Raw genomic sequence first — 55,322 nt, 5'->3', positions numbered from 1 at the left:
ATATTTCGACACTCCTCTCTCCATATCTTTGACGCCCCCGCGGGCTGGGAGTTTGCATTGGGGGACGCGCCGGTGCTTACCACATCCGAATACATTGACGGAGGTCTCGGCCCCCACCAAGGGGTGGCTCTCGGGGATGCAGAACTCATATTGATGCCGTTTGGGCCGAAGGTGGCAGTGGCATTGGCTGCGAGCCCTCCAGCTCGCAGTGTTGCCACGGTGGAGCAGGTGCGCTGCATAAATGCTTGGCAGGTTCGTGCCGCCGAGAAAGAAGTCTTCTACCGCAAGAACTGGCCTGCCGTAATGACCGTTCGACGCTTAATCGAGGCTCGAACCGAGCGGGATGGGTGCTGAATAGCGGCGACCCGCTGCCAGGACCGGCGACGGAACGAAAACCCTGGACGGCGCCTCTTCACGCCGCTCGTGCGGCCACGACAAGCTGCCGTGACGAGATCCCCACCGATGGGTTAACGTGACGGTCATCGGGGAGGAGTGTCTCTCCCGTCGCCCTGCCGATCACCGGGCGCCCGATCCACACCTGCCGACCGGCGCCCTCCCGCGCCCGGGGCAGCCCCACCCGCCTGGAGGGTCCCGTGGCCGCGCCCGTCTTCCGTCCCGTCCGCACCGGCGGGTTCGTCCACCCCGGCATCGTGAACTCCGCCGCCTCGCTAGAGACGATGCAGCTGCGCGCCGCCGCCGGGGTACCGGCCACCCTCGCCGCGGTGGAGAAGCTCCGCGCCAGCCGCTACGCCCGGCTCTCCTGGTCCGCGCGGCCCGTCGCCTCGGTGGCCTGCGGGTCCGGCGCGAACGTCGGCTGCGCTGCCGAGACCGACGACGCCCAGGCCGCCTACACCCACGCCCTCCTCTGGACCCTGATTGGCGACCCCCGCCATGCGGCGAGGGCCATCGAGATCCTCAACGGCTGGTCGGCCGTGCTCACCGAGCACCGCTTCGACACCCGCCAGCACGAGAACGGCCTCCTGCAGGCCGCGTGGGGGGCGCAGACCTTCACCAAGGCCGCCGAGCTCATCCGCTACTCCGGCGCCGGGTGGGCCGCCGACGACATCGCCCGGTTCGCGTCCATGCTCCGGACCGCGTTCCTGCCCCGGGTCCGCGACGGGTGGAAGGCCGGCGCCTCGAACTGGCAGCTGTCCATGGCCGAGGCCACGATCAACATCGGCGTGTTCCTCGACGACCAGGCCGTGTTCGCCGACGGGATCGGCGACTGGCGTGAGCAGACCCGGGCCCATATCGTCTCCGACAGTGACGGTATCCGGCCACTCGTCCCGGCGAACACCACCGTGACCGAGGCCTACCTGGCGACCTACTGGAAGAACCCGCGCCGATGGGTGCCGGGCCTCTCGCAGGAGACGTGCCGCGACCTCAGCCACGCCGCGATGTTCTTCGCCGCCGCGCTCGCCGGCGCCGAGACCGCCCGCATCCAGGGCATGGACCTCTTCGACGAGGAGTCCGAGCGGCTGCGGACCGGCATGGAGTTCCACGCCCGCACCTTGAACGCCATGGCGCAGGGCCAGACCCCCGCCGACTGGCCCGGGCGGGACGCACCCAAGCTCGGCGGCACCGCCTGGGCGCTCACCTGGGCCGTCGGCCTGAACCATTACCAGGGCCGCCTCGGCTACCCCATGCCGCACAGCGAGGCCCTGCTCGAGCGCATCCGCCCGACTGGCACCGGCCTGCACATGAACTGGGAGACCCTGACCCACGGACCGAACCGTCCGGCCTGATGCCCTGCCGGAACTGCGGGCGACCCGGCCACACCATCTGCCCGACCTGCCAGCGCGCCGCACGCGGCGGCACTACCACCGCCCGCGGATACGGAGCCAAGCATCGGCGAGCACGAGCCGCGTGGGTCGAACGCATCGCCGCCGGCGAGCGCCCGACCTGCCGACGCTGCCGCCGGCCCATCGAACCCGATCAGCCCTTCGACCTCGGCCACCAGGCTGACCGAGCCGCCCCGACCTGGCCCGAGCACCGAGCCTGCAACCGGGGCACGAACCGCTAGCGGATCCTCTTCACGATGCCTCGCGAGGGCACCTTCGCGGTGACGGCGGCCACGCTGCGCAACGCGATGACCGATCTGCCCTCGTCCAAGATCAGACCCTCCGCGCCGAGCTCGGTGAGCCGACCGGTAATTGCATCGCCTCCGGTCGTGAGCCGCACGCGCACACTCTTCCCCACCAGCTTGCTGATGGCCTCGTTCAGATCGGCACCCTCGCTCGCGCTCATGTCGTCACGCTAGGACGGGACTCATCGCCAACGGTGTCCACGGCGTGTCTCCCCGGGGGGCGGTCCGAAGTCCAGCGGCGCAGGGTCAGGCACGACCCGCACCAGCCGTACGCGCGCGTGCACAACCTCACCCCCGTTTTTCGGTCCGCCGGGATTTCCCATGATCGTTTCCGGGGCCGGGCGAGCCGCATGATCACGACGTAGCCGGGGAGGTGGTCCACCGTGCCCGGTCGCAAGCCCGTCGAGCAGAAGCGGCGCACCGGCCGCGCCCCGGGCAAGGACTCCGCCGGCCGCGACCTCCCCGGCGGGGGGAACGTCCGGGCGCTGCCGGGTGCCGACGGGGTGCCGCCGTGCCCGCCCTCGTTGGTCGACGGCGGCGCGGGGGCCGCGCGGTGGGAGAAGCTCTGGCGCGAGGCGAAGGACTGGCTGGCGCCCGGCACCGACTGGCACCTCCTCGTCCGGCTGTGCGAGGCCGAGGACCTGCGCGCCGGGATGCGCGAGGCGCTCGCGGAGACCGGGTTCTTCGTCATGGGCTCGATGGGCCAGCAGCGCCCGAACCCGCTCATCGACAAGCTGCGCCTGCACGACGCCGAGATCCTGCGGATGGAGCGCGAGTGCGGGCTCACCCCGGCCGCCCGCGGCGCCCTGGGCGTCGGCGAGGTCGGCGGGGACAAGCCCGCCTCGCCGCTGGACGAGATCCTCCGCCAGGCCGCCAGCCGGGGCCGGAAGTCCGGGTGAGCACCGCCACCCTGACCGGCCCGCCCCGGGCGCGGCGGGCACCGGTCAAGCCGTGGCCGCCGCGGTGGCTGACCCCGGTCCCCCGCGCCGACCTACGCCGCAGCGACGGGCCCCTGTACTCCCAGCTGGTCAACGCCACCTGCCGGATCACGAAGGACTCCGTGGCCGGCCCGGCCGGGCACCTGATCCGGCTGCGACCCTGGCAGGAGCAGCTGCACCGGCACCTCTTCGCCCGCCGCCCCGACGGGCTCCTCCGTCACCGCGTCGGCCTCATCGGCATCGCCCGGAAGAACGGGAAGTCCGGGATCGGGTCGGGCACCGCGATCGGCTCGATGCTCCTCGGCCCGGCCGGCGGTGAGGTGTACTCCTGCGCCGGGGACCGCGACCAGGCCTCCATCGTCTTCAACGACGCGAAGAAGATGGTCGAGGCCGACGAGCACCTGTCCAAGGCGATCAAGGTGTGGTCGAAGGTCCTCGAGGTCCCCGCCACCGGCACCACCTACCGGGCCCTGTCGGCCGACGCGTTCACCAAGGAGGGCAAGAACCCCTCCGCCGTCATCTTCGACGAGGTGCACGTCCAACCCACCCGGGAACTCTGGGACGTCATGGCCCAGGCGCAGGGCGCCCGCGAGGAACCCCTGATGATCGGCATCACGACCGCCGGGGTGAAGACCGACCGCACCGGGCGAGACTCGTTGTGCTACAGCCTGTACCAGTACGGCGTCCAGATCGCGCTCCGCGAGATCGACGACCCCACGTTCTTCATGGCCTGGTGGGAACCCCGCGCCGGCGCCGACGCCCCCCACGACGACCCCCGCACCTGGCGGGAGGCGAACCCCGGGTTCGACGACCTCGTCTCCGCCGCCGACTTCGAGTCCGTCGTGCGCCGCACCGAGGAGAACGAGTTCCGCACCAAGCGGTGCAACCAGTGGGTGTCCTCGGCCCGGGCGTGGCTGCCGAACGGCCGGTTCGAGTCCCTCGCCGACCCCGCCCGCTACCCCGGCGGCCCACCCGAGGGCACCCGCGTCGTCCTGGCCTTCGACGGGTCGAAGTCCGGAGACTCCACCGCGCTGCTCGGCTTCACCGTCGAGGAGCGGATGCACATGTTCGTCGTGGGCATCTGGGAGAAGGACCACCGCGACCCGAACTGGCGGGTCCCCCGCGGGGAGGTCAAGCAGGCCGTCCGGGCCGCGGCCCGCCGCTACGACGTCCCCGAGGTCTCCTGGGACGACTACATGTGGCAGGACGCCCGCGAGGAGCTGCAGGACGAGGGCCTGCCCATCGAGCCCTACCCGCAGACGCCCGAACGGATGGGCCGGGCCACCCAGCGGTTCTACGAGGCCGCGATGGACGGCACCTTCAGCCACGACGGGGACCCCCGCATGACCCGGCACTTCGCCAACGCCGTCCCGAAACCCACCAGCCGCGGGTTCGCCCGCATCACCAAGGAGTCCCCGGACTCCCCCCTGCGCATCGACGCCGCCGTCACCGGTGTCTTCGGCTCCGAGCGGGCCGAGTGGTGGCTGAACAACGGCGACCCCGACGCCCCGAACATCTGGTGAGGAGGAACCCCGTGCAGTGGATCGCCCCGACCGCCCTCGTCGTCGGCGTCGGCCTCCTCGTCGCCGCCGTGGCCGGCCTCGCCGGGCTCTGGTGGGCCCTGGCCGCCGCCGGCGCCGCCCTGGTCCTGTTCGCCGTGCTCGACGAACGCGGCCGGCAGCTGGCCGGCGCCCGAGCGGACGTCACCGGCCGCGAAGGGCGCGTCACCGGGGCCGCCCGGTCCGACACGGGTGAGGTCGCGGCCGCCGAGCCCGCCGCCGGGCCCGCCCGGACGTTGCCGCGCGGGTGGGGTGCTGCGTGAGGGCCCTGTCCGCGCTCGCCGGTCTCGGCAGCCCCGGCCGCCGTGAGGCGTCGCTGGAGAACCCGAACGTGCCCATCACCGGCGGCCGGCTGCTGTCGGAGGTCAGCGACCCCGCGGAGCTGTGGTCCGACGGCGGGGGCGGGGACCGCACCGTCACCCGGGTCGGCGCGGCCCTGCGCTGCGTGCAGATCATCGCGGGCACCATCGCGGGCTGCCCGATCAACGTGACCCGCCGCGCCGACCGCTCCAGCGTCGACGTGCCGTGGCTGCGGGCCACCACCCCGGGCACCACACCGTTCGAGATGATGGAGACCGCCGTCGCGCACGTCGCGCTGCGCGGCAACGCGTTCCTGCGCAAGCTCCGCTCCCGCGACGGGCGCATCCAGGGCCTGCTGCCCATCCACCCCACCCGGGTTCGGGTCGAGGTCGTCGACGCCACCGAGATCGGTCGGCCGTTCGCGAAGCTGTTCGTCGTCGACGGCAAGATTCCCTTGACGGAGTACGACGTCATGCACGTCCCGGGCCTGTCCCTGGACGGGGTCACCGGCATCTCCATCATCGAGAACGTCCGCCGCACCTTCCAGCTCGCGGAGTCCGCCGAGCGGATGGCCACCCGCTTCTACGAGCGCGGCATGCTGCTGTCCGGGTTCCTCTCCACCGAGCAGGACCTCGACGCCACGAAGGCCGACATCCTCAAGGAGCGGTGGCGGGCCAAGCTCTCCGGGATCGACTCCGCCTACGACGTCGCCGTCCTGGACAAGGGCACGAAGTTCCAGCAGCTGTCCCTGTCCCCCGCCGACGCGCAGTTCCTGGAGACCCGGAAGTTCCAGACCACCGAGATCGCCCGCATGTTCGGACTGCCAGGCTGGGTCCTCAACGACCAGGAGAAGTCCACCTCCTGGGGATCGGGCATGGAGCAGCAGTTCACCTCCATGGTCATCCTCACGTTCAAGGCCTACATGCAGCGCTTCGAGCAGCGCCTCACCGCGGAGTGCCTGAACCCCATCGCGGAGAAGGCCGAGTTCAAGGTCGAAGGCCTGCTGCGCGGGGACTCCAAGGCCCGCGCCGCGTTCTACTCCTCCGGCATCACCAACGGCTGGATGGTCCCCAACGAGGCCCGCGAGCTCGAGGACATGCCCCCCGTCTCCTGGGGCGACGAGCCCTACCGGCCCTTCAACGAGCCCGCCGGCGGATCCAGCGACCCGGCCGACGACGACCCCGCCGACAACCCCGACGACGACCAGCAGGACTGAGGAGGCGCATCGTGACCCACCGCTCCGCCGGCACCAGCACGGTGCTGGAGACCCGCACCCGCGACCTGAGCGACATCGACGCCCGGGTCATCCGCGCCGCCGACGACGCCACCCCGCAACGATTCGTCGGGCACGCCGCGGTCTTCAACTCCCGCACCGCCATCGGCAACCCGCTGTCGTGGTGGGGCTGGTACGAGGAGGTCGCCGACGGCGCCTTCGACAAGACCCTCGGCGAGGGCGACGCCCGCTTCCTCGTCGACCACGACACCCGGATGCTGGTGGCCCGCGTCTCCGCCGGTGACCTGCGCCTGAACACCGACGACATCGGCCTGGCCGTCGACGCCGACCTCGACGACGAGCTGTCCTACGTCCGTGACCTGGCGCGCAACCTGGAGAAGCGCCGCGTCACCGGCATGTCGTTCGGGTTCTACGTGGTGCGCGACGAGTGGTCGACCATCGAGGTCGAGGCCGAGGTCGGTGGCAGCACCGACGTCGTGCAGGTCGACCTCCGCCGCCTGACCGAGCTGCGCCTCCTCGAGGTCTCCGCGGTCACCTTCCCCGCCTACGACGCCACCGACGCCGGGCTGCGCGCCATGACCGACGAGGTCCGCGCCGCGCGCAACCGCCCGGCCCGCCCCGATCCTTCCGCCGCGCCTGACGGCGGAACCTCCGCGCCGGAGGACCCCGCGGGGTCCTCCACCCGGAGGAAGGACCCCGCGCCACCCGCTGGCACCCGGGGAGTCACGGCACTGGACCGACGAGCCCGTGAGCTCGCGGCCCGCTACTCCCTGACCCTCCCCCCGAAGGAGAACTGATGAACGAGCGTCTGCGGCGCCTCCTCGAGCAGCGCGCCACCGCCTGGGCCCAGGTCCAGGACATCCGCGAGCGTCTGGAGCGGGAGAACCGCGACCTGACGACTGAGGAGAACGAGACCTACGAGCGCGGCCTGGCCGACGTCGAGCGTCTCTCCCAGGACATCGAGCGCGAGGAGCGCGCCGAGCGGCAGCACCGCCTCGTCGACGACCTCGCCCCCGACAACCGCAGCACCCCGCCGCGCTCCGAGGACCCTGAGCGTGACTCCGGTGAGGAGTACCGCGACGCGTTCGGCCGCTACCTGCGCCGTGGCCTGGGGCGACTGAGCGGGGAGGAGCAGGACCTGCTGCAGCGCGGGTTCGTCGACTCCCCGGAGATGCGCGCCCAGGGCGTCGGCAACGACGCCGCCGGCGGTTACACCGTGCCCGAGGAGTTCCTCCGGCGCATGACCGAGGCGCTGCGCGACTTCGGCGGGATCCTCTCCGTCGTCGAGGTCATGAACACCTCGACCGGCGCCGACATCCGCTGGCCCACCAGCGACGAGACGAACTCCAAGGGCGCCCTGCTCGACGAGAACACCCAGGTCACCGAGCAGGACCTGCTGCTCGGCACCACCAAGCTCGGCGCGTTCACCTACACCTCCAAGATTGTGCGGGTGTCCCTGCAGCTGCTGCAGGACACCGCCTTCGACCTGGAGACGTGGCTGCCGAAGAAGCTCGGCGAGCGCATCGGCCGGGCGAGCTCGGAGCACTTCGCCGTCGGTGACGGGGTGAACAAGCCCCAGGGCCTGTTCACCGCCCTCGGCGTCGGCAAGGAGACCGCCAGCGCGACCACGATCAAGTACGACGACCTGGTCGACCTCGAGCACTCCGTCGACCCGGCCTACCGCCAGGGCGGACGGGCCCGCTACCTGCTCTCCGACACCGGTCTGGCGGCCATCCGCAAGATCAAGGACGACCAGGGCCGGCCGCTGTGGTCTCCCGCGCTGGCCGAGGGGGTCCCCTCGACCATCAACGGGCGCCCGTACACGATCGACAACAACATCGCCTCGTTCGCGGCGGGCGCCAAGCCCATCGCGTTCGGCGACTTCAACGCCGCCTACGTCGCCCGCATCGTCGCCGGGGCGCAGACCCTGCGCCTCACCGAGCGCTACGCGGACTTCCTGCAGGTCGGGTTCCTCGGCTTCCAGCGCATGGACGGCCGCGTCAACGACGCCACCGCCGCGAAGGCCCTGAAGCTCAAGGCCGCCTGATTCTCGTAGCACCCGCCCACCGGTGAGCACCGGCGGGCACCGAACCGGTCCGGCCCGGGGCCTCGCACACCCGGGCCGGACCACCCCCCGCCCAGCACCACCCGAACCTGACCACTCGAACGAGGAGGACCTCATGGCCCAGGGAACCAGCCAGGACGGCGCCAAGAAGACCACGACCGCCGGCACGAGCAGCACGGCGGGCAGCACGGCGGGCAGCGGCGACACCGCGACGCCGCGCGACACCGCCGCCTCGGTGCCGCAGGCCAACACCGAACAGAACGAGGACACCCGCTCCGCGCCCACGGTCGACGTCGTGGCCATGCCCTCGATCAAGGCCGACGGCACCCCCGACCAGACGCCCGGGTTCAAGACGGTCGAGGAGGTCCGGGAGGCCGAGGACCGCGACTCCTCGGGCAGCACCGAGACCAGCACCGGCACCAGCACCGGCACCAGCACCGGCGCCGGCACCGCGCCCGGCAAGGACGACTGACCGTGGCCGGCGGCCGTCGACGCCCCGAGGAGTCGCGCGAGGTCAGCCGCGAGCCGCGCACCCGCGCGGCGGTGCAGCGCCCCGAGGACCACCAGGAGCGCCCGACGGTCGCCGCCACCCTCACCCGGCCCACCGAACCCCGGGGCGTGCAGCGCGGGGCCCACCACCCGGACCACCACGGGGACCACTACGAGGACGGGGAGGTCGAGCGGCGGTGATCGTCACCCTCGAGGAGTTCGCCGAGTTCATCCAGCACCCCACCGTCAAGGCCGACGAGCGCGACCGGCTGCAGCTGCACCTCGACGCGGCCGAGCTCGCGGTCATCGCCCGCTGCGGTCCCGTCGCCGCCGGCGAGCAGGTCATGCGGGTGCGGGCCAGCGGCCGCAACCTCGTCGTTCCGGCCACCAACCTCGCCTCGGTCGCCTCGATCCTCGACCCTCACGGCCAGGCCGTGCCCGTCGACCTGCAGCGCAGCAACCTCCTCGCCGGGGTCCTCACCGTCCCCCTGCGCGGCGACGGGTGGTGGACCGTCACCGCCACCGTCGAGGGCAGCGACACCCCCGCCGACGTGAAACTCGCCACCCTGGTCATCGCCTCGCACCTGTGGGAGACCCAGCGCGGCCGCGGCGCTCGCCCGAACCTCTTCAACGGCTCCGAGGACCCCTCGGCCGGCACCCCCCGCGGGTTCGCCCTCCCGGCCCGGGCGCTGGAGCTCCTGCGCCCCTACGAGATGCCGACCATCGCCTGATGCGCCCCCAGTCCGGCACCCGCCTCATCACCGCCTACACCGCGGTCCTGGACCTCCTCACCGCCCAGCTCGTCACCGTCGGGTTCGAGGTCATAGACGGGCCCCGGGCCGCGCAGAACCTGCCCAACGACGTGCTGCTGCTCGCCACCGGCGGAGACATCGGCATGACCATGACCCAGGCCCGGGCCGGGCTCGGCGCTCGCCGCGACGAGTCGTTCACCCTGCGAGCGGTGCTCTCCACCTGGTCCGGAGACACCGACCTCGGCGTCCGCCGCGAACGCATCGAGGCCGCCCTCAACGTCCTCGACCAGCTCACCACCGACCGGACCCTGTTCACCGGGGTGCTCGACGACCTGCGCCTGGGCGAGGACTTCGGCATGGAGCAGCAGCAGACCACCGACGGCGCCGTCATCGAGGTCGTCCTCACCCTCGTCGGCCGGATCCTGCGATGACCCCTGCGATGACGAGGCAGCGGTGAGCTCGAGCATCGAGGGCCGCCTGCAGGTCGCGGGTCTGGCCGACGCGCTGCGCCGCACCCCCGAGGAGCTGCGCACCGAGATCCGCCAGGCGCTGCGGCAGGCGGCCACCCCGATCCTCGCCGACGCCCGCCGCCGCGCGTCGTGGTCACGGCGCATCCCCGGCGCCATCAGCACCCGGGTGTCCTTCACCGGCAAGAACGCCGGGGTGCGCCTGCAGGTCGACGCGACCCGGGCTCCGCACGGGCGCCCCTACGAGGGCATCGTCGCGCGCGGGCAGCGCAAGGGGTTCCGTCACCCCGTCTACGCCGAGGGCGGTCACCGGGCTCAGTGGAAGTGGGTCACCTCCCCCTACCGGCCCTTCCTCGCCCCGGCCGTCCAGGCCGCCTCCGCGGCCACCGAGACCCGACTCCTCGAAGCCGTCGACGGCGTCCTGCGCCGCCGCGGCTTCTGAGCTCCGCGCGCCCGCACCCCGCCAGCACGCGGCTCCCCCCACACGGCACCCCGCCGAGCACGACCCCGACAGGAGAGGAAGGACCGGCCATGCCCGAGTTCATCTACGCGAAGCACCCCGACATCGACGGCGTGGCCTACCTGGCCCGGACCGCCCTGGACTCCTTGCCCGGGTGGGAGGAGTGCGAGAAGCCCGACCCCGAGGAGCGGGCCCAGGTCCGCGCTGAGGTCAACGGCGAGGAGACCGGCTCGGCCGGGCCCCGCAAGACCACGCGCAGCACCAAGACCGCCGACAAGAACTGACCCTCGGCCCCCGCCGAACCTCCCGGGCCCCCGCCCACCCCCCCCCGACCTGATCGACCGAAGGAGACACCACCGTGGCCATCACGACCGCGCCCAAGGCTCAGCGGTTCTTCAACGCTGGCATCACCGAGATCCTTTTCCTGCCGATCGTCGCGGCGTCCGCGCTGTCGTCCAAGGCGGCCGGGTACCTGAAGCCGACCGCGGCGGAGCTGAACAACGCCGTCCGGCTGTCCGACGACATCGCCGACATCGCCGGCTGGTCGGTCAGCTCCGGATTCATCGACACCCCCGACCTGGGCAGCCGGTTCACCAGCCGGATCACCGGGCGGACCACCAGCGACGACTCCTCGCTGACGTTCTACGCCGACCCCGACGGGCTCGACGCGCGCCGGGTCCTGCCCCGCACCACCAAGGGGTTCATCGTCGTCGCCGACGGCGGGTACGGGACCGCCGGGGACCTGGCCGACGTGTTCGCCGTCGAGGTCGGCTCGGTCGGCAAGGTCCGCTCCGTCTCCGACACCGCCATGCAGCTCACCATCGGCTTCGCGATCACCGCCCAGCCCGCCGAGGACGTCGCCCTCCCGGTCCCCGCGTGAGCGCACGGGACCGACTGGCGGGCAAGGCCCGCCGCCGCACGACCGTCTCCGTCGCGTTGCAGGACGCGACGGAGGCGGCCGCCGCGGTCGCCGAGGCCGAACGCGCGGTCTACCTCGCCCAGGCCGCCGGCGAAGAGACCGGCGAGATCAACCGCCTCGGTGACGTCGTCGAGGCCGCGCAGGCCGCCCTCGACGCCTGCCACGTCACCGTCGAGTTCCAGGCGCTCGCCCCCGCCGAGTGGGAGGGCCAGCAGCTGGACTTCGTGGGCAAGGACGGCGGCATCGACCAGGAGAAGTGGCAGCAGAACCTCCCCCTCCTCGCCGCCGCGTGCGCCGTGGACGAGGACCTGCAGGACGAGGACTTCTGGCGTGAGCAGCTGACCGGCGGCACCTGGTCGTTCGGTGAGGTCATCGCCCTGGGCCGCAAGCTGCTGTCGCTGAACACCAGCGGACCGGACGCCCGCGTCCCTTTCGCCTGATCCGAGACCCGCTCTTCGCGGCCCGCATGAACTACTGCGGGCCGCACGGGATCCCCCTGTCCACGTTCCTCGGCTGGGACCAAGCCGACCAGGACGCGGCTCTCGGCTGGTCGGCCCACGAAGCCCGCCGCTACCCCGACGGCTCCCACCCCGACGACTGGAACCCCGAACTCGGCGGGTCCCGACGCGCGTTCCACACCCACATCGACGTGCACCCCGGCGCCCAACTCATCGAGGCCGCGCAGGCCTCGGAGGAGTTCAGCGAGGCGGGCCGCGGGGCGCACGTCCACCTCATCACCGGCCCCGCATCCGAGTGCGCCCGCTGCCTGCGCACCGCCCGAACCCAGCGAGAGGAGTGACCCCGTGGCGAAGTCCTCCGACCTGATCATCCGGCTCAACGCCGACACGGGGAAGTTCGAGTCCGGGTTCAAGAACGCCGAGGCCTCGGCCAAGGCCTTCGAGCGCGAGCTCGCCAAGCTCGAGGCCCAGCAGCGGGAGATGGCCAAGCTTGAGGCGCAGGCCTACCGCGAGCAGCAGCAGCGCGACGAGGCCAAGGAACGCGCCATCCGCGAGATGGCGCGCCTGGAAGCGGCCGCCTACCGGGAGGAGCGGCAGAGGCAGGAGGCCAAGCAGCGCGCGATCCAGGAACTCGGGGACGCCGAACGTCAGGCCTACGCCGAGCAGGCCCGCCGCGACGCTGCCGCCGCCCGCCGCCAGGAGCAGCTCGCCGAGCAGGAGCGGCGGCGCATGGAGCGTCGCCGCGAGGCCATGGCCGACATCGGCCGCGCCCAGGTCGCCGCCGGAGCCGCCCTCGTCGCCGGGCTCCTCGTCTCGGTGCGCGCCGCGGTCGAGTGGGAATCGGCCTGGACCGGGGTCCAGAAGACCGTCAACGGCACCGAGGCCGAAATGGCCGACCTCGAGAAGCAGCTCCGTGCCATGTCCGGGGTCCTCCCGGTCAGCTCCACCGAGATTGCCAACGTCGCCGCGGCCGCCGGGCAGCTCGGCATCGAACGCAGCAACGTCGCCGCCTTCACCAAGACCATGGTCGACCTGGGGGTCTCCACCAACCTCTCCAGCGAGGAGGCGGCCACCACCCTGGCGCGGCTCATGAACATCATGGGCACCAGCCAGGCTGACGTCCGCCGGCTCGGATCCACCATCGTGGACCTGGGCAACAACTTCGCCACCACCGAGCAGGAGATCGCGGCCATGGCGCTGCGCATCGCCGGTGCCGGCAAGACCATCGGCTTGTCCGAGGCCGACGTCCTCGGCTTCGCCGCGGCCCTCTCCAGCGTCGGGATCGAGGCCGAGGCCGGGGGCTCCTCGATCTCCACCCTGCTCATCAACATGGCCGTGGCCGTCTCCGAGGGCGGATCCGACCTCGAAGGGTTCGCCCGCACCGCCGGCGTCAGCGTCGCGGAGTTCAAGCGCCTCTTCAAGGACGACGCCGCCGGCGCGTTCACCGCCTTCGAGACCGGCCTCAACGGGGTCATCACCTCCGGCGGGGACGCCTTCGCCGTCCTCGAGGACCTCGGCATCACCGAGATCCGTCAGCGTGACGCCGTGCTGCGCCTGGCGAACAACTACACCGGCCTGCGCGACTCCCTCGGACTGGCGAACAACGCCTGGATCGAGAACAACGCCCTCACCGTGGAGTCGGAGAAGCGCTACGCCACGGCCGCCTCGAAGTTCCAGCTGGCCAAGAACGCCCTGAACGAGCTTGGCATCGAACTCGGCGCGGAGCTCCTGCCGATGGTCGTGCAGGGCACCGAGGCCATCACCGGACTCACCCGCGAGGTCGCCGGGATGCCCGACGAGATGAAGACCGCCCTCGTGGTCGTCGGCACCCTCGGCGCCGGCATCCTCGGAGTCACCGGCTCCGCGGCGCTCGCCGCCCCTGCCCTGGCCCGCCTGGCCGAGAACCTGACCCTGCTCGGCCGCTCCGCCGGCGTCGCCCGGGCGCTATCGGCCACCGCCACCGTGCTGGCCGGGCCGTGGGGTGTCGCGATCGCCGGGGCCACCGTGGCCCTGGGGTTCCTCGTGTCCAAGCACATCGAGGCCAAGAACCGCGTGCACGACCTCACCGAGGCGATCCGCGCGGACTCCGGTGTCGTCGCGGAGAACACCCGCCAGCACATGGCCAAGCAGCTCGCCGACGACGGCACCCTCCGTCGGGCCAAGGACCTCGGGCTGAGCCTGCCGCTCATCACGTCGGCCTACCTCGGCAACAAGGACGCGCTGGCCGAGCTGACCGGGGAGTACCACAAGGCCAAGGACGCCGCCGACCGTCGCGCCGCGGCCGACGCTGCCACGCTGGAGCAGATCTCCGCGGGCACCAACCTGACCGAGGGGCGCACGCAGGCCGAACGCGATGCAGCGGCGGCCGAGATCGCCCGGGTCGGCACGCTGGGTGAGCTCGTGCGCGCCGCGGAGCAGTCCAGCGGGCAGACCGCCGAGGCCACCGCGGCCGCCGAGGACTACGTGGCCGCCCAGGAGGAGGTCGAACGGGCCTCGGCCGGTGCGGCGGAGAGCATCGAGGAGCTCGGCGCCCGGGTCGGGCTGACCGAGGACGAGTTCACCAAGCTCACCGAGTCGATGGCCGAGCAGATCGCCGGGTTCATTGACTTTAACGGCACCTACACGACGCTGCTGCAGCAGCGGCAGCAGGCCGAGCAGGAAGCCGCCCAGAAGGCCGGGGAGGCCGCGGGCAAGACCGCCGACGCCTGGAAGGACGCGGGCAAGAACGCGAAGGTGTCGTTCCGCGACTTCGTGGCCGAGCTGGAGAAGCAGGTCGAGGCCCAGGACCGCTACGTCGAGAACATCTCGCTGCTGGCCGGGCGCGTCTCGACGGCCGCCCTGCAGAAGATCATCGAGATGGGGCCGACCGCCGCGCCGCTGGTGGCCGACGCGATCGCCAACGGCACCCAGGAGGGGTTCGACCGGCTCTCCGACCTGGCCGCGCGCGGGTCGGCCTCCACCTTCGCGGGCATCCAGCAGCAGATCGTCTCCGCCCAGCCCAAACTCACCCAGGCCGCGCGCCAGCTCGGGCAGTCCACCGCGGACTACTTCTCCGCCGCACTCGGCCGCGGCGAGATCACCGCCGCCGAGGCGATCCGCCGGATCGACGCGATCATCGCCGCCGCGGACTTCCTGCCGCAGACCGCGGCCGTCCTCGGGCAGGAGACCGCCGACCGCTACAGCGCCGGGCTGCGCGACGGATCCCTCACCGTGCAGGACGTCGTCCACGACATCGACCTCAGCCTGGCGAAGCTGCCCACCGACACCACCACGACGCTCAAGGTCGACGGCAAGGACCGCTCGATCCGCGACATCGACGCGCTGAAGACCGCGCTCAACAACGTCCCGAACCGCACGGTCACCCTGACCACCCTGCTCACCGGGAACATCGTCAACGCGAACCTGGCGAAGGCGGCCGCCGACCCCCGCTACGGCTACGGGGTGCTCAAGGCCCAGGGCGGGCCGATCTCCGGGCCCGGCGGTCCCACCGACGACCGGATCCCCGCCTGGCTCTCCGACGGTGAGTACGTCATCAAAGCCAGCGAGACGAAGAAGCACCGGCGCCTGCTCGACCTCATGAACTCCGGGCAGCTGCCCGCCGACGCGCTCCACTTCGCCGTCGGCGGCCCGGTCCTGCACAACGAGGTCCAGACGCGCCTGCCCTCCATGAACGCGATCAACTCCGCGTGGCGCAACGTCATCGCCGGACCGGCGAAGTCCATGCAGGCGGCCGCCGACGCCGCGGCCGACGCCGCCGACAACGTGGGCTCGACCGCGCTCGGGGGCGGCACCGGCCCCGGCGGGTGGCAGTGGCAGATCGCCACGCTGCGCAAGCAGTTCCCGGGCCTCGGCCTGAACTCCGCGTTCCGGCCCGGTTCCAAGACCGTCAGCGGCAACGCCAGCTACCACTCCCGCGGCCGGGCCGTCGACGTCCCCCCGCGCATGGACGTCTTCAACTGGCTCCTGGCCAACTACGGCCGCACGTCGCCGGAGATCATCTACAGCCCGGCCGGCGGCCGCCAGATCAAGAACGGTGCCCCGCACCTGTACTCCGGCGCCGTCCGCGCCATGCACTTCAACCACGTGCACTGGGCCTACGACCAGGGTGGTGTCGCCTCCGGCACGGGCCTGCTGCCCAAGCTCACCCCCCGCCCCGAACGCGTCCTGTCCCCGGAGCAGACCGAGAGCTTCGACCGGCTCGTCGACGTCCTCGGCGGTGGCCGCTACGCCACCGGCGGCCTCGTCGTGCAGATGCCGAGCAAGACCACGGGGCTGCAGAACACCACCGACACCGCCGCCTACCTCCGCCAGGCCATGACCGAGGTCCTGGTCAAGGTCGACGACCGCGAGCTGCGCCGCGCCACCACCGCCTACGCCGCCTTCAACTCCGCCGCGGTCGCCGCGCAGAAGGAACTCGCCGCGGCCAAGGCCACCGCCGACGAGTTCGCCGACGCCGCGCGCGACGCCGTCTCGGCCTACGAACGCGACCAGGGCAAGCTGCAGTCCTCCATCGACGACGTGACCGCCGCGGAGAAGGCGGCCACCGCCGCTCGCCGGGAGCTGAACGAGGCCACGAAGGCCAAGGACACCGACAAGGCCACCCGCGCCCGGGAGAACCTCGCCCAGGCCGAGGAGAAGCTGGGCGAGGTGTGGGCGGCCAACCGTACCGCCCAGGGCGACGTCGCCGTCAGCTACGCCCACATGATCGCCATGCAGGGCAAGGCCGACCAGGCCAGCCAGAAGCTCACCGCGGCCACCGCCAAGGAGGCCTCCGCGGCCGTCTCGGCCAGCGCTGCCAAGGACCGCCAGGCCGCCGCGGAGCAGAAGCTCAACGACGCGAAGGCCGCGGCGCTCGCCTACGCCAAGCGCATCGCGGCGGCCGCGATGTCCGGCTCCGAGCTCACCGGCCTGTTCTCCGCCACCGACGTCGTGCGCGGCCTGGAGTACGCGCAGAAGGCCTACGCCGCCAGCGTCGAGCAGGCCTACAAGACCACCGACCCGACCGAGTACCAGTCCAAGATCGACCAGCTCGCCGAGGCCGGCCAGCGGCTGCAGGCCTCCCAAGCCGCCAACGGCGCGAGCTACGCCACCCAGCGCGAGACCATCGCGGCCACCCGCATCGAGGTCGAGAAGCTGGCGCTCTCCTACGGCTTCACGTCCGAACAGGCCCGCGCGCTGGCCGAGTCCTCGGTCCCGCTGATGAACTCCGGGGAGACCCTCGTCGCCAGCCTGGAGCGCCAGCTCAAGGCCGTGGTCGGGTTCTCGCAGTCGATCTCCACCCTCCGCTCCCTCGGCCTCTCCCAGGGCCTCATCGACCAGATCCTCGAGGCCGGCCCGCAGAAGGGCTACGAGCTGGCCCAGGAGCTGATCTCCGGGGGCAAGGGCATGGTCGACCGGCTCAACGCCCTGCAGCGCGAGCTGGAGGCAGCCAGCAACAAGCTCGGCCAGACCGCGGCCACCTCGGTCTACGGCGTCTCGACGAAGCAGACCGGCACGACCGCCACCACGCCGACCTCGACCCTGCCGAGCCTGGGGACGGTGAAGCTGCCCGGGGTCACGCTGCGGGCCCGCGGGGGCTACGTGACCGGCCCGGGCGGGCCCACCGACGACCTCGTACCGGCCATGCTCTCGGCCGGGGAGTTCGTCATGTCCGCGGCCGCCACGCGCGGGATCACCCGCCCGGTCCTGGAGGGCATGAACGCGCGCCGCAGCGTCGGCACGCCGTCGCGCCCTGCCCCGGTCACCGTGATCGTGCAGGCGCCCGAGGCTCCGCCCGTCAGCACCATCGGCTCGATCTTCGGGTCCGTCACCGTGGCCGACCCCGGCGCCGCGGACCTGCTCTGGCGCCGCGCCGGCGCTGTCGCCGGACCGCTCGGGGTCGGAGGGGGACGCTGATGCTGTTGCGCCTGGAGGAACCCACGCTCGGCGTCCTGCGCCTGGAGCCGCGCTACGGGTTCCGGCCTTCCCGCCTCGACCTCGGGTTCCCCACCGCCCGGGCGGTGTCGGAGGACCGGGTCAACGCGCACGGCACCATCGACTCCACCCAGCTCTACGGCTCCCGCGCCGTCACGATGAGCGTGGCCGTGGTCGGCAACTCCGACGGGGAGTCCGGCTGGCCCTACCGGCGCCGCGACCTTCTCGACCGCCTCCGCGCGTTCCTGAACCCCGGGCGCCGCTCCTACCTCTACATCGACGACGAGGACGGCACCGCCGAACGCCGCGTGCTCCTGCGCGGAGACAGCGCTGGCGCCCCCATCGAGACCCCCGGCTACGCCGAGGTGTCGCTCGGGTGGGTCGCACCAGAAGGCATCCTCGAACTGGGCACGCAGCTGCTCGTCCCCGTACCCGCCGTGCCACCGAGCCCGGCCGGGCGCTCCTACCCCCGCCGCTACCCGCTGCGCTACCCGCGGTTCTCCGCCGCCGGAGCGCAGGGCGTCGTGAACATCGGCACCGAGCCCGCGGCCCCCATCTACCGGATCTTCGCGTCCAAGAACCCCGCGATCATCAACCCCGACACCGCGACCGTGCTCGCCTTCGGCGGCACCGCGCTCACCGGCACCGTGCAGCTCGTCGGCTCGCAGTACATCGAGGTCGACGTCCGCAACGCCACCGCCTACTACAACGGCGACCGGACGCAATCCGCCTACGGGTCCATCGATTTCGCGCGCAGCAGCTTCGCGTGGCTGGCCCCGGGCTCCAACCGGCTGCGCCTCGTTTCCGAAACCCAGGACCCCGCCGCCCGGGTCGACGTCCTGTACCGACCCGCCTGGATCTGAGGAGAAACTCGTGACCTGGAAGACGCCGCAGTACATGGCGAACCCAGACCTGTCGGTGGCCGCCGAGGACGACCGGCTCATCATCGAAACCCTGTTCTCCGAGGGGATCTTGAACCGCAACGCCGGGCAGGGTCTGGTGCAGCAGCGCCCCGAGGGCGCGGCCATGAGCGTGTACGTGGCGCCGCTGGACTGCGTCATCAAGGGCGACGACGTCACCGGTCAGGGGTCTTACCTCGCCCGGATGAACGTGGGCGAGGCGTACACGATCCCCCCGGCCAGCACGACGAACCCGCGCATCGACCTGCTCGTGGCCGAGATCGTCGACAGTCAGTACCGGACCCCGACGACCGCCCGCCCCGAGGGGGCGCACCTCTACCTCGTGGCCGGGACCGCCGCAGCGAGCCCCACCGTGCCCGCTCTGCCCGCGACCGCGATCCCGCTGGCCCAGATCGCCGTGGCCGCCAACGCCACGTCGATCACCACCGCGAACATCACCGACCTGCGGGGGCAGGCCGGGGCCGCGGCCCTGCAGATCGGCACCCAGTTCCAGTTGCTCACGACCACCCAGCGCGACGCGATCACCAACCCCTACGTCGGGCAGTCGATCTTCAACACCACCACCGGGCGCAACGAGACCTACCTCGGGTCCGGCATCGGCTGGCAGCCCGCCGGGCGCGTCGACCTGCAGGTGTTCACCGCTTCGGGAACTTGGACCAAGCCGGTTGGGGCCCGGCAGGTCCTCATCGACGTCATCGGCCCCGGCGGCGGAGGTGGGTCCGGCAAGGTCGTTGCTGGGGGCGGCTCAGGCGGCAGCGGCGGGGGCGGCGGCGCGCGCCTCCGTGCGACGATCACCGCGGCCGAGTTGGACGCCACCGTTCCCGTGACGGTCGGAGCGGGCGGGACCGGGCCATCAGCAGCATCCACCTCCGGAGGCAACGGGGGAACGTCCAGCTTCGGGGTGTTCGCGGCCGGGGGCGGCAAGGGCGGCAACCCCGGGGTCGGCAACGACAGCAGCAACCTGCAGCGCATCCTCGGTGGCGAGGGTGGATCGGTCCCCCCGACTGCATCGGCGGCGCGTCTTCCGGCTGGTGGGATCGGCTCCTACGGTGCCCTGACCACCGAGCCGGTCACGGCTGTGGTGGCTGCCTACCTGACCACTGCGGAGTTTGGTGGGGGTGGCGGCGGTGGCGTCGAGATCCCGACCGGCAGCTCCAACCTGTTCCTGTCCTCGCCCGGCGGTTCCGGATGGGGCGGCGGCGGAGGCGCCCCTGCCAGCACCGCCTCGGGCCGAACCCTGGTCAGCACGGCGAACTGGACGCGTGCCGCCGGGTCCGGCCTGGCGAGTCTGACTGGTGCCGGTGGAAACACCGACGGATCTCAGCCAGGTACGCCCGGGACGCTGTCGACCACTGGCGGAGTCGGAGGCGGTGGCGGTGGTGGCATCAGCAACAGCAGCGGCGCGGGAACGGCAGGTGGTGCTGGCGGTGTCCCCGCAGGCGGCGGCGGGGGCGGCGGTAACGGCAGCACGACGCACGGAGCCGGCGGCGCCGGCGGCCGCGGCGAGGTCCGCGTCCTCACGCTGGTCATCTGAGACGGGAGAACAAGCCCATGACCGACGAAACACCAGACGAGCAGGGTCGACGCAGGCTCGCCCTCATCCGTGACGGCCTGGTCGAGAACGTCGTCCTGGCCGATGCCGACTACGACCCACCCACGGGGCTGCAGGCCGTCGACCTCGACGACGACTCCCTCGTCGGGCCCGGCTGGAGCCACCGCGGACGCGACCGGTTCGAGGCCCCCCGGGTCAGCCCGTCGCTGCCTGTCCCCGACCCCGTCTCGGCGCTCAGCACCCGGGCGAGCACGTCTGAGGCGCGCATCGACGCCCTCGCCGCCGCGGTGTCCGGGTTGCTGCTGGCCCAGCAGCTGCCCGACGCCGACGACGACGTGCTCAACGACCTCGACGCCCTCACCGGGACCGCCGGCCCCGGCGCGAGTCCCGGCGCCGGCGACGACCTGGACCTCGACGACATCCTCGCCCAGCTGACGGGAGCCTGACCGTGTTCGACCTCATCGCCCGCGAGTACCGCGCGCAGAACCTCACCACCCGCCAGCTCGCCCAGCTCGTCAAGGCCGGGTTCATCACCCTCGACGAGGCCAAGCTCATCGTGGCCACCGGCGGGAACGTCGGCGCCTTCGCCGAGCCCGCCCAGCAGGTGGCGCCGGAACCCGCCCCGCGGACCGAGGACGACGCCCCCGCGTCGACTGCCTGAGGAACCACGAGGCCTGAACGGTGGGCACCTGGAGGCTCGACGTCGGACCGTGGACCGGTGCCCCCGTCCGTCAGCTTACTGAGGCCCGGGGAATCTCGGCCACGTTCCGCCTGGCCGGGACATCGGAGCTGTCATTCACGCTGAACGCCCGGCGCGACCAGGCGGCCGCGGTCGTCCCCCTCGTCTCCGACGTGCACGCCACCCGCGACCGGGAGCTGATTTACACCGGCCGGGTCGGGCGCCCCGACGACTCCCCGACCGCGACCCAGCACGACCGGACGTTCCAGACCGCCGACTACCGCGGGGTCCTCGCCCGCCAGGTCTGGACCGGGCCACAGACGACATGGACCGGCGAGCAGGCCGCCGTGCTCAAGGCGCTGGTCGACCACCCCCAGGGGCTCGCCGGGGGCAACCTCGGCATCGACACCTCCGGCCTGCCGACCACTGGGCAGTCCGCAGCCCGCGTCACCGAGACCGGAGCCAGCATCGGCACCGAGATCGAGGCGCTGGCCGCCGCAGGGGAGCCGGCGAACGCCGCGACCGCCGGGTTCGACTGGGACGTCGCACCCGGCTGGGGCGCCGCCCGCAAGCTGCGCGCCTGGTACCCGTTCCGGGGCTCCGCGCGCCCGCCCCTGCCCTACCGGTGGCTGGAGGACCCCAACCGCCGGGAGTCCTCGCGGATCCGTTCGGCCACCCGCAGCCAGGACCCGGCCGCCTTCGCCAACGCCGTGCTGGTCACCGGCGGCACGAAGTCGGTCACCACGACGAGCACCACGGTCAACCCCTCGACCGGGCAGACCCAGGTGTCCACCGAGACCAAGCAGGTCCCGACCACCCCGGTGTTCCTGGCCGTGGCCGACATCGCCACCCGGCCCGAAGGGCTCTGGCCGCAGACCATCAGCTTCGGGGACATCACCGATCAAACCGAGCTGGCGGCCAAGGCGGCCGAGCGCCTGGCCGCGCTGGCCGCCAACCTCCCCGCCTACGAGATCGTCCTGGCCGCGGGCTCCTGGGGCGGACCGAGCGACGTGTGGCTCGGCGACCGGGTCGCCGTCGTCGTCTCCTCCGGCGTCCTCGCCGAAACCGTGACGCTGCGCGTGAGCGAGGTCCGCGTGCAGCTCGACGCGAACGGGGCCGAGACCGTGACCCTCGTGCTCGGCACCCCACCCGGCGACCTGGAGTCCGCCCTGCGCGGTGTCTTCTCTCGCGTCGCCACCCTCGAGCTGCTGGCCTGACCGGACAAGGAGCCGCCGTGACCGCACTGGGCAACCCCGCCCCCCGCATCGACGTCGTCTTCCGACGCCGCTCCGATGACGTCATCGTCGGCGTCTGGACCGACGAGGACGGCAGCCCTCGCACCCTGCTCGGCGCCGTCAGCATCGAACTCGGGGACCGCACCTGGCCAGGCTCCGTCGGCGGCCCCGACAGCAACGAGGTCACCTGGACCCTCACCGCCCAGGACACCGACGTCGCCTGGACCACCCGCCCCGTCACGATCGCGCGCGTCAACGGCCAGACCCGCGAGGTCCTCGGCCGCGGCACCGCGACCGCCACCTGACCCGGGCATCTAACCCGGACACCGAAGCCACCGCCATGGCCACCCTGAACCCCCGCAGCCCCGCCGTCATCAGCACCCCGCCCCGGGCCCCGGGCACCGTCCGCACCCCCACCCCGGCGCTCGCCACCGTCCGCGGGACGCAGCCCGCCGGGGCCCCCGTGGTCACCGGGTCCGGACGCGTCCAGGACCGGACCGACGGGATGACGATGATCGGCGGCGCCGCCGTCTACGTCCGCGACCTCCCGGGCGCGGAGTGGCACTGGTCGCACCCCTTCGGGCGCCTGCCTCGCATCGAGGTCTACGTCCGCGACCCCGACAGCGGCGTCCTCGAAGCCGTCGACGCCCTCGTCGACCCCACCCCCACCGACTTCACCATCCGGTTCTCCCGGCCGGTGAGCGGGCAAGCGATCGTCAGCTGAGGAGAGGCACTCACCCATGAACGGCTTCCGGAAGTTCTTCGTCGGGCTCGACCTGAACGGCTCGCGCATCACCGGGCTCGGAGACCCCTCCGCGCCCTCCGACGCCGTCAACCTCGGCTACCTCGGCAACTCCCTGGCCTCGCTGTCCTACAAGGCGCCCGCCGTGGCCGCGGCCACCCAGAACATCGACATCGCCACCCCGCCCGCCACGTTCGACAGCATCGCCGTCGCGGCCAACGACCGGATCCTGCTGCCCCGCCAGACCGACGCCACGCAGAACGGCGTGTGGATCTACCGCGGTCAGGGCGTCGCCATGACCCGGGCCACCGACCTCGACACCGCCACCGAACTGCAGTCCGCCGTCGTCGTCGTCTCCCGCGGCACCGCCACCGACGCCAACGGCGACCTGCTCTACGGAGACCGCGCCTGGCTGCAGCGCAGCGACAACATCACCGTCGGCACCACCCCCCTGCAGTGGATCCCCCTGCCCGGGCGCGGGCTGCCCTACCAGGCCGGCAACGGCCTGCGCCTGGACGGCAACACGTTCTCCGCCGTCCCCTCCGACGGGCTCCTCGTCGGCCCCGGCGGGGTCCGCGTCGACCCCGCCTACGTCGTGCGGAAGTACGCCAGCGACCTCGGCGCGCTGACCGCGGGCACCGCGGTCACCGTCACCCACGGCCTGGGCACCACCGACATCACCGCCCAGCTGCGCCTCGTGTCCACCGGGGAGTTCATCGACGCCGACATCGTGGTCAAGGACGCGAACTCCGTGACCGTGACGTCCCTGGTGCCCCTGCCCGCCAGCGCCGCCCGGTTCGTCGCGCACGGCTGATGCCCGGCCGCCACCTCGGCGGGTTCGCCTCCACCGCCCTCCCGCTCACCGCCACCACCGACGGCTCCGGGAACGCGGTCTTCACCATCCCCGCCGGGCGCCTGCGCCTCTACGCCGGCGCCATCGCCCAGGTCGTCGCCCCCACCACCGGTAGCAGCGGCGGCCTGTTCTCCCACCAGATCACCGCCGAACCCACCCTCGGCGCCGACCTGAGCACCAGCGAGGGGAAGGTCACCGTGCACGTCACCAAGTCCAACCAGATCGCGTTCCTCCTCGGCGGCTCCGCCCCGGCCCTCGTCTCCGCGCAGGCCGGGATCACCGTCCGCCTCCTGCCCCTGGGGGTGTGACCGGGTGCCCGCCGCCCAGCCCGCCCGGCCGGGACGGGTCGAGGTCGACGCCGAGACGTGGTCGACGCTGCAGTGGGCGCTGCACGCCACCACCCGCCTCCTCGGGACCGTCTCCGTGCTCGTCGGCGCGCTCATCGCCCTCGGGGGCGCCGCGCGCCTCGCCGCGCCCGCCTACACCGTGCAGGCGCAGGTCCCCGCCGCGACCGCGGTGTGGGGTGGGCTGCTCATCCTCGCCGGTATCCTCACCGTCGTCGGCTCCCTCGCCGACCGGGTCCCCTCCGGCCGCAAGCTCGCCGCAGCCGGCCTCCTCGCCCAGGCCCTGACCACCGCCGTGTTCGGGATCGGGTTCGTCCTCGCCGCCGGGCAGGAACACCCACCCCCCGGCGCCCCGCACGTCGCCCCCCTCACCGGGATCGGGACCTGGCTCGGCTGGTCGGTGCACGCCGCCACCTACGGCCTGCTCACCACCGTGGTGCGGCGATGACCCGCCGCCGGGCCCAGGAAGGCCCCGACCGCGAGGTGTCGCCCTACCGGCCCCGCACCGCCCGCATCGCCGCCGCCAGCCCCTACCAGCTGGTCCTGCTCGCCATGACGTTCCTGGCCGGGCTCGTCATCCTCATCGGCGTCGACCTCCCACCCTCCATCGGCGGCAACCTCCCCCACGCCCTCGGCTGGGCCTGGGCCGGCGCCCTCATCACCGGGGCGCTCGCCGGCACCGTCGGTCTCGCCGACCGCCTCACCTACCGCGGCCTGCTCGTGGAGTCCGCCGGCTGCTCCATCCACGGCGGCGCCTGCGCGTTCTACGTCGTCGCCCTGGTCCTCGGCAACGGAGCAGCGACCGTCGTCGTGCCCGCCTCCCTCATCACCGGCATCGCGATCGCTTCCACCTGGCGGGCCATGCAAGCCCGCCGCGAGGCCCGCGACCTGCTCCGCACCGTCCTGCCCCTCCTGCGCACCACCCGCGCGCCCGAAGGAGGCGAAGGCCATGACCGCAGCAACCACAGCCCTGACGAGCACCACCGAGATCGACCCGGGTCTCGACACGACGACGGAGCGTGACCCCGTGGACTGGCAGACCCTCCTGACCGGTGGCGGTGCAGTCGGTCTGGTCGGCGCCATCGTCGCGATCGTCAAGGTCATCGTCGACGCCCGCAAGGCCCCCGCGGAGATGAACCGCACCGACGCCGAGGCCGACACCTTCACCGCCCAGGCCATGGCCACCGTCACCACCGCCACCCAGGCCGCGGCCACCGCCATCATCGAGCCCCTCGTCGCGCAGGTGAAACGCCAGGACGACGAGCTCAACCGCCTCTACGAGAGGCAGCGCGACACACGCGAACGCATGGACCGCATGGACGACGAGCTCCGCGACCTGCGCCGCGACCGCGAACTGCACCGCGACCTGCTCCTCGAGCACGCCGCCGTCGACCACCTCCTCGTCCAGCGCCTGCGCGACCACGGCATCGAGGTCGCCGACCTCCTGCCCCTGCCCCCGCTGACCCTCCCCCACAACTGAGGAGACGCCCGTGCCCCGCTCCGCCCGCAGCCTCGACGTCCTCCTCGCCCAGATCAACGCCGCCGCCCCGCACCGGTCCAAGGTCTCCGACGGCGGAATCGCCGACGCCCGCCACCTGGCCGCCGGCACGTCGGACCACATCCCCGACGCCACCGGCGTCTTCCACGCCCGCGACTTCACCCACGACCCCACCGGCGGGTTCGACGCCCACGCGTTCGCCGACCGCCTCCTCGCCGAGCAGGACCCCCGCCTGAAGTATCTCATCAGCCGCGGCCGCATCGGGTCCGGCCCGGCCGGGCCCCGCCCCGGGGTGTGGCGCCGCTACGACGGCGAGAACCGCCACGACCACCACACCCACGTCTCCGTCGTCTCCGGCGCTCGCGGCGACGGGGCCCGGGCCTGGGCCGGGGTGGTCGCCGCACCCACCAAGCCCTCCATCCGCCCCGGAACCACTCGACCGATCCCCGAAGGAGACGAGGACGACATGACCCCCGAGCAGGACGCCCGCCTGAAGGCCATCGAGGTCCAGCTCCTGGGCCCCGACCCCAGCAAGCCCGGCTGGCCCCAGCTCGGCGGCCGGACCCTCGTCGACGCCCTGGCCGTCGTCCTGCCCCGCAGCGAGGAGGCCGCCGTGCAGCTCCTCGGCCCGGTCAAGGGCAAGCCCGGCTGGCCGCAGCTGCGCGGCCGGACCCTCGTCGACGCCGTCGCCGAACTCCTCAACCGGAAGTGAGCCCCGCCATGAGCACCGGAACCGTCGCCCCCTGGCCCGCGATCCCCCCGGCCCAGCCCTCGATCGTCGCCGTCATGCCGTCCGGGGAGATCGCCTACGTCCCGGCGTCCGCGGTCGGGCTGACGCTGTCCGAGACCATCACGCCCACACCCGCCCCGACCCCGACGCCCACCCCGGTGCCCGCGCTGAAGGTCGTCGTGACGACCATCGACCACGACACCATCCAGGTCGACTTCGGCGCCGCCGACGGCAAGTCCGAGGTGACCGACGCCGTGGTCTGGCGGGCCGGGACCGACCGCAACGGCACCGGAGCGTGGGAGACCCGGCCCGGAGCGAAGTCCCCGTTCCGCTTCGAGCTGCTCGAGGACGGCACCGCGTACAAGGCCGGGGTCCGGGCCCGCATCGGCGGGGTCGTCGTCACCGGTGAGGGCATCGCCACCACCGACAAGGACCCCGTCCCTGGCACCACCCCGGGGGCCGGCACCCAGCCCGGGACCGGCGGGAGCTCCCCGAGCAACCCGGCGACCGGGACGTGGCTGTCCGGGGCGTCCGGGATGGGTGTGGAGGGGCAGGCCGCGGCGGACGGGGAGTTCGCGCGCTGGCGCGGCAGCCGCCTCGCCGTGGCCGCGACCTGGGCCGACTCCGGCGACAGCAACCAGCGCAACGCCCCCGCCCTCGCGCAGCGGTTCGGGAACTGGCAGGCCAGCATCGACGTCGCCGTCGGCGCCCTGGTCCCCGGCGAGACGTGGGCCGAGGCCAAGAAGGGCCGCTACGACGACCGGTGGGTCTCCGGGCTCAAGGCGCTCGCCGCCTGGTGGAAGGCCCGCAAGGACCCGGCCGGGTCCACCGTGTTCATCCGGTTCGCGCACGAGATGAACGGCAACTGGTACCCCTGGACCGTCACCGCCGCCAACTACGCCGACTTCATGGCCGCCTGGAAGCGCTACCGGGCCCTGCAGCAGCAGCACTTCCCCCAGGCCAAGCTCGTGTTCAACCTCAACCGGGAGTCGGTCAAGACCGGCATCGACTGGCGCCGCTTCTTCCCCGGCCGCGAGCACGTCGACGTCATGGGCGTCGACTACTACAACCAGTACCCCTGGGCCAACGACGAACGCGGCTGGAACGCCGCCCTGAACCAGACCGACGCCTGGGGCGCCCCGAAGGGCATCGGCTCCCACCTCGCCCACGCGCGGTCCGTCGGGCTGCCGCTGGGCCTGGCCGAGTGGTCCGACAACGGCTCGATGGGCGACGGCGACGACTGGGGCCGGCGCATGCACGCCCTGTACAAGACCAGCGGCGGGTGGGGCCCGGGGCAGATCGCCTACGAGATCCTCTTCAACCACAAGAAGGAGCACGGCGGCTGGCATGTCACCGGCGACGGCGTCCAGCACCCGAAGTTCGCCCGCGTCTACCAGGACCTGTTCTGATGCGCAGCGTCCTCGCTACCGGCGCGTTCTGGCAGGCCACCGGTGAACGCGCGCTGCGGACCTTCGCGCAGACGGCGGCCGCCACCGCCATCGTCGACGCGACCGGGGTCCTCGACGTCGACTGGGTCAACGTCGCGTCGGTGTCCGGCCTGGCTGCGTTCCTCTCCGTCGCGACGTCCCTGGCCGCGATCCCCGTCGGCGGGAACGGGCCCTCCCTCACCACCGTGGAGCAGGTCTCTCCCGTCGACGCCATCGGCCTGGGACGTCACCGCGCCGGGTGACCCATCCGGGTACATGCCCGCAACGGCTTCCACTCGCGTTCCGGGTGGAGCCCCGAGGCTTACTCCTGCGAGGGATACGGCCCGAAGTCATCGTTGCTCAAGCCCATGACTGTCCACCAGTCGGCTTCCACGTCTTCCGGCTTCAGGTAGCCCCGCTGCAGCTCGGCCATCTGGAGGATCGCCGACCTGCTCGGCAGGTCCAGGATGAAGTAGACCGCCAGAATCGAGGGGGTTTCCCAGGGAAGTTCCATGCGGGCACGCCGGAGGGGCGGTTCCGTCTCGGGACAGACCAGCGGGTCATCGGCGCCTCGCGCGATGGTCCAGGTGATGGTCTCCATCATGGTGTCGAAGTACTTGACGTCTGGCGTGATCTGGTGGACCGACTCGAGGAATGCTGGCCCCTCGACCAGCGTCCATCTCGTAGGCCCATTGATCACAGGTTAAGTCTACGCACAAGCCGGCGGGAGACCTCGAGCTCATGTTCCGAAGGGGGACCCTCATAGATGAAGGCGGTGAAGAACGGGATCTCCTCCCCGTCTCTGGCGAGCCTCCACCCCGGGAGATTGTGTGACATCTCGCTCAGCTGGGTGCCAGTGAAATTGCGACACATGTTCAGCACCCCGTTCACGGTCTTCAGCTCAGAGGCGTCGAAGAGGCTTGAACGCGCCTCCCTCTGCGCTACCAGACGCTTTTGTGTGTACGTACCGACCGGCACGTTTCGAACCACAGCATCATGGGAAGCCTCCAATCGACGAATGACCGGAAGCATCTGGTGCAGCGTGGGCCCGAACCTCTGCCGGGTGTACGTGGCGCCGGTGATCGCATGGCCGTACTCGACGTAGTGCAGCATCTCGGAGAAAAAGAGAGCCTTGTTGAGTGCCACCATGCCGAAGTTGGGACTGTCAGCGAGGTGGAACGAGACGTACAAGACGAGTTCGTCAAGACGCTCTTGACTACGAGCCGCCTCCAGATCTTGCATCATCTCGATCACCTCATCTCGTGCGTCGTCGTACACCCATTTAACTCGACCGTACCGACAGATGTTCCCGCAAGTGCGTCAGCGCACACCAGACTGGCGAACCGATCGTGATCCGCACAAGTACCGGGCAGAGCGGCGGAGGTCACCAGCGTGTCGAGCGTTGCTCGTCCAGCCACACCGCGAAGTCGTCGGTGAGGACCTGTCGCGGCCGGGCGCGGACCCGGCGGATGCCGGCCGACAGGACGACCGGGACGTGCACGGTGACCTCCTCCAGCGCCCCGGGGGCCTCGCGGACCTCGACGAGCAGGTGCGGGGGCAGCGGCTCGCCCCACCCGTGCTCGAGCAGCTCGGCGCGCACCGGCGCCGGGAGGCAGGACCACCACCACGACCAGGCGTCGAGGTTGGGGGCGAGGGTCACCGGGGCAGCATGTCCCGGGCCTCCGACAGATGCCGGGCCGCGGCGTGGTGCGCGCGGAGGGCGTTGCGCCCGGCGGTGGTGATGGCGACCTCGGTGGGCAGCTCGGCCCCGGCCGGCCACGTCGCGGTGACCAGGCCGCGTGCCAGGAGATCGATGAAGATCGCGTTCAGGGCGGGCTCGCTGCCCTCCTCGTGCAGCACGGCGCCGACTGCCGCCCGCTCCAGCGCTTCGCGTTCTAGGCCCTGCAGCATCATCGCCGGTCCCCCGTCACCAGAGCTTCGTGCGGAAGCTGAGGCCCTTGCCTAGGCGGACGGAGGCGTTGCCGCGGGTGCTGACGCTGATGCGGCCGACCTTCGTCGAGGCGGACAGGCCGGACTTGGAGGCGGTGACCTTCAGGCCCTTCTCGAGGCTCTTGGTCTTGCGGAACGTGAACGGCACAGGTGGCTCCCCCGGGTCGACAGTCGGTCCTACGAACATCGGCATGGCGGCCGGGCGGCTGGTTGGCCTGGACGGGCGACGGCCTGCGTCTCCCGGTTCGCCCGCCGGGCTTTCTCCGGAGCGGCATGGTGGGCTCATGTCGTCGATGCAGACCTCCAACGAGATCCTCAGCGATCAACGGCTGCAGGAGCTCAGCAGCGCCATCGGCGTGATGGTGATGATGCACGGCAAGTACGACGAGTTCCTGCGGCAGGCCTGCGTGCAGCTAGCCCAGCAGCTTGACCCGACCTTCCCCACTTCCACCACCAACGAGCATGGCCGCGAGATCCAGCCCAAGACGGCCCAGGTCGACAAGATCTTCCGTCGCCGACTCCCCGACGTGCGGCGGGCGGACTCCACGATGAAGTCGGAACCGCGAGCCAGGATGTTCGTGGCGGCGCTGGCGCACCTGGACTACCCACCCCATCTGGTCGAGTCCTGGCGGATCATGCTCATGGCCCTCGACGCGGTCAACAAGGTCCGCAACCGCATCGTGCACGACCCCTGGATCGAGATCACGGGCTCGGACGGAACACCTGTCTGGATGGCCGCCAAGGACGGGCGGCGCTGGGAGGTCAAGTCCGTCAACGGCATCGAGCAGGTCCGAGAGGTCGTTCAGACCTACGACTCCCTGGCCCCGCGGTTCCTGCAGCTGCTCGAACACATCGGCTGCTGACGAGCTGTCGTCGCCCCCCGTCAAGCCACAGCCAGCAGCACGACCTTGCGGAGGTCGTCGGCGGGGACCTCGGTGTAGCGGGCGGTGGTCTCGGGCTTGGAGTGCCCGAGCAGCTCCTGCACGGCGCGCAGGTCACGGCTGCCGGCGTAGGCCCGGGAGGCGAAGCGGTGCCGGAGCGTGTGCGTGGTCCAGCCCTCGGGCAGGAGGGTGGAGACGAGCTTGCCGACGTGGGCGGGGGTGAGGTGCCCGCCACCGGGTGAGGGGAACACCCACCCGGGCGGGGCGGCGCGTAGGGCCCGGGCGAGGTCGTCGGTGAGGGGGACGCGGCGGACGACGTCGCCCTTGCCGTGCACGCGCAGCGCGAACCCGAGGAGGTCTTCCTCGACGTCTCGGGTGTGGACGTGGGCGATCTCGGCGCGGCGGAGCCCGGCGTGCGCAGCCAGGAGCAGCATGAGGCGCTCGCGGGGCCCGGCCGCGGCCAGGGCGGTCTGGAACACCGAGGTGGGGGTGGGGCGGGGCCGGCCCCGGGAGGGTGTGATGGAGGGCAGCGCGCGGGCGGGGTCGTCGACGACCAGGCCGACGGCGTGGGCCCACCCGTAGAAGGAGCGCAGGGAGGCCCGGTAGGAGCGGGCGGTCTCCTTCTGCCAGGCGTGGGCGGCGATGAATTCGGCGAGGTCCTGGGTGGTGAGCTCGGCGGCGTGCAGGGGCTCGAACCAGCGGCGGATCCGGCCGAGGTGGTAGCGGCGCAGGTCGATCGTGCCGACGGGCCGGTGCGCGGCGCGCATCCAGGCGGTCCACCCGGTGATGAGGTGGTCCCAGGGCGCGTGCAGCGTGGGGCTGGTGGGGCGGCCGTGGTCAGCGCGGATCATGAGCCGATTGATCCGTAGGGGCCGGTCGAGCGGCAACCGGTGGCGTGGCGCAACTACCGGTCACGCCGCGGCCGCCGGGACGAGGGGCCGGACTGGAGCCAGCAGATTGGGTGCGGGCACCGGTGCCGGCCAGCGCGATGCTCCAAACCAGCGGGTTCGGGGTTCGAGTCCCTGTTGGCGCACGTCACGCAGAAGCCCCGTCCGGTCCGCCGGGCGGGGCTTCTGCCGTCTCCTCCGCGTGTCGACGCGCTTGGCCCATCTGCCGTCAGCGCACCCCGCTGGTCGGATGCCGATGAGTTCCACCGTGGGGCCGGGTCTGCAGGACATGGCCCGAGACCTCGTCCTCACCCAGAACGTGACCCTCGACGGCGTCGTCGACATGAGCGCCGGGTGGGCGGATCCCGGCCGGGAGGCCCCCGACCCGGCGCAGGTCGCCCTGAACGCGGAGCACATGGCGGCGGAGAGCGCACTCCTGCTCGGCCGACGGACCTTCGTGGACTTCCGCGGCTTCTGGCCGGCTCAGGCCGGCACCGACACGACAGGCATCTCCGCCCACCTGGACGCCGTCCCCAAGCACGTGGTGTCAGCGACGCTGGGCGACCCCGGTTGGGCCGGCACGACGGTGCACCGGGGCGACGCGGTGGAGACCGTCGTGACGCTCAAGGCCGGCGAGGGTGGCGAGATCTGCTGCACCGGCAGCATCACCCTGGCCCACGTCCTGCTCACGGCGGACCTCGTGGACGAGGTCAGGACGTTCGTCCACCCGGTCGTGGTGGGCGCGGGACGTCGCCTCTTCCCGGACGGCGGTGCTCCGACGTCCTGGCGGCCCGTGGCGGCCCGCACCTTCACGACCGGCGTGACGTTCGCGGCCTACCGACGGTCCTGATCCGTTCCGCCGCAACGCAGCCGGCCTCGGACCCGGCTCATCCCACGGGGGCGGGCTCCTCGGTGCCGCGCGAGCTGCCCAGCGTGAGGGCGCCCGCGGTGGCGACGACCCCGACGACCACGGCCAGGGCCGCGAAGGCGATCCGCTCACCGTGGAAGAACGACGTGACCAGGGCGGTGCTCCAGGTCCCGGCGGGCAGGGTCGCCGTCACCAGCGCGGCGATCAGGGTGCCGACCACGGCCGTGCCGACGCTGGACCCCACCTCCTGCGCGGTGTCGTTCAGCGAGGCGGCCAGCGAGGTCCGGTTCTCGGGGGCGGCGCTGACGAGGGCCACGGCGCAGATCGTCATGACGGTCCGGAGGCCGACGGTGAGCACGACCAGGCACGCGGCGATGACCGGGTAACCGTGGTCGACGCCGACGGCCAGCCCGACGAGCGCCCCGGTGAGCAGTCCGGCTCCGATGAGGCAGGCGACGCGGTGGCCGTAGCGTCGGGCGAGCTTCTCGGAGATCGGCGTGGCGGCGATCATCGTGAGGATCAGCGGCAGGTTGGCCAGGCCGGCCCGCACGGGGCTCCAGCCGTAGGCGAACTGGAAGTGCAGGATCAGGCTGAACATCACCGCCGCCATGGCGATCGACGTGCCGACCTGGGCCAGCGCAGCCCCGCGGATCGTGCCGTCGCGGAACACGTCCAGGTCGAGCATGGGGTGGGCGGTCCGGCGTTCGTGGCGGACGAAGGCGACGAGGGCGAGGACCGCCCCGAGGGCCGAGCCGATCGTGGCCAGGGAGAACCAGCCGTGCTCGATCCCGCTGGTCAGCGTGAAGCAGGCCAGACCGATGGTCGCGGTGGACAGGACCGCACCGAGCAGGTCGAGACGGTCGTCGGTGAGGTCCTCGCGCCGGTCGGCGGCGACCCCGAGACGGACCCCGATCCAGGCGACGAGCGCGACGGGGCCGTTGACGACCAGCAACCACTCCCAGCTCACGTGGGCCAGGGCGGTCCCCCCGAGCAGCGGCCCGAGCACGAAACCGCTCATGCCGACGACGATCATGACCGTCATCGCCCGCATCCGCAGCGCCTCGTCGTCGAAGAGCCGGAACACCAGGGAGTTGGTGATCGGCGCCATGGCCGCGGCGGCGATCCCGAGCCCGGCGCGCAGCGCGATGAGTTCGCCCGCGGTGGTGACCAGCGCGGCCAGCAGGCTGACCAGGCCGAACACGGCCAGACCGACGAGCAGCACCCGTCGACGCCCGAACCGGTCGGCGATCGAACCGGCGGTCAGCAGCAGCCCGCCGAAGGTCAGCGAGTAGGCGCCGGTGACCCACTGCAGGGCCGTCGTGCCGGCGCCCAGGTCCCGGCCGATCGTCGGCAGCGCGATCGTCAGCAGCGTGTTGTCGACCATCTCCACGAAGAAGGCGAGGCACAGGGCGAGCAGCGGGATCCACGCGGCGAGCAGGGAGGGGTAGCTCCGGACCGGCGTGCTCGAGGCCGGGGCGGACGGGGTGGCGGTGCTCATGGCGTCTCTCCTCTCGGGGGCGATCGTTCACATCGAACGTTGTTCGGTCAGCATAGAACGACGTTCGGTCCAGTGTCCAGCGTGTGATGGGATGGGCCCATGGCGGACGCAGGGACCACCCCGACCACCCGCGGCGGACCTCGGGCCCGCCCCGCGAAGGCGGGGACGACGGGGACGGCGGGGACGCGCCGACGCGCCTCGCACTCCATGGAGGCGGTCGTCTCCGAGGCGGTCGTCCTGCTGGACGAGGCGGGCGAGGCGGCGCTGACGTTCCGCGCCCTGGCCGCCCGGCTCGGCGGTGGGGTGGGCAGCATCTACTGGTACGTCTCCAGCAAGGACGAACTGGTCGACCGGGCCGCCGACCACGTGCTCGCCGGCGTCCTGGCCGCGACCGAGGGGGCCACGGGCGGCGCCGACCCCGTCGACGACGTCCGGGCGATCGCGGTCACCTTCTTCGACGCGGTCGCCGCGCGGCCCTGGCTAGGGGCCTACTTCCTGCGCGACTCCGGGCTGCAGCCCAACGCGTTGCTGCTGTACGAGCGTCTCGGCCGGCAGGTGATGCGCCTGGACCTCACCCCGCGCCAGTGCTTCCACGCCGTCTCCGCGGTCATGGGGTACGTCATCGGCACGGCGGCGGACCTGGGCCGGCACCCGCAGGCGGGCGGAGCCGAGCAGGCCGAGCGCGACGGGAACGTGGCCGAGTTCGCCGACGAGTGGCGCGCCCTCGACCCGGAGACGTTCCCGTTCGTGCACCACATCGTCGAGGAGTTCGCCGTCCACCAGGACGCCGAGCAGTTCCGCGCCGGCCTCGACCTGCTCCTGACCGGACTGCGGTTGCAGGCCGGCCGCTGAGCGGACGGGCGGGTCCGAAGTGCTCGCCCGTCGACGGCCCGCCGGCCTCATGATCGGGATCTTCGGTTGTCCGACAACGGAATGCGACCTTGGCACCGCGGCGGTAGGACCGGACCCATGACCGCCGTCAGCGCCCTCTTCGACGCCCCCTCCGGCTGGACCTGGCTGGACCCGGTGGCCGAACGGGCCAAGGCCGTGGCCGACCGGGTCCTCCCCGGTGGCCGGGTCCGGGCCCTCCTCCACGGACGACCGGCCGGTCATCCGGCCCACCCCGCCCTGGCCCAGCTCCCGATCGGGACGTCGGTCTCCGCCCTCCTCCTCGACGCCGCCGCCGTCCTGCTGCCCGGTGGCGCCGTTCTCGGCGCCCCCGCCCGCGGCCTGACCGCGGTCAGCGCGGCGGCGGTGGCGCCGACGGCCTTGGCCGGCTGGGCCGACTACGTCCACCTGCACCCCGACCAGCAGCGCACGGCGATCGTGCACGCGACGGGCAACGCGCTGGCGGCCACCCTGTGGGGGCTGTCGCTCGTCGCCGGGCGACGGGCCCGGTGGCTGCGCACGGCGGGGACCCTGACCGCGGGGGCGGCGGGGGCCCTCGGCGGGCACCTCGCCTACCGCTGGGCCGCCGGACCGCACCACGCCGAGCACCTGCTGCACCTCGCCGGTGACGGGCAGGAGTTCAGCGACGTGGGGGCGCTGGCGGACCTGCCCGAGGGCAGTCCCGCCCAGCGCTGGATCGGTGACGCCCCGCTCTGCCTGCTGCGCAGCGGGAACCGGGTCCAGGGCCTGGTCGACACCTGCTCGCACCTCGGGGGTCCGCTCAGCCAGGGCGAGGTCCGTCGCACGGCGGACGGGCCGGCGGTCGTCTGTCCCTGGCACGAGACCGCGTTCCGCTTCGCCGACGGCGCCGTCCTCGACGGACCGGCCTCGGTGCCGCAGCCGACCGTCGCGGTCGAGGTGCGCGACGGTCGGGTCCTCGCCCGGGTCGAGGGTCCGCCGCTGCCGGCCTGACCGCGAGGGGGCCCGGCCCGGGCGCGGTTAGCCTGGCCCGGTGACCTCCCCCGCCTCCGGTGCCCTGCGCCTCCTGCGCAGCACCGTGACGGGCGGGGCGGTGGTCGCCCTCGCCTCCGGGGCGCACCTCGCCGGCGGGGGTCGCCTCCCCGGTCCCGTGGCCTGGCTCGCCCTGCTGGTGCTCGTCGCCTGCGCGAGCTTCACCCTCACCCGCCGACGGCTGGGCCGACGCTCCCTGCTGGCGGCGTTGACGGGTGGGCAGCTCGTGCTGCACACGCTCTTCACCGTCCTGGCCCCGGACGCGGTCCGGTTGGCGGCAGCCGGGCACCACCACGTGCTGGTGCTGCCCGACCCGGCCGCCGGAACCATGCCGCTCCTGCCGCTCCTGCCGGTCCCCGCCGGTGGCACCGACCTCGCCATGGCCGGGGCGCACGCGGCCGCCACCGTCGCGACCGCGCTGCTGCTGGCCCACGGCGAGGACGTGCTCTGGCGGACGTGGGCGTGGCTGCTCCCCCTCGTCCCGTCCTTCCGAGTCCTGACGCTGCCGGTTCCCGGGCGCCCCCGGAGCCGTCCGGTCGCGGCCGAACCCGCGCGACCCCGCGACGCCCACCCCGGCCGCCGGGCCCGGCGACGCGGGCCCCCGGTGGGGTGCCCCGCGGTCTGAGACCTCCAGGCGGAGGCCGGCCGCGGGTGACGTCCGCACCCCACCGCACCCTTCGAGGAAGTCCCATGTCCCGTTCCCTGCTGCGCCCCACCCTGTCCCGGCTGCGCCCCTTCGCGCTCGGCCTCGTCCTCGTGACCGGGGGCGTCATCGCCACCGCCACCCCCAGCTCCGCCCACGACCGGCTCGTCTCCTCCGACCCGACCGACGGGGCGAGCCTGGCCACGGCCCCCGACCGCGTCACCCTCACCTACAACAACGAGGTCCTCCAGGTCGGGAGCGAGATCGGCCTGAGCACGGCGGCCGGAGACCCGGTCCCCACCGACCCGGCGACCGTGGACGGCAAGACCGTCTCGGTGCCGTGGCCGGCCGGGCAGGGGGGCGGCGAGTACACCGTGGTCTGGCGCGTCGTCTCCAGCGACGGCCACCCGATCGACGGGACCCTGCGCTTCTCGGTCGCCGGCACGCCCACCACCTCGGCACCGGCCACCGCGAGCCCCGACCCGAGCGCCACGAGCGCCGCCCCGGGGGCCACCCCCGACAGCACGCCCGCCGCCGACGAGTCCGACGCGGCCGACGGGAGCGGCCCGTCCGGCCTGCTCGTCGGCGGCATCGTCGTCCTCGTGCTGCTGATCGTGGTCGGGGCCGTGGCCGTGGTCCGTCGCCGCTCGTCCTGACGCGGGCCGACGGGGGTGGCGGCCGCTGCCCCCACCCCCGTCGGGTCAGCGGTGGTCGGCGTGCAGGACCTCGTCGGCCGGGCCGAGACGGTCCGCGGCGGTCGCCGCCTGGTGCCAGTACGGGTACGCCAGGACGGGTCGGCTCACCCGTTCCAGCGCGGCGATCTCGTCCGCGCCCAGGCGGAGGTCGGCGGCGGCGAGGTTGTCGGCCAGCTGCTCCCCGGTGCGAGCACCGACGACCACCGAGGTGACGGTGGGCCGGGCCAGCAGCCAGGCCAGCGCGACCTGGGCCCCCGAGACGCCCCGGCCGTCGGCGATCTCCCGCAGGACGTCGATCGTCGCGAACAGCCGGTCGGGGAAGTTCAGGGGAGGCTCGTGCCAGTCCCCCAGGTGCCGCGACCCGCTCGGCCCCTGCACCCGTCCGTCCGCGCCGCGGGAGTACTTGCCCGAGAGCAGACCGCCGGCCAGCGGGCTCCAGACGAGGACCCCGAGCCCCTGGTCGGCCGCGACCGGCAGCAGCTCGTTCTCGGCGTCCCGGCTCTCCAGCGTGTAGTAGATCTGCTGGGCCACGGGCCGGACGAGGTGCTGTCGCTCGGCGGTCCCCAGGGTCTTCATGAGGTGCCAGGCCGAGAAGTTCGACACCCCGACGTAGCGGACCTTCCCGGCCCGCACGAGGTCGTCGAGCGCGGCTAGCGTCTCCTCGACCGGCGTCAGACCGTCCCACTCGTGCAGCTGGTAGAGGTCGACGTGGTCGGTGCGCAACCGGCGCAGGCTGGCCTCGCAGGCCCGGACGACGTGGTGACGGGAGAGCCCCGCGTCGTTGGCGCCGGGACCGGTGGGGAAGCGCACCTTGGTCGCGACGAGCCAGTCCTCGCGCCGGCCGGCGAGGACCTCGCCCAGGATCTCCTCGCTGACGCCGTCCGAGTAGGCGTCGGCGGTGTCGACGAGGGTGACCCCGGCGTCGCGGGCCTGGTCCAGCTGCCGACGGGCGTCGTCGACCTGGGTGGTCCCGAAGTGGGTGAACTTCCCGACGCCGCCGAACGTGGCGGTCCCCATCGTGATCGTCGAGACCTTGAGGCCGGACCGGCCGAGCTGTCGTTGCTCCATGGCGGCAGCCTGGCAGCCCGCCCCGTCCGTCTCCCGCGGGGGCCGGACTAGATCACGGTCCTCCGATGTTGGGACGGGTGAACGCTGCGCCGTCAGGGCGCAGCCCTCGCCTCGGGAGGATGAGGACGACGAGCACCCGCCAGCGCACCCGCCCGTCCCGCGCGGCCCGACCCGTCCCGGCCGCCGCGGTCCGCCACCTGCCCCGCCCCGCCGACGTGGAGCTGCCGTCCGGCCCGGTCCCGGAGAAGCTCCGCGCCACGGTGACGATTCCCGCGCTGCGGGCCACCGTCGCGGAGTGGCTGGCCGCGGCCGCCGACGGGACCGCCGAGCCGCGCTCCCTCGAGCTGCTCGCCGCGACGGCGCACGTGGACCTCCGGACCCTCGCGACCCTCCTGCGCCCCGGGGCCCGCGGTTCCGTCGAGGCCGGGATCGCGGCCCGGTTGCTGTGGGCGATGGGTGAACCCCTGCGACCCGATCTGTGCGTGGCCCTGGTCGCCGAGCTCGCCGCCGAGGAACGGGCGGCCTGACCGGGTGCCCGTGCCCCGTCAGCTCAGCATGCCCGGTTGCTGCGCGGGGTCGTCGCGGACGGCGCTCTCGAGCAACCGCCGGACGATCGCCCCGTCGGCCGGGGCGGGCACGGTGACCTCGCCGTCCTGCGCGTACGGCAGGACGTAGACGGGACGACCGTTCTCCGCCCGCCACGACTCGGCCAGCGACCCGCCCACGACGACGTCGTAACCGAGCGCGTCGAGGACGTCGGTCGCGGTGGCCAGGGCGGCCTGATCGTCGCCGAAGATCGGCAGGGCGCTGCGTCCCGGATCCCCCTGCGGCCGGGCGAGCGCGGCCAGCGCCACGAAGAAGATGGAGTTGAACGCCTTCACGACGCGGGCCCCGGCCAGGTGCTCCTGCACCAGGGTGCTCGTGGTCGTGCGGTGCTCGTCGAGCTCGGGGATGCTGCCGTCGCGGTCGGGGTAGTAGTTGTTCGTGTCCAGGACCACCTTGCCCACCAACGTTTCCACCGGCAGGTCCCGGTAGGCCCTGAACGGAACCGTCACGACGACGACGTCCCCCGCCTCCGCGGCCTCCTCCGCCGTGGCCGCCCGGGCCCGGTCACCGAGTTCGTCGATCAGCTCGGTGAGGGTCTCCGGGCCGCGCGAGTTCGCGATGACGACGTCGATCCCGGCGTCGAGGGCGAGCCGGGCCACCGTGCTCCCGATGTTGCCGGCGCCGATGATGCCGAGGGTCGTGACGGTCTGGTTCGCGGTGCTCATTCCGCCACGAGAACACCCCGCGCGGGGATGCGCACGATGGATCAGGCGGCTGCGGCGGACGCCGCCCGCAGGACGTCGGCGGGCATGGCGCGCTCCAGCTGCCAGGTGATGGCCATGGGGCGCTCGCCCCGGTGCTCGACGTAGCGCGCCGCCCCGAGGCAGGCGAACGGCTCCGTCCCGAACTCTCCCGTCGGCGCTCCCCGGGTGAACAGGACCACCGAGGAACCTTGCGCCTCGTGCTGCCGGTACCGCTCACCGGTCAAGGTCTCGGGCGCCGTGGCGTTCTGACTCTCCCAGTGGAACAACGTCGACGAGATCGCGTAGTCGCGGTACATCGTCGTGGGGCTGAACGCCCGCTCGTCCTTGACCAGGTTGATCAGCAGGGCGTCGGTCGCGGCCCCAGGGCACCAGGCCACACCTCCGACGTGGTTCGCCACCCCACGACCGAGGTTGCCGTAGTCCAGGGCGGCGAGGATCTCTTCTCGCCGGTAGGTGGCATGACTCAGCAGCGGGAAGGCGTCGAGGCGCCCACCCAGCGGTCGAGGGATGTGTCGGGCTCGATCGGCCGCCCCGGCCATCAGTTCGGTGATCTCGCGGGTGACCGCCGGATGGCGGCGCAGGTGGGTGAAACCGTCCTCGTAGGCCGTGAAACCCCCGCGGTTCGGCCAGAGCAGGAAGAACAGCATCCGGGCCAGGCGCCGGTCACGGTCGTCCAGCTCGTCGTAGGCCGGGGCGTCCGGCCCGGCGAGCCGGGCGTACACCCGCGCCCGGTCGGCGTCGTCGACGTGGACGAGGGCGGAGACCTTCTTCAGCAGCTGGTCCTCGTCGGGTCCGCCGGACGGCGTCGGGGCTCCGGCTTCCCGCAACAGGGGGATCCACCCTCCGTAGGTCCCCTTCTTGCGGTAGACGTCCCCGACCTCCCGACCCGCGGCGTCGAGGTAGTCCTGCAGGGTGGGGGCGGCACCGTCGACGACGTAGCTGCGGACGTCGGTGAGGAGCTCCCGCTTGGCCAACCGCAGCGAGCGACGGATGTTGTCGAGCACCCGGGCCCGGCTCACCGGGTCGAGCACGAGCTGGGACCCCGGCGGCAGGTAGGGGAATCCCGCTTCCACCTGGCGCTCGAGCTGCGTCCGCGAGGTTCCGGTCAAGGCCCGGTAGCGGACGTCGAAGCGGTACTCGGCGCGGTGCTGCCCGATGAAGTCGAGCACGATCAGCACCGCCTTGCCCGGCGCCCGCCGCAACCCACGGCCCAGCTGCTGCAGGAAGACGGTCGCGGACTGGGTGGGGCGCAGCAGGAGCAGGGTGTCGACATCCGGGACGTCCACCCCCTCGTTCAGCAGGTCGACCGCGAACAGGCACCGCACCTCGCCCGAGCGCAGGTCGTCGAACGCCCGCCGACGGTCGGCCGCCGGCGTGCTCCCGTGCACGGCCCGGGACGGGATCCCGGCCTCGGTGAACATCCGGGCCATGTACTCGGCGTGGTCCACCGACACGCAGAAGCCCAGCGCCCGCATGAGCGTCACGTCGGGGACCCGGTGCCGCAGTTGCTCCAGGATCAGGCGGGTCCGGGCGTCGTTGCCGGTGTAGACCGCCGAGAGCCCGGCGACGTCGTAGGCGCCGCGCTCGAAGGCCACCCGGGTGAGGTCGGTCTCGTCGTTCACCCCGAAGTAGTGGAACGGGCAGAGCAGGTCGGCCTCCAACGCCGTCCACAACCGGAGCTCGTGCGCGGTCCGGCCATCGAAGAACTCACGGACGTCGACGCCGTCGGTCCGTTCCGGGGTCGCGGTGAGGCCCAGCAACTCCCTCGGCCGCAGATGGTTCAGCACCCGTCGGTAGCTGCCCGCCTCGGCGTGGTGGAACTCGTCCACGACCACGACGTCGAAGCGGGTGGGACTCAGCTCTGCCAGGCGGCTCACGCTGAAGGACTGGACGCTGGCGAAGACGTGCCGCCACCGCGAGGCCCGCTGATCGCCCACGTGCAGCTCTCCGAACGACCCGTCCTTCAGCACCTCCCGGTAGGTGCGCAGGGCCTGTTCGAGGATCTCGCGCCGATGGGCCACGAACAGCAACGTGGGCGGTCCCCCCGCCGCCTCGGAGGTCTCGTCGCGCAGCCGGCGGTAGTCCAGCGCCGCGACGACCGTCTTCCCCGTCCCGGTGGCGGCGACGACGAGGTTGCGGTGCCGGTCGTGGACGACCCGTTCCCGCTCCAGCGCCTCGAGGATCTCCACCTGGTGCGGGCGTGGCTCGACGTCCAGCCCGGAGACGGGGACGACCAGGGTCGTGCGCGGCCCCCCACCTTGCTCGACCAGGGCCCGGTCGAGCTGGTCACCATCACGGTCGGGGTCGTAGTCGGTGAAGGCCCGGTCGTTCCAGTAGGTGTCGAACGTCGCCTCGAACTTCCGGACCAGCGTCGGGGTGCTCACGGCGGAGATCCGCACGTTCCACTCCAACCCGTCGACCAGCGCCGACCGGGACAGGTTGGAGCTGCCCACGTACCCGGTGTCGAAACCGGAGCCGCGCCGGAACAACCAGGCCTTCGCGTGCAGCTTGGTCGACTGCGCCTCGTAGCGAACCTTCACGCGCGCCCCGAAGCGGCGGACCAGCTCGTCCAGCGCACGTCGTTCCGTGGCTCCGCAGTAGGTCGTGGTGATGACCCGGAACGGGACGCCCCGCTCGGCCAGCTCCGTCAGCGGGGCCTCGATGACACTGAGGCCGTACCACCGGACGAAGGCGCACAGCAGGTCCACGCTGTCGGCGCTGGCCAGCTCCCCGCGCAGCTCGGAGCCGAGACCCGGTTCCCCGTGGCCGTTGGTCAGCAGGGACACCTCGGACAGGGGTGTCACCGGACGCGAGTGGGGCCAGTCCTGACCGAGCCCGTTGCGCCGTAGCGCCCGCACCTCCCGGACCGTCCCGGTGACGGCGCCGTCGACCAGGTCCTGGGTGTCCGCCCCCAGAGCGTCGAGCATCCGGTTGACGACCTCGGCGCGACGCGCGGGGTCGACGCCGCCGAGCACCCGACGGGTGGCGGCGGCGACGTGGCGGGCGAGCACGTCGGGGGCGGCGGCGCTCCCGACCTCGGCCAGCTCGGCCCGCAGTTCGGACCCGTCGAGGAGGGATGCGACGCGCCGGGTCAGCAATTCCTCGTAGGCCCCGGGCGGGAGAGCGTCGCTCACCCGGACCACCCTGGCACGACGGCCGGCCGTCGGGCGTCGACGCGCCGGCACCGGGTGGGAACCCGGGACATGACGAACAGGACCGACCTCGGGTGAGGTCGGCCCCGTCCGGGTGGAGCGGTTCAGCCCTTGACGGAACCCGCGGTCAGACCGCGGACGAAGTACCGCTGCAGGGAGAGGAACACCACGATCGGAAGAATCATCGTGAAGAACGCGCCGGCGGTGAGGAGCTGGTCGCCCTGGCCCTGCTGGCCGAGCAGCGAGATCAGCTCGATGGTCAGCGGCTGGTTCGGGCCGGGGCCGATGAAGATCAGGGCCACCAGCAGGTCGTTCCACACCCAGAGGAACTGGAAGATGGCGAACGAGGCCAGGGCCGGGGTCGACATCGGGATGATGAGCTTCCAGAACGCCTGGAAGTGCGAGGCGCCGTCGATCTTGGCCGACTCGATGACCTCCTTGGGCAGGGTGGCCATGTAGTTGCGGATCAGGTAGATGGCCAGCGCCATGCCGAAGCCGATGTGGGCCCCCCACACCGCGGCGAACTGCCCGTTCAGCCCGAACTGCCCGTAGATGTTGAGGATTGGCGCGAAGGCCACCTGGTTCGGCACCACGAGGAGAGCGACGATGAAGACCAGCAGGACGTTCTTGAGCGGGAACTCCATGAAGGTGAACGCGTAGGCCGCGAACGCCGCGATGAGGATCGGGATGACCGTCGCCGGGATGGTGATGGCCAGCGAGTTGACGAAGGCCTGGCCCATGTTCGTCTGCGCGAACATCTGCGAGTAGTTCTCGATGGTCAGCCGGCTCAGCTGCGAGGGGCTGGTGAAGATGCTCCACCACCCGCTGGAGACGGCGTCGGTCCGGTCGCGCAGCGAGGTCACGGCCAGCCCGAAGACCGGCAGGATCCAGCCGAGGCAGAGCAGCCCGATGACGATTCGCACCCAGATCGGCGCCGGCTTGCCGATGTCCTCCCCGTGCCCGCCGCCGCCCTTCTTCTTGCGGGGCAGCGCGGTCGTCTTGAGGTCCACGGTCGGCGCGCTCATCGGGAGGCCTCCTCAGCCCGGAACTGCTTGATCTGGTACAGCAGGAACGGCACGATGACGATCATCAGCATGACCACGATCGCCGCCGCGGTCCCGGCGTTCCGGCTGTTGTAGAGCTCCTGGTAGAAGTTCAGGGCGATGATGTTGGTCCCGAACCCGCCGTTGGTCGCCACGTAGACGATGTCGAACGTCTTCAGCACCCCGATGAGCACGGTGATGAAGACCGTGATGATCGTCGCCCGGATCTGCGGGATGACGATGCGGAAGAAGATCTTCCCCTCCCCCGCCCCGTCGATGCGGGCCGCCTCGAGGGTGTCGGTGGGGACGCCCTTGATGGCGGCCGAGAGCAGGACCATGGCGAACCCGGCCTGGGTCCAGATGAGGATGACCATGAGCAGGAAGCTGTTGAGCTTGAAGTCGCTCGTCTGCATCCACGGCACCGGGTCCCCGCCCAGGCCGACCCAGATCGCGTTGAGCAGACCGGTCTGGTTCTGGGTGGCCGGCTGCGCCCGGTAGATCAGCTGCCAGATGGCCCAGGACCCGACCGCGCTGATGGCCAGCGGGAGGAAGATGATCGTCTTGGAGATCTTCTCCCCGGTGGGACGCAACCGGTCGGCCAGCGTGGCGATGATCAGGCCGAAGACGATGGCGAAGGCCGGGACGATGATGATCCACAGCAGGGTGTTGACCAGCGTCTGCCGGAACCCGGGCGAGGTCAGCAGCGACGCGTAGTTGGCGAACCCGACCCAGGCCGTCGTGTCGCGGTTGGCGAAGGAGTTCACCACGGTCTGGAAGAACGGGTAGACGAGGTAGAACGCCAGGGCCGCGAAGGCCGGGAGGATGAAGACGTAGGGCTTGATGAACTCCTGCGGCTTGGTCGGCAGCAGTTCGGTGATCTTGTTGAGGATCCAGAAGAGGACCACGGCCCCGGCGACGCCGCCGACGACCGCGATGATGGCGTTGAGAATGGTGATGGTCACGGGACCTCCACGTCCGGTGGACCAGAGAACCTGGCTGCGGGGATGAGCGGCTGGCGTGCGGTCGAACCTGGGGGGCGCCTACTCGGCAGGAGCCCTACCCACCGGTGCCGGGCCCCGCACGGGGCCCGGCACCGGGATCACGTCGAGCGGGTCGGGGTCAGCTGGCGGGCCAGCTGGCCTCGATGTTGTCCAGCGCCTGCTGCTCGCTCTCCGAACCGGAGATCCAGGCGGTCATCTCCTTCCAGAAGGTCCCCGAGCCGACCTCGCCCGGCATCTGGTCGGAGCCATCGAAGACGAAGGAGGTGGAGTCGTAGGCGAAGCCGGCCATCTGGCGGGTCAGGTCGTTCGGGTAGAGCGACTGGTCGAAGTCGGTGCGCGGGGAGATGAACCCGTTGTCCTTGGCCCAGTCCTGACCGAAGTCGGCCGAGGCCATGTAGTTCATGATCTTGTCGACGTCCTCGGAGTCGTTGAACACCGAGGCGAGGTCACCGCCGCCGAGGACCGGCTTGTCGGCCTCGGTCAGACCCGGCATCGGGAAGACGCCCACGGTGGAGTCCAGGTTGGCCAGGACCTCGTCCGGGAACCCACCGCTGCGGGCGACGAAGTTGCCCTGCCGGTACATGTAGCAGGCCGGCGGGGTGTTGAACATCGGGTTGGCCGCGGTGGCGAAGTTGTTGCTGGCGATGGACTGACGGCCCCCGTTGACGTTGCCGTCGGTCAGCAGCAGGGTGCTCATGGTGTCGGCGGCCTGGACGACGGCCGGGTCGTTGAACGGGATCTCGTGGTCGACCCACTTCTTGTAGGTCTCGGCCCCGCTCTGGATGAGCAGCAGGTTCTCGATCCAGTCGGTGGCCGGCCAGCCGGTGGCCGACGCGGACTCGATGCCGAAGCACCACGGGGTGGTGCCGGTGCCCTTGATCTGGTTGGTGAGCTGCTCCAGGCCGTCCAGCGTGGTCGGCGCGGTGTACCCGGCCTGCTCGAACGGGGCCTTGGGGTAGAAGACGATCGACTTGATGTTGAGCGACATCGGGAGCGCGTACTGCTCCCCGTCGACCTGACCGGCTTCGACGATCCCGGGGACCATGGCGTCCAGGTTCGCCTTGTCGACGATGTCGGTGAGCGGGGTCAGGTCGTTCTGGAAGCTCTTCATCAGCCCCGGCTGCGGGAAGATCGCGATGTCGGGAGCGTTGTTGCCCTGGACGCGCGTCGAGATGACGGTGTTGAAGTCCGGGGTCGGTTCGAACTTGACGGTGATGCCCTCGGCGTCGGCGTACTTCTTGATCTCCGCCTGGAACTGGTCGGAGCTGGAGTCGGTGAAGCCGTACATGATCGTGACGGTGCCGTCGTCGGCACCGCCGCCACCGCCGCCCTCGCCGCCGGGCTGCGACAGGCAGCCGGTGGTCATGGTCGCGACGACGCCCAGGGCGACCGCTGCACCCAGACTCTTGGTGATCCGCATGTGGGGGCTCCTTGGGCCTCTGTGTCTGATTCATCCGCCGGACGGTCGCCCTAGACCGCCCCGCGGACACCTGAGGGCTGCTTCGCCCCCGCCGGGGAGAGTTTTGCCGCAAAGGTCTCAGAGGTCAACAACCGCGAAGGTCACAAGATGGTTGCGGCGTGCGCCACGTCGGAGCCCGTGTTGCGAAAGCTCCATGCTGGTGCTTCACACACTGACCTGACACCATGCGCACATGTCGACACCGCGGTCGGAGGAGGTCACCGGCACGGGTCGTGACGTCGCGGTCGAGCTGCTGCGCCACGGCCCGCTCTCGCGCACCCATCTCGCCCGTCGGCTCGGCCTCTCGGCCGGGAGCCTGACGCGGTTGTCCAAACCCCTGGTCGGCGCGGGGGTCGTCGTCGAGGGGCGGACGGTCACCGACCCGGGCACCCGTCGCCCGATGCGACCGTTGGACCTGGCCACCGACCGGCACCACTTCCTGGGCGTGAACATCGCCGCCGAGTCCGTCACCGCGGTCGTGACCGACCTGCGCACCACGGTCGGTGGCCGCCTGCAGGTGGCCACCGAGGATCCCTCCCCGGAATGGATCGTCGCGACCGTGGCCGAGCTGGTCGAGCAGCTGAGCGCGGGGACGACGGCCCAGGGCCTCGGGGTCTCCATCGGGGGGTACATGGACCCCGGCGGGGTGGTCCGCTTCGCGCGGTTCCTCGGCTGGGAACGTCCGCTGCCGCTGGGCCCACGGTTGTCCGCGGCCACGGGGTTGCCCGTGGTGCTGTCCAACGACCTGGCCGCCCTCACCCGGGCCGAGCACTGGTTCGGGGCGGGCCGCGGGCAGGGCGACTTCGCCGTCATCACGATCGGCGCCGGGGTCGGCTACGGCCTCGTGCTGCACGACCAGCTCGTGGAGAACTCCGACACCGCCCACCAGCTGCTCGGTCACCACCGTCTCGCTTTCGGTGGCCCCCGCTGCGTCGAGGGTCACCAGGGGTGCGCCACCGCTCTCCTCACCCAGCACGCCATGGCCGCGGCCGCGACCGTGGGTCTCGGCCGGACGGTGGAGTGGGAGGAACTCCTGCAGCTCGCCCGCGCCGACGACCCGGTCGCCGGGCGCGTCGTGGAGGAGGCCGCCGCCCACCTCGGCCATCTCGCCGCCGACGTCGCGAACTTCACCGGCGTCCGCCGCATCCTGCTGACCGGGGAGTCGATCGAGGTGGCGAACCTGGGGCGCGACGCACTCTTCGCCGCCCTGCGGGAGCACCGCGACCCGAACAGCAAACTGCCCGAGGTCGTCGTGCAACCGCACGACCGAGCCATCTGGGCCCGGGGGGCGGCCGGGGTCGCCGTGCAGCAGTGGGTCGAGGGCAGCGCCTGGCTCGGCGCACCCGCCTGACGCTGCGTCGGCCGGGCGGGAGGTCGACCTAGCGGGTCGTCAGCGAGGTCTGCAGCTGTTCCAGGACGAGTCGTGCGGCCGTCGGACCGGTGTTCAGGTAGAAGGGGTCGTCGTCGACCTCCACGGCCCGATCCGACTGCACCGCAGCCAGTCCGGACCACAGCGGCAGGGCCGTGAGCTCAGCCGCGTCACCCCCCTGCACCCCGAAGAAGATCCAGTCGCCGTCGGCGTCGCCGAGCTGCTCCGGGCTGAGATCCGTCGAGACGGAATCGGTGAAACGTTGGGACTCCGGGCGCGGCAACCGGGCGTCCTCCAGCACCGAGCCGGCGAACGAGGAGACACCGAAGATCCGCACCCGGTCGCCGTTGCGGCGCAGCAGGGACACCGAGGGAACCGTCGTGAGACCCGCCCCGAACGCGGCCGCGGCCTCCTGGTGATCGGCGAGGAGCGCACGCGCCTTCTGCCCCAGCCCCACGGCGTCCCCCATCAGCAACAGGTTCTGCTTCCAGTACAGACCCGTGGAGCGGGTGGCCACCGTGGGGGCGATCGCCGAGAGCGCGTCGAACAGTTCCCGGTCGTCCGGGCCGCTCGCGTTCACGAGGACCAGGTCGGGCGCGAGGGCCGCCACCGCCTCGAGGTTCGGTTCGGTGCGGAGCCCGAGGTCGGCCAGGGCGGCGAGGTCGGACGTCCGGTCGGCGAACTCCGAGGCGAGGTAGTCCGGGACGAGACCGGCCCCCTCCCCCGTCGTCGCCCCGGCCGGGACGAGACCGAGGGTCAGCAACGCGTCGAGCTGCCCCGTGGAGATGCCGGCGATCCGGGTGGGGGCCCGGTCCAGGGTCGTCTCCCCGAGCAGGTGGACCACGGTGCGGGGGAAGACCCCGTCCGCCTCGGTGCTCCCCCAGCCCTCGGGCAGCTCGCGCGGGGTGACCCAGGTCTGCGCCCCCGGCGCGGCCGTCGACGGGGTGGCCGACGCGGACGGGACGGCCGCGGTGCCCTCGCTGGCGGCGTCGTCCCCGCACCCGGCGATCAGGGTGGCGCACCCCCCGCCGAGCGCGAGCAGCAGACGGCGACGGGAGGGTCCGGGGGTGATCACGAGAGGTGAGCCTACCCTCAGTCCGAACCCTCCCGAACCCTCCCGAACCCGTCAGCGGGCGTGCAGGGTGACGACCCCCCAGGACAACGGGGGCAGCTCGACACGCAACCGGCCGTCGGCGAACTCCACCCCGGTGAGCGGTCGCAGCCCGACCGCGTCGTGCTGGTCCGCGTTCGTGGTGTGCCGGTCCTGGCCCTCGGCCGCGGCGAGGACCTCGGCGCTGCGCACGGCCGTCAGGCTCGCGAACCCCCGCAGGTCGACCGAGACGCCCGCCGACTCGGAGAGGTCGCGGTTGGCCACGAACAGGGCCAGGACCGAGTTCTCCTCGTCCCAGGTCGCCGCCGCGTCCACGATGTCGACGTCGCCGAACTGCGCGGTCTCGTACCGGTCGCTGCGGACCCCGACCTGCAGCACCTCCCCCACCGCCAGGTGACGCATCCGCTCGAACGGGTAGGCGATCGACTGCTTCCAGGCCGGGCCCCCGGGTTCGCTGCGCAGCAGGCCGATGACGTTGACGAGCTGGGCCTGGGCGCCGATGTGCACCCGGTCGGCGTGGCGCAGCAGCGAGTGCAGCAACGTGCCGACCACGACGGCGTCGGTGACGGAGTATTCGTCCTCGATGAGGCGGGGGGCGCGCTCGTCGGGTTCGGTCGGGTCCCAGGGTTCCGTCCCCGGCATGTGGTGCGGGCGCGACTGGTACCAGACGTTCCACTCATCGAAGGAGAGGTTGATCTTCTTGCTGTGCCGACCCCGCGCCCGCACGGCGTCGGCGGTCGCCACGACCGCCTCGATGAACAGGTCCATGTCGCGACCCGAGGCCAGGAAGCTCCCCGCGTCGCCGTCGTGCTCCTCGTAGTAGGCGTGCAGCGAGATGTAGTCCACGGTGTCGTAGGCGAGCTCGAGGACGGTGTCCTCCCACTGCCCGAAGGTCGGCATGGACCGCGAGGACGAGCCGACCGCGACCAGCTCGACGTCGGGGTCGATCAGCCGCATCGCCCGTCCCGTCTCCGCGGCCAGCCGTCCGTACTCGTGGGCGGTCTTGTGGCCGGTCTGCCACGGGCCGTCCAGCTCGTTACCCAGGCACCAGAGCTTGATGTCGAACGGGTCCTTCGACCCGTGGGCGACGCGCAGGTCGGAGAACTTCGACCCGGACGCGTGGTTGCTGTACTCGAGGAGGTTGCAGGCGTCCTGCAGACCGCGGGTCCCGAGGTTGACCGCCATCATCGGTTCGACCCCGGCCGCCCGCGCCCAGGTGCTGAACTCGGCGAGCCCGAACTGGTTGGTCTCGGTGGTCCGCCAGGCCCGGTCCAGGCGCCGGGGCCGCTGGTCCTTCGGCCCCACCGAGTCCTCCCACTCGAACCCGGAGACGAAGTTCCCCCCGGGGTAGCGGACGACGGTCGGGCCCAGTTCCTTGACGAGTTCCAGCACGTCACCGCGCAGTCCGTCGGCGTCGGCGCTCGGGTGCCCGGGTTCGTAGATCCCCGTGTAGACGCAGCGGCCCATGTGCTCCACGAAGGAACCGAAGAGACGCCGCGGCACCGGGGCCACGGTGAAGGCGGGATCGAGGGTCAGGCGTGCGGTGCGCACAGGGTTCCTTCCGGTCGGTTCGGGTCGGGCTGCTGGGGGGCTCGCGGCGTCACTGACCACCGAGGCCGGTGGTCGCCACGCCGCGGATGATCTGACGCTGGAAGAGCATGAACACGATGATCAAGGGTAGTCCGGCCAGCAGCGCGGAGGCCATGACCTGCGCGTAGCGCACACCGAAACTGGACTGCACCTGGACCAGCCCGACGGGCAGGGTCATGAGGTCGGGGTTGGAGGTGATGATGAAGGGCCAGAGGAAGTTGTTCCAGGCGCCGATGAACACGAAGATCGCCACGGCGGCGAGGATCGACCGCGACAGGGGCAGCACGATCTGGACGAAGATGCGCAACGCGCCGGCGCCGTCCACCCGGGCCGCCTCCTCCAGCTCCCTGGGGATGCCGTCGAAGAACGCCTTGAGGATGAACACCATGGCAGGCACCGCGACCTGGGGGAGGATGATCCCCCAGTAGGTGTCCGCCAACCCCATGGCCACCACCTCCCGGTAGAGCGGGACCACCAGGATCTGCGGCGGGACCATGATGCCGACCACGGTCAGGGCGAACAGCAGACCGCGGCCGCGGAACGTGCAGCGGCTGAACCCGTAGGCGGCCAGGGCGCTCACCGCGACGGTGAGGACGGTGACCACCACGGCCACGACCGTGGAGTTCACGAACCAGGTGAGCAGGTCGCCACCGGAGAGCACCGACGTGTACCCGTCGGCGGTGAACCCGGACTCCGGCACCGCTTCCAACGGTACGGCGGTCGTCTCGGCCTCGGCGGTGAACGACGTCTTGAGCGCCCACAGCAGCGGCGTCAGCCAGAGCAGGGCCACCGCGAGCAGCACGGCGACGACCGCGGCCCGCACGGGGACGGAGACGTGACGGACCCGGCCGGAACCCGCGGGGCGCGCCGCGGGACGCGACGGGGTCAGGGTGGAACCGGTCGTGCTCATGCGACGCTCCTCGCCCGACGACGGGTCAGCCAGAACTGCCCGAGGGAGACGGCCACGACCAGGGCGAAGAACACGTAGGAGATCGCTGAGGCGTACCCGAGACGGTAGTTGACGAAGCCCGTGTCGTAGACGTACTGCAGCACGGGGGCGGCGGCCTGACCCGGACCGCCCGACCCGCCGAACAGGATGTAGGCCTGGTCGAAGAGTTTGAGGGACGAGAGGATCTGCAGGACCACCACCAGCGCGGTGGTCGGCGCGAGCAGCGGCAGCGTGATCGAGACCGCGCGACGCCAGCCGCCGGCCCCGTCGATGGCGGCCGCCTCGTACACGGTCGCCGGGATCGCCTGCAGCGCGGCCAGGTACAGCAGGAAGTTGAACCCGACCGTCCACCAGACGGTGATGAGCACCACGGAGAGCAGGGCCACCGACTCGCTGGACAACCAGCCCACCGCCGGGAGGCCCACCGCCGTGAGGGCCTGGTTCAGGAAACCGAAGTCCCCCTGCATCAACCAGTTCCAGATCAGCACGACGGTCGAGACCGGCAGCAGGTACGGCGCGAAGATCGTGAACCGCCAGAACCACTGACCTCGCACCCCGGTGTGCACCAGGACCGCCGTCACCAGGGCCACCAGCACGAGCGGCACCGTGGACAGGACGGTGAAGAGCAGGGTGTGGCCCAGCGTGGTCCACACCATCGCGTCCCCGAACAGCTCGGCGTAGTTGTCCAGCCCGGCCCACCGGGTCGGGGCCCCGACCAGGCTCACCTGCTGGAAGCTCATGCCGAACCCCCAGCCCACCGGGACCAGGGTGAACAGGGCGTAGAACACCAGGAACGGGACGACGAACAGGAAACCCCCGGAGGCCGGACGCCGTCGCGGGGGCGGGGCGGGTTCGGCGGGGGTCGGGACGGGGACGGCGGCGGGGGCTGGAGCGGACACGGGGGACCTCGTCTCAGACGGGACTGGGGATCGCGAGCTGGTCGTCGAGCCAGTCGACGAGGGCGCCCGCGGCCTGCTCGGGCGTCTGCACGCGGGTGGCGACCGAGAGGTTGAGCTGGGCGCCGTAGGACATGAGCTGGGACCCCGAACCGGAGAAGTAGGCGTCCGGGTCGAACTGCACGAACTCCGCGACCCCGCGGTAGTTCGACTGCGGCTTCAGCGCCAGGTACTCGGAGGAGTCGACGACGGCGGCGAGGGCCGGGATGTGACCCCCCTCGGCCCAGACCACGCTGCTGCGCAGCATGGCCGCGACCATGTCGTACACCGCGGAACGCACGGCGGGGTCCACGTCGGCGCGGCGGGGCAGGACGAAGGAGTGCGCATCGGCCCGGACCACCGGTTCGGTGCCGAAGAGGGCGGGGAAGGGGACCATGGTGAAGGGGATCCCGGCGGTCTCGGCGGTGATGACCTCCCAGTCACCCAGCACGAGCATCCCGGCCTGCTCCGAGGCGAACACCGCCGGGGCCGCCGGTCCGTCCAGCGTGGCCGAGCAGATGGTCCCGTCGGTCATGTCCCGGATCACGGCGAAGGCGCGGGTCAGGGCCTCCCGGTCCACCTCGGCCGGTCCGCCCGGGGGCAGCACGAACTCCGCCCCCTGCTGCCGGTACAGGGTCCACAGGAGCATCCACCCGGCCAGGCCGTCGGCGGCCGACCAGCTGATGCCGGTGGACCCGGTCACCTCGGCCAACCGCCGCCCGGCGTCGAGGAACGCCTCGGGCGAACCGATCGGCAGCAGTTCCCCGTCGCCGTCGAGCAGGCCGGCCCGGTCGCACAGATCGGTGTTCAGGTAGAGCACCTGCGGGTGGGTGTCGAGGGGGACGGCGAAGAGTTCCCCGTCGACCGACGCCTGCTCCCACACCGCAGCCGGGAACTGCTCCCGCGTGATCCCCCGGGCGGCCAGCTCGTCCTGGTCGAACGGGTCCAGCAGATGGGCCGCGAAGGGTTTCAACCGGGACAGGTGCAGGGTCGCGAGGTCCGGTCCCCGTCCACCGGCGCAGGCCATCGCGAGTTTGGTGTAGTAGGGCGAACCCCAGGCCAGGGTCGTGGCCGTGACGTCCACGTCCGGGGCCTCGGAGCGGAACGCGTCCACCAGGGCGACCATCCGGCCGCCGTCACCCCCGGTGAAGAAGTTCCAGTAGGCCAGCGGCACCGCGGAACCCCCGGCCGTGGGGGTGGCGCAGGCGCCGAGCGCACCCACGCCGAGCGTGGCGGCACCGGCGCCGAGTCCGGCGAGCACGCCCCGCCGGGAGGGTCGGACCAGGGTCATCGTCGAGCCCCTTTCAACGTTGCACGTTTTCAACGTTGGAAGGATCCTGGACCCGTCCGGGCTCCCCGTCAAGGCGTGCGATGCTGACGATCGTGACGATCTCCGAGCGCCCGCGGCGGGCCACGACGCTGCGCGACGTCGCCGAGGCCGCCGGCGTGTCGATCAAGACGGTGTCGAACGTGGTCAACGACCACCCGCACGTGCGCCCGGAACTGCGCCGGCGGGTCCAGGACCTGATCACCGAGCTCGACTACCGTCCCTCGGCCAGCGGCCGGCAGCTGCGGCAGGGACGGACCGGGGCCGTCGCCGTCGCCCTGCCCAACGTCACCAGCCCGTTCTACGGCGAGCTGACCTCGACCCTGGTCCGCTCGGCCCGGGCCCGCGGCCTCACCGTCCTCGTCGAGCAGACCGACGGCGAGGTGGACCGCGAGCGCGAGGTGAGCCGGGGTTTCCCCGTCCGCTCCGTGGACGGCATGATCTTCGCGCCGCTGTCGATCCCCACCGGCGAGCTCGCCTCGCGCCGGGACACCACCCCGGCCGTGCTGCTCGGCGAGAACGGCGAGGGCGCCGGGCTGGACCGCGTCACCCTGGACTCGGTGGCCGTGGGCGACCTGGCGACCCGGCACCTGATCGACCTGGGACGTCGGCGCATCGCCTTCCTGGGCGACAAGACGGCGCCGGCCGACCGCTCCCCCGTGGTGGAGCAACGCGTGGCCGGGTACCGCAAGGCACTGCGCCGCGCCCGGATCCGCTTCGACCCCGCGCTCCTGCAGGTGACCCCGGAGTGGGAGCGCGGGCACGGTGACGACGGCCTCCGGGCCCTGCTGGCCCGGTGCCCGGACGTAGACGCGGTGTTCGCCGCGAACGACCTGCTCGCGCTCGGTGCGCTGCACGCGCTGCGCCGTCTCGGCCGTCGGGTCCCCGAGGACGTCGCCGTCGTCGGGGTGGACGACGTGGAGGAGGCCCGGTTCTGCGCCCCGACGCTGAGCACCGTCGGCCTCGACCGCGGCGCCATGGCCGAGCTCGCCTTCGACCTGCTCGGCGACCGGTTGGCGGGTTACGACGGCCCGCCCCGCCTGGTCACCGCGGCCCACGCCCTCGTGGTCCGGGAGTCGACGGGTCCGGCCGGGACCGTCCCGACGTCGTCAGATTGAGCACGAGCAGCGCGAGCACCGACCCCGAGGTGCCGAGCACCATGTCCCCCAGGGTGTCCTCGTAGGCGGTCTCGATCTCCGTCCCGTGCCGGATGAACGTCCACCACTCCCCGATCTCCCAGAGCAGGGCCAGCAGCGCCCCCGCCCCGACGACGGCCGCCGCCCGTGCCCACCGCGGGCGCAGGGCGCCGGCCCCGACCACCAGACCGAGGCCCGTGAGGAGCAGGAACCAGTTCAGCAGGTGCAGCAGGTCGTCCCACCACACCACGCGGTCGTAGAGGTCCAGTGTGTTCCCGCTGACGTCCAGCAGGAACGGCACCATCACCAGGGTGAAACCCGCCCAGGGCACGACCGCCCGGCCCCGGGTGCGCAACCACCACAGGGCCGGGACGAGCAGCATGAGCAGCGGGTAGAAGACGAGCCGGGCCCCGAAGGCCTTGCCCGAGAACTGGGGCAGGTCGCTCGTGGTGGCCAGGACCAGCTGGGCCAGCGTGGCCACCAGCACGAGGACCGGTGCCGCCACCGCCCGGGACGTGGCTCGGGGCACCGCTCAGTCCCGCCAGGAGAACTGCGGGTCGTAGCCGAGGAGCCGACGCGCCTTGTCGATCGAGAGCAGCGTCTCGTGCTCGCCCACCTCGCGGCGCAGTTCGAGGCCGGGGAACTCCGCGGCCAGGAGTTCGGCGTTCGGACGCTCCATGACCGTGTCGGCCGCGGCCACGATGCACACCTCCACCCCCGGTTCCGTCCGCGCCAGTCCACGACGGACCGCCTGGGCCCCGTCCCGGCTGTCGACGTAGCCCCAGAGGTTCCAGCGACGCACCGACGGGTCGTCCTGCCACGCGGCGAACCCCGGGTAGTCCTCGGGCCCGAGGACGTTGGAGAAGCGCAACCCGGTCATGCTCAACCCGGGTTCCCAGCGGCACAGGTGGTGCGCGAGCTCCTCCTCCAG

At 72.1% G+C, this 55,322-nt stretch carries 63 protein-coding genes (2 of these 63 running past the window's edge); 42 read left to right on the top strand and 21 right to left on the bottom strand.

What is annotated here, in order from left to right; all coding sequences use genetic code 11:
- Both ACFFKU_RS06930 and ACFFKU_RS06925 read left to right on the top strand, forming a co-directional pair.
- On the top strand, positions 1-354 hold the 3' portion of the coding sequence (locus ACFFKU_RS06930; protein ID WP_380136749.1) for a DUF4238 domain-containing protein. The gene continues 525 nt to the left of window position 1, outside the view; only the last 354 of its 879 coding nucleotides appear in the window; the start codon falls outside the window, past its left edge; its stop codon occupies positions 352-354.
- Between the two features lie 239 nt (positions 355-593).
- Complete coding sequence (locus ACFFKU_RS06925) at positions 594-1,745, top strand: alginate lyase family protein (protein ID WP_380136748.1); 1,152 nt, start codon at positions 594-596, stop codon at positions 1,743-1,745.
- A 274-nt stretch (positions 1,746-2,019) separates the two neighbouring features.
- Here ACFFKU_RS06925 and ACFFKU_RS06920 read toward each other — a convergent pair whose 3' ends face one another.
- Positions 2,020-2,247 (bottom strand): hypothetical protein, encoded by a 228-nt coding sequence (locus tag ACFFKU_RS06920; protein WP_380136746.1) that lies wholly within the window; start codon positions 2,245-2,247, stop codon positions 2,020-2,022.
- Positions 2,248-2,469: 222 nt separating this feature from the next.
- Here ACFFKU_RS06920 and ACFFKU_RS06915 point away from each other — a divergent pair, with 222 nt between their 5' ends.
- The 31 genes from ACFFKU_RS06915 (at position 2,470) to ACFFKU_RS06765 (ending at position 27,883) form a co-directional block, all read left to right on the top strand.
- On the top strand, positions 2,470-2,985 hold the full coding sequence (locus ACFFKU_RS06915; RefSeq protein WP_380136744.1) for a P27 family phage terminase small subunit: 516 nt from the start codon (positions 2,470-2,472) through the stop codon (positions 2,983-2,985).
- Positions 2,982-4,547 (top strand): terminase large subunit domain-containing protein, encoded by a 1,566-nt coding sequence (locus ACFFKU_RS06910; protein ID WP_380136743.1) that lies wholly within the window; start codon positions 2,982-2,984, stop codon positions 4,545-4,547. The genes ACFFKU_RS06915 and ACFFKU_RS06910 overlap by 4 nt, the downstream gene beginning before the upstream one ends.
- 11 nt (positions 4,548-4,558) lie before the next feature.
- On the top strand, positions 4,559-4,846 hold the full coding sequence (locus tag ACFFKU_RS06905) for a hypothetical protein (protein WP_380136742.1): 288 nt from the start codon (positions 4,559-4,561) through the stop codon (positions 4,844-4,846).
- Entirely contained in the window at positions 4,843-6,099 is a 1,257-nt protein-coding gene (locus ACFFKU_RS06900) for a phage portal protein (protein WP_380136741.1), read from the top strand. The genes ACFFKU_RS06905 and ACFFKU_RS06900 overlap by 4 nt, the downstream gene beginning before the upstream one ends.
- An 11-nt stretch (positions 6,100-6,110) precedes the next feature.
- A complete protein-coding gene (locus ACFFKU_RS06895) occupies positions 6,111-6,914 on the top strand; it encodes an HK97 family phage prohead protease (RefSeq protein WP_380136739.1) in 804 nt (267 codons plus the stop codon).
- Complete coding sequence (locus tag ACFFKU_RS06890) at positions 6,914-8,164, top strand: phage major capsid protein (protein WP_380136738.1); 1,251 nt, start codon at positions 6,914-6,916, stop codon at positions 8,162-8,164. The genes ACFFKU_RS06895 and ACFFKU_RS06890 overlap by 1 nt, the downstream gene beginning before the upstream one ends.
- 133 nt (positions 8,165-8,297) lie before the next feature.
- On the top strand, positions 8,298-8,654 hold the full coding sequence (locus ACFFKU_RS06885) for a hypothetical protein (RefSeq protein ID WP_380136737.1): 357 nt from the start codon (positions 8,298-8,300) through the stop codon (positions 8,652-8,654).
- 2 nt (positions 8,655-8,656) lie between these two features.
- Positions 8,657-8,872, top strand: a complete 216-nt coding sequence (locus ACFFKU_RS06880) for a hypothetical protein (RefSeq protein ID WP_380136735.1) — start codon at positions 8,657-8,659, stop codon at positions 8,870-8,872.
- A complete protein-coding gene (locus tag ACFFKU_RS06875; RefSeq protein ID WP_380136734.1) occupies positions 8,869-9,402 on the top strand; it encodes a hypothetical protein in 534 nt (177 codons plus the stop codon). Before ACFFKU_RS06880 ends, ACFFKU_RS06875 begins: the two co-directional genes overlap by 4 nt.
- Positions 9,402-9,854, top strand: a complete 453-nt coding sequence (locus tag ACFFKU_RS06870) for a hypothetical protein (protein WP_380136733.1) — start codon at positions 9,402-9,404, stop codon at positions 9,852-9,854. The genes ACFFKU_RS06875 and ACFFKU_RS06870 overlap by 1 nt, the downstream gene beginning before the upstream one ends.
- Before the next feature lie 22 nt (positions 9,855-9,876).
- A complete protein-coding gene (locus ACFFKU_RS06865) occupies positions 9,877-10,332 on the top strand; it encodes an HK97 gp10 family phage protein (protein WP_380136731.1) in 456 nt (151 codons plus the stop codon).
- Between the two features lie 89 nt (positions 10,333-10,421).
- Entirely contained in the window at positions 10,422-10,634 is a 213-nt protein-coding gene (locus ACFFKU_RS06860) for a hypothetical protein (protein WP_380136730.1), read from the top strand.
- Between the two features lie 74 nt (positions 10,635-10,708).
- Complete coding sequence (locus ACFFKU_RS06855; protein WP_380136729.1) at positions 10,709-11,230, top strand: phage tail tube protein; 522 nt, start codon at positions 10,709-10,711, stop codon at positions 11,228-11,230.
- Positions 11,227-11,709 (top strand): hypothetical protein, encoded by a 483-nt coding sequence (locus ACFFKU_RS06850; RefSeq protein ID WP_380136728.1) that lies wholly within the window; start codon positions 11,227-11,229, stop codon positions 11,707-11,709. Before ACFFKU_RS06855 ends, ACFFKU_RS06850 begins: the two co-directional genes overlap by 4 nt.
- Positions 11,710-11,735: 26 nt before the next feature.
- Positions 11,736-12,068, top strand: a complete 333-nt coding sequence (locus ACFFKU_RS06845; RefSeq protein WP_380136727.1) for a hypothetical protein — start codon at positions 11,736-11,738, stop codon at positions 12,066-12,068.
- 4 nt (positions 12,069-12,072) lie between these two features.
- Positions 12,073-17,622, top strand: a complete 5,550-nt coding sequence (locus ACFFKU_RS06840; RefSeq protein ID WP_380136725.1) for a phage tail tape measure protein — start codon at positions 12,073-12,075, stop codon at positions 17,620-17,622.
- Positions 17,622-18,503 carry a phage distal tail protein gene (locus ACFFKU_RS06835; RefSeq protein WP_380136724.1) on the top strand — a complete coding sequence of 294 codons (882 nt, stop codon included), beginning with the start codon at positions 17,622-17,624 and terminating at the stop codon, positions 18,501-18,503. The genes ACFFKU_RS06840 and ACFFKU_RS06835 overlap by 1 nt, the downstream gene beginning before the upstream one ends.
- Positions 18,504-18,513: 10 nt before the next feature.
- Positions 18,514-20,094 (top strand): hypothetical protein, encoded by a 1,581-nt coding sequence (locus ACFFKU_RS06830; RefSeq protein ID WP_380136722.1) that lies wholly within the window; start codon positions 18,514-18,516, stop codon positions 20,092-20,094.
- Between the two features lie 17 nt (positions 20,095-20,111).
- On the top strand, positions 20,112-20,558 hold the full coding sequence (locus ACFFKU_RS06825) for a hypothetical protein (RefSeq protein ID WP_380136720.1): 447 nt from the start codon (positions 20,112-20,114) through the stop codon (positions 20,556-20,558).
- A gap of 2 nt (positions 20,559-20,560) precedes the next feature.
- Positions 20,561-20,773: a hypothetical protein gene (locus tag ACFFKU_RS06820; protein ID WP_380136719.1), complete on the top strand. Its 213-nt coding sequence runs from the start codon at positions 20,561-20,563 to the stop codon at positions 20,771-20,773.
- Between the two features lie 20 nt (positions 20,774-20,793).
- Positions 20,794-22,008 (top strand): Gp37-like protein, encoded by a 1,215-nt coding sequence (locus tag ACFFKU_RS06815; protein ID WP_380136717.1) that lies wholly within the window; start codon positions 20,794-20,796, stop codon positions 22,006-22,008.
- A 17-nt stretch (positions 22,009-22,025) separates the two neighbouring features.
- Positions 22,026-22,331, top strand: coding sequence for a hypothetical protein (locus ACFFKU_RS06810; RefSeq protein WP_380136716.1), 306 nt, complete (start codon positions 22,026-22,028; stop codon positions 22,329-22,331).
- Positions 22,332-22,366: 35 nt separating this feature from the next.
- Positions 22,367-22,750: a hypothetical protein gene (locus ACFFKU_RS06805; RefSeq protein ID WP_380136714.1), complete on the top strand. Its 384-nt coding sequence runs from the start codon at positions 22,367-22,369 to the stop codon at positions 22,748-22,750.
- Between the two features lie 16 nt (positions 22,751-22,766).
- Entirely contained in the window at positions 22,767-23,582 is an 816-nt protein-coding gene (locus ACFFKU_RS06800; RefSeq protein ID WP_380136712.1) for a hypothetical protein, read from the top strand.
- Positions 23,582-23,929, top strand: a complete 348-nt coding sequence (locus ACFFKU_RS06795) for a hypothetical protein (protein ID WP_380136711.1) — start codon at positions 23,582-23,584, stop codon at positions 23,927-23,929. The genes ACFFKU_RS06800 and ACFFKU_RS06795 overlap by 1 nt, the downstream gene beginning before the upstream one ends.
- Before the next feature lie 4 nt (positions 23,930-23,933).
- Positions 23,934-24,413 carry a hypothetical protein gene (locus ACFFKU_RS06790; protein ID WP_380136709.1) on the top strand — a complete coding sequence of 160 codons (480 nt, stop codon included), beginning with the start codon at positions 23,934-23,936 and terminating at the stop codon, positions 24,411-24,413.
- Positions 24,410-24,988, top strand: a complete 579-nt coding sequence (locus tag ACFFKU_RS06785; protein WP_380136708.1) for a hypothetical protein — start codon at positions 24,410-24,412, stop codon at positions 24,986-24,988. Before ACFFKU_RS06790 ends, ACFFKU_RS06785 begins: the two co-directional genes overlap by 4 nt.
- A 4-nt stretch (positions 24,989-24,992) precedes the next feature.
- On the top strand, positions 24,993-25,445 hold the full coding sequence (locus tag ACFFKU_RS06780) for a hypothetical protein (protein ID WP_380136707.1): 453 nt from the start codon (positions 24,993-24,995) through the stop codon (positions 25,443-25,445).
- Between the two features lie 10 nt (positions 25,446-25,455).
- Positions 25,456-26,175, top strand: a complete 720-nt coding sequence (locus ACFFKU_RS06775; RefSeq protein WP_380136705.1) for a hypothetical protein — start codon at positions 25,456-25,458, stop codon at positions 26,173-26,175.
- Positions 26,176-26,183: 8 nt separating this feature from the next.
- The gene (locus tag ACFFKU_RS06770) at positions 26,184-27,602 is read left to right on the top strand and encodes a glycosyl hydrolase (protein ID WP_380136703.1); all 1,419 of its coding nucleotides are present in this window, start codon (positions 26,184-26,186) and stop codon (positions 27,600-27,602) included.
- The gene (locus tag ACFFKU_RS06765) at positions 27,602-27,883 is read left to right on the top strand and encodes a holin (RefSeq protein WP_380136701.1); all 282 of its coding nucleotides are present in this window, start codon (positions 27,602-27,604) and stop codon (positions 27,881-27,883) included. Before ACFFKU_RS06770 ends, ACFFKU_RS06765 begins: the two co-directional genes overlap by 1 nt.
- 59 nt (positions 27,884-27,942) lie before the next feature.
- On the opposite strand, the gene ACFFKU_RS06760 is transcribed toward ACFFKU_RS06765, so the two are convergent.
- The 5 genes from ACFFKU_RS06760 to ACFFKU_RS06740 form a co-directional block, all read right to left on the bottom strand.
- Positions 27,943-28,320 (bottom strand): hypothetical protein, encoded by a 378-nt coding sequence (locus ACFFKU_RS06760; protein ID WP_380136700.1) that lies wholly within the window; start codon positions 28,318-28,320, stop codon positions 27,943-27,945.
- Positions 28,317-28,898 carry a Panacea domain-containing protein gene (locus ACFFKU_RS06755; protein WP_380136699.1) on the bottom strand — a complete coding sequence of 194 codons (582 nt, stop codon included), beginning with the start codon at positions 28,896-28,898 and terminating at the stop codon, positions 28,317-28,319. Before ACFFKU_RS06755 ends, ACFFKU_RS06760 begins: the two co-directional genes overlap by 4 nt.
- A gap of 106 nt (positions 28,899-29,004) precedes the next feature.
- The gene (locus tag ACFFKU_RS06750; RefSeq protein ID WP_380136697.1) at positions 29,005-29,280 is read right to left on the bottom strand and encodes a hypothetical protein; all 276 of its coding nucleotides are present in this window, start codon (positions 29,278-29,280) and stop codon (positions 29,005-29,007) included.
- On the bottom strand, positions 29,277-29,531 hold the full coding sequence (locus ACFFKU_RS06745) for a hypothetical protein (protein ID WP_380136695.1): 255 nt from the start codon (positions 29,529-29,531) through the stop codon (positions 29,277-29,279). The genes ACFFKU_RS06750 and ACFFKU_RS06745 overlap by 4 nt, the downstream gene beginning before the upstream one ends.
- A 16-nt stretch (positions 29,532-29,547) precedes the next feature.
- Positions 29,548-29,718: a DUF4236 domain-containing protein gene (locus tag ACFFKU_RS06740; RefSeq protein WP_380136693.1), complete on the bottom strand. Its 171-nt coding sequence runs from the start codon at positions 29,716-29,718 to the stop codon at positions 29,548-29,550.
- Between the two features lie 136 nt (positions 29,719-29,854).
- Here ACFFKU_RS06740 and ACFFKU_RS06735 point away from each other — a divergent pair, with 136 nt between their 5' ends.
- Positions 29,855-30,433, top strand: coding sequence for a hypothetical protein (locus ACFFKU_RS06735; RefSeq protein WP_380136692.1), 579 nt, complete (start codon positions 29,855-29,857; stop codon positions 30,431-30,433).
- Between the two features lie 20 nt (positions 30,434-30,453).
- Here the strand turns inward: ACFFKU_RS06735 and ACFFKU_RS06730 are convergent, their stop codons facing one another.
- Positions 30,454-31,302 carry a tyrosine-type recombinase/integrase gene (locus ACFFKU_RS06730; RefSeq protein WP_380136690.1) on the bottom strand — a complete coding sequence of 283 codons (849 nt, stop codon included), beginning with the start codon at positions 31,300-31,302 and terminating at the stop codon, positions 30,454-30,456.
- Between the two features lie 292 nt (positions 31,303-31,594).
- On the opposite strand from ACFFKU_RS06730, the gene ACFFKU_RS06725 reads away from it, so the two are divergent.
- Positions 31,595-32,188: a dihydrofolate reductase family protein gene (locus ACFFKU_RS06725; protein ID WP_380136688.1), complete on the top strand. Its 594-nt coding sequence runs from the start codon at positions 31,595-31,597 to the stop codon at positions 32,186-32,188.
- A 37-nt stretch (positions 32,189-32,225) separates the two neighbouring features.
- On the opposite strand, the gene ACFFKU_RS06720 is transcribed toward ACFFKU_RS06725, so the two are convergent.
- Positions 32,226-33,704 (bottom strand): MFS transporter, encoded by a 1,479-nt coding sequence (locus ACFFKU_RS06720; RefSeq protein WP_380136686.1) that lies wholly within the window; start codon positions 33,702-33,704, stop codon positions 32,226-32,228.
- A gap of 99 nt (positions 33,705-33,803) precedes the next feature.
- On the opposite strand from ACFFKU_RS06720, the gene ACFFKU_RS06715 reads away from it, so the two are divergent.
- The 4 genes from ACFFKU_RS06715 (at position 33,804) to ACFFKU_RS06700 (ending at position 36,902) form a co-directional block, all read left to right on the top strand.
- Positions 33,804-34,556 (top strand): TetR/AcrR family transcriptional regulator, encoded by a 753-nt coding sequence (locus tag ACFFKU_RS06715; protein WP_380136685.1) that lies wholly within the window; start codon positions 33,804-33,806, stop codon positions 34,554-34,556.
- 117 nt (positions 34,557-34,673) lie between these two features.
- Positions 34,674-35,564, top strand: coding sequence for a Rieske (2Fe-2S) protein (locus ACFFKU_RS06710; protein ID WP_380136683.1), 891 nt, complete (start codon positions 34,674-34,676; stop codon positions 35,562-35,564).
- 40 nt (positions 35,565-35,604) lie between these two features.
- On the top strand, positions 35,605-36,228 hold the full coding sequence (locus ACFFKU_RS06705) for a hypothetical protein (RefSeq protein WP_380136682.1): 624 nt from the start codon (positions 35,605-35,607) through the stop codon (positions 36,226-36,228).
- Between the two features lie 65 nt (positions 36,229-36,293).
- A complete protein-coding gene (locus ACFFKU_RS06700; protein WP_380136680.1) occupies positions 36,294-36,902 on the top strand; it encodes a copper resistance CopC family protein in 609 nt (202 codons plus the stop codon).
- A gap of 45 nt (positions 36,903-36,947) precedes the next feature.
- On the opposite strand, the gene ACFFKU_RS06695 is transcribed toward ACFFKU_RS06700, so the two are convergent.
- Entirely contained in the window at positions 36,948-38,009 is a 1,062-nt protein-coding gene (locus ACFFKU_RS06695; protein WP_380136678.1) for an aldo/keto reductase, read from the bottom strand.
- A 119-nt stretch (positions 38,010-38,128) separates the two neighbouring features.
- On the opposite strand from ACFFKU_RS06695, the gene ACFFKU_RS06690 reads away from it, so the two are divergent.
- Positions 38,129-38,536, top strand: coding sequence for a hypothetical protein (locus tag ACFFKU_RS06690; RefSeq protein ID WP_380136676.1), 408 nt, complete (start codon positions 38,129-38,131; stop codon positions 38,534-38,536).
- Positions 38,537-38,554: 18 nt separating this feature from the next.
- On the opposite strand, the gene ACFFKU_RS06685 is transcribed toward ACFFKU_RS06690, so the two are convergent.
- From ACFFKU_RS06685 to ACFFKU_RS06665, 5 genes are all read right to left on the bottom strand, one after another.
- The gene (locus ACFFKU_RS06685; protein WP_380136674.1) at positions 38,555-39,280 is read right to left on the bottom strand and encodes an NADPH-dependent F420 reductase; all 726 of its coding nucleotides are present in this window, start codon (positions 39,278-39,280) and stop codon (positions 38,555-38,557) included.
- Positions 39,281-39,321: 41 nt separating this feature from the next.
- Positions 39,322-42,453, bottom strand: a complete 3,132-nt coding sequence (locus ACFFKU_RS06680) for a DUF3427 domain-containing protein (RefSeq protein ID WP_380136673.1) — start codon at positions 42,451-42,453, stop codon at positions 39,322-39,324.
- Between the two features lie 122 nt (positions 42,454-42,575).
- The gene (locus tag ACFFKU_RS06675; protein ID WP_380136672.1) at positions 42,576-43,496 is read right to left on the bottom strand and encodes a carbohydrate ABC transporter permease; all 921 of its coding nucleotides are present in this window, start codon (positions 43,494-43,496) and stop codon (positions 42,576-42,578) included.
- Complete coding sequence (locus tag ACFFKU_RS06670) at positions 43,493-44,476, bottom strand: carbohydrate ABC transporter permease (protein ID WP_380136671.1); 984 nt, start codon at positions 44,474-44,476, stop codon at positions 43,493-43,495. Before ACFFKU_RS06670 ends, ACFFKU_RS06675 begins: the two co-directional genes overlap by 4 nt.
- A 157-nt stretch (positions 44,477-44,633) precedes the next feature.
- Positions 44,634-45,935: an ABC transporter substrate-binding protein gene (locus tag ACFFKU_RS06665; protein ID WP_380136670.1), complete on the bottom strand. Its 1,302-nt coding sequence runs from the start codon at positions 45,933-45,935 to the stop codon at positions 44,634-44,636.
- A 232-nt stretch (positions 45,936-46,167) separates the two neighbouring features.
- On the opposite strand from ACFFKU_RS06665, the gene ACFFKU_RS06660 reads away from it, so the two are divergent.
- The gene (locus tag ACFFKU_RS06660) at positions 46,168-47,325 is read left to right on the top strand and encodes an ROK family protein (RefSeq protein WP_380136668.1); all 1,158 of its coding nucleotides are present in this window, start codon (positions 46,168-46,170) and stop codon (positions 47,323-47,325) included.
- Between the two features lie 28 nt (positions 47,326-47,353).
- Here ACFFKU_RS06660 and ACFFKU_RS06655 read toward each other — a convergent pair whose 3' ends face one another.
- From ACFFKU_RS06655 to ACFFKU_RS06635, 5 genes are read right to left on the bottom strand one after another with little or no spacing between them, the layout of a single operon-like run.
- Positions 47,354-48,418: an ABC transporter substrate-binding protein gene (locus tag ACFFKU_RS06655; RefSeq protein ID WP_380136666.1), complete on the bottom strand. Its 1,065-nt coding sequence runs from the start codon at positions 48,416-48,418 to the stop codon at positions 47,354-47,356.
- 51 nt (positions 48,419-48,469) lie between these two features.
- Positions 48,470-50,005, bottom strand: a complete 1,536-nt coding sequence (gene arfA, locus ACFFKU_RS06650) for an arabinosylfuranosidase ArfA (RefSeq protein ID WP_380136665.1) — start codon at positions 50,003-50,005, stop codon at positions 48,470-48,472.
- A gap of 49 nt (positions 50,006-50,054) precedes the next feature.
- Positions 50,055-50,954, bottom strand: a complete 900-nt coding sequence (locus tag ACFFKU_RS06645; RefSeq protein ID WP_380136663.1) for a carbohydrate ABC transporter permease — start codon at positions 50,952-50,954, stop codon at positions 50,055-50,057.
- Positions 50,951-51,892, bottom strand: a complete 942-nt coding sequence (locus tag ACFFKU_RS06640) for a carbohydrate ABC transporter permease (RefSeq protein ID WP_380136662.1) — start codon at positions 51,890-51,892, stop codon at positions 50,951-50,953. The genes ACFFKU_RS06645 and ACFFKU_RS06640 overlap by 4 nt, the downstream gene beginning before the upstream one ends.
- A 13-nt stretch (positions 51,893-51,905) precedes the next feature.
- Positions 51,906-53,219, bottom strand: coding sequence for an ABC transporter substrate-binding protein (locus ACFFKU_RS06635; RefSeq protein WP_380136661.1), 1,314 nt, complete (start codon positions 53,217-53,219; stop codon positions 51,906-51,908).
- Positions 53,220-53,311: 92 nt separating this feature from the next.
- On the opposite strand from ACFFKU_RS06635, the gene ACFFKU_RS06630 reads away from it, so the two are divergent.
- Positions 53,312-54,373, top strand: a complete 1,062-nt coding sequence (locus ACFFKU_RS06630) for a LacI family DNA-binding transcriptional regulator (protein WP_380136660.1) — start codon at positions 53,312-53,314, stop codon at positions 54,371-54,373.
- On the opposite strand, the gene ACFFKU_RS06625 is transcribed toward ACFFKU_RS06630, so the two are convergent.
- Together ACFFKU_RS06625 and ACFFKU_RS06620 are read right to left on the bottom strand one after the other, a co-directional pair.
- The gene (locus tag ACFFKU_RS06625) at positions 54,300-54,920 is read right to left on the bottom strand and encodes a DUF2238 domain-containing protein (RefSeq protein WP_380136658.1); all 621 of its coding nucleotides are present in this window, start codon (positions 54,918-54,920) and stop codon (positions 54,300-54,302) included. The genes ACFFKU_RS06630 and ACFFKU_RS06625 overlap by 74 nt on opposite strands.
- A 3-nt stretch (positions 54,921-54,923) precedes the next feature.
- On the bottom strand, positions 54,924-55,322 hold the 3' portion of the coding sequence (locus ACFFKU_RS06620) for an NAD-dependent epimerase/dehydratase family protein (protein ID WP_380136656.1). The gene runs 459 nt beyond the window's last position; only the last 399 of its 858 coding nucleotides appear in the window; the start codon falls outside the window, past its right edge; the stop codon is at positions 54,924-54,926.

It is taken from the genome of Kineococcus gynurae (genome assembly GCF_042433995.1).
GTDB classification, from domain to species: Bacteria; Actinomycetota; Actinomycetes; order Actinomycetales; family Kineococcaceae; genus Kineococcus; species Kineococcus gynurae.
The sequence above is the reverse complement of the archived record's forward strand: the minus strand, read 5'-3'. Positions and strand labels throughout refer to the sequence as shown.

Bases quoted from the DNA above. Each gene is read 5' to 3' on its own strand.
- ACFFKU_RS06770 (WP_380136703.1), top strand. From the start codon at position 26,184: ATGAGCACCGGAACCGTCGCCCCCTGGCCCGCGATCCCCCCGGCCCAG.
- ACFFKU_RS06920 (WP_380136746.1), bottom strand. From the start codon at position 2,247: ATGAGCGCGAGCGAGGGTGCCGATCTGAACGAGGCCATCAGCAAGCTG.
- ACFFKU_RS06870 (WP_380136733.1), top strand. From the start codon at position 9,402: ATGCGCCCCCAGTCCGGCACCCGCCTCATCACCGCCTACACCGCGGTC.
- ACFFKU_RS06690 (WP_380136676.1), top strand. From the start codon at position 38,129: ATGAGGACGACGAGCACCCGCCAGCGCACCCGCCCGTCCCGCGCGGCC.
- ACFFKU_RS06635 (WP_380136661.1), bottom strand. From the start codon at position 53,219: ATGACCCTGGTCCGACCCTCCCGGCGGGGCGTGCTCGCCGGACTCGGC.
- ACFFKU_RS06710 (WP_380136683.1), top strand. From the start codon at position 34,674: ATGACCGCCGTCAGCGCCCTCTTCGACGCCCCCTCCGGCTGGACCTGG.
- ACFFKU_RS06695 (WP_380136678.1), bottom strand. From the start codon at position 38,009: ATGGAGCAACGACAGCTCGGCCGGTCCGGCCTCAAGGTCTCGACGATC.
- ACFFKU_RS06660 (WP_380136668.1), top strand. From the start codon at position 46,168: ATGTCGACACCGCGGTCGGAGGAGGTCACCGGCACGGGTCGTGACGTC.
- ACFFKU_RS06700 (WP_380136680.1), top strand. From the start codon at position 36,294: ATGTCCCGTTCCCTGCTGCGCCCCACCCTGTCCCGGCTGCGCCCCTTC.
- ACFFKU_RS06800 (WP_380136712.1), top strand. From the start codon at position 22,767: ATGAACGGCTTCCGGAAGTTCTTCGTCGGGCTCGACCTGAACGGCTCG.
- ACFFKU_RS06835 (WP_380136724.1), top strand. From the start codon at position 17,622: ATGCTGTTGCGCCTGGAGGAACCCACGCTCGGCGTCCTGCGCCTGGAG.
- ACFFKU_RS06890 (WP_380136738.1), top strand. From the start codon at position 6,914: ATGAACGAGCGTCTGCGGCGCCTCCTCGAGCAGCGCGCCACCGCCTGG.
- ACFFKU_RS06675 (WP_380136672.1), bottom strand. From the start codon at position 43,496: ATGAGCGCGCCGACCGTGGACCTCAAGACGACCGCGCTGCCCCGCAAG.
- ACFFKU_RS06685 (WP_380136674.1), bottom strand. From the start codon at position 39,280: ATGAGCACCGCGAACCAGACCGTCACGACCCTCGGCATCATCGGCGCC.
- ACFFKU_RS06745 (WP_380136695.1), bottom strand. From the start codon at position 29,531: ATGCTGCAGGGCCTAGAACGCGAAGCGCTGGAGCGGGCGGCAGTCGGC.
- ACFFKU_RS06845 (WP_380136727.1), top strand. From the start codon at position 11,736: ATGAACTACTGCGGGCCGCACGGGATCCCCCTGTCCACGTTCCTCGGC.
- ACFFKU_RS06805 (WP_380136714.1), top strand. From the start codon at position 22,367: ATGGCCACCCTGAACCCCCGCAGCCCCGCCGTCATCAGCACCCCGCCC.
- ACFFKU_RS06730 (WP_380136690.1), bottom strand. From the start codon at position 31,302: ATGATCCGCGCTGACCACGGCCGCCCCACCAGCCCCACGCTGCACGCG.
- ACFFKU_RS06885 (WP_380136737.1), top strand. From the start codon at position 8,298: ATGGCCCAGGGAACCAGCCAGGACGGCGCCAAGAAGACCACGACCGCC.
- ACFFKU_RS06715 (WP_380136685.1), top strand. From the start codon at position 33,804: ATGGCGGACGCAGGGACCACCCCGACCACCCGCGGCGGACCTCGGGCC.
- ACFFKU_RS06735 (WP_380136692.1), top strand. From the start codon at position 29,855: ATGTCGTCGATGCAGACCTCCAACGAGATCCTCAGCGATCAACGGCTG.
- ACFFKU_RS06765 (WP_380136701.1), top strand. From the start codon at position 27,602: ATGCGCAGCGTCCTCGCTACCGGCGCGTTCTGGCAGGCCACCGGTGAA.
- ACFFKU_RS06860 (WP_380136730.1), top strand. From the start codon at position 10,422: ATGCCCGAGTTCATCTACGCGAAGCACCCCGACATCGACGGCGTGGCC.
- ACFFKU_RS06665 (WP_380136670.1), bottom strand. From the start codon at position 45,935: ATGCGGATCACCAAGAGTCTGGGTGCAGCGGTCGCCCTGGGCGTCGTC.
- ACFFKU_RS06785 (WP_380136708.1), top strand. From the start codon at position 24,410: ATGACCCGCCGCCGGGCCCAGGAAGGCCCCGACCGCGAGGTGTCGCCC.
- ACFFKU_RS06795 (WP_380136711.1), top strand. From the start codon at position 23,582: ATGCCCGGCCGCCACCTCGGCGGGTTCGCCTCCACCGCCCTCCCGCTC.
- ACFFKU_RS06720 (WP_380136686.1), bottom strand. From the start codon at position 33,704: ATGAGCACCGCCACCCCGTCCGCCCCGGCCTCGAGCACGCCGGTCCGG.
- ACFFKU_RS06725 (WP_380136688.1), top strand. From the start codon at position 31,595: ATGAGTTCCACCGTGGGGCCGGGTCTGCAGGACATGGCCCGAGACCTC.
- ACFFKU_RS06645 (WP_380136663.1), bottom strand. From the start codon at position 50,954: ATGAGCACGACCGGTTCCACCCTGACCCCGTCGCGTCCCGCGGCGCGC.
- ACFFKU_RS06825 (WP_380136720.1), top strand. From the start codon at position 20,112: ATGACCGACGAAACACCAGACGAGCAGGGTCGACGCAGGCTCGCCCTC.